51 protein-coding genes, 1 tRNA gene and 1 pseudogene are annotated in these 57,671 nt (G+C 63.6%); 34 read left to right on the top strand and 19 right to left on the bottom strand.

All coding sequences use genetic code 11. The features are described 5' to 3' along the window. Positions 1 to 366: 366 nt before the first annotated feature. Positions 367 to 1,410 (bottom strand): TRM11 family SAM-dependent methyltransferase, encoded by a 1,044-nt coding sequence (locus ON27_RS24540; RefSeq protein WP_051046965.1) that lies wholly within the window; start codon positions 1,408 to 1,410, stop codon positions 367 to 369. A 30-nt stretch (positions 1,411 to 1,440) separates the two neighbouring features. Further along, positions 1,441 to 2,511 (bottom strand): glycosyltransferase family 4 protein, encoded by a 1,071-nt coding sequence (locus ON27_RS41520; RefSeq protein WP_083887787.1) that lies wholly within the window; start codon positions 2,509 to 2,511, stop codon positions 1,441 to 1,443. Between ON27_RS41520 and ON27_RS41515 the strand changes: the two genes are divergently transcribed. The 10 genes from ON27_RS41515 to ON27_RS24500 all read left to right on the top strand — a co-directional run bounded on the left by ON27_RS41515 (position 2,502) and on the right by ON27_RS24500 (position 12,461). After that, a complete protein-coding gene (locus ON27_RS41515; protein ID WP_083887795.1) occupies positions 2,502 to 3,581 on the top strand; it encodes a glycosyltransferase family 2 protein in 1,080 nt (359 codons plus the stop codon). The genes ON27_RS41520 and ON27_RS41515 overlap by 10 nt on opposite strands. An 88-nt stretch (positions 3,582 to 3,669) precedes the next feature. After that, positions 3,670 to 4,587 carry an aldo/keto reductase gene (locus ON27_RS40055; protein WP_157227314.1) on the top strand — a complete coding sequence of 306 codons (918 nt, stop codon included), beginning with the start codon at positions 3,670 to 3,672 and terminating at the stop codon, positions 4,585 to 4,587. Between the two features lie 44 nt (positions 4,588 to 4,631). Beyond that, a complete protein-coding gene (locus ON27_RS24530) occupies positions 4,632 to 5,342 on the top strand; it encodes a class I SAM-dependent methyltransferase (RefSeq protein ID WP_083887786.1) in 711 nt (236 codons plus the stop codon). Next, a complete protein-coding gene (locus ON27_RS41510) occupies positions 5,339 to 6,535 on the top strand; it encodes a glycosyltransferase (protein ID WP_281032780.1) in 1,197 nt (398 codons plus the stop codon). The genes ON27_RS24530 and ON27_RS41510 overlap by 4 nt, the downstream gene beginning before the upstream one ends. Further along, positions 6,522 to 7,742, top strand: a complete 1,221-nt coding sequence (locus ON27_RS24520; RefSeq protein ID WP_043732493.1) for a DegT/DnrJ/EryC1/StrS family aminotransferase — start codon at positions 6,522 to 6,524, stop codon at positions 7,740 to 7,742. Before ON27_RS41510 ends, ON27_RS24520 begins: the two co-directional genes overlap by 14 nt. Before the next feature lie 5 nt (positions 7,743 to 7,747). Continuing rightward, positions 7,748 to 8,908, top strand: coding sequence for a glycosyltransferase family 4 protein (locus ON27_RS24515; RefSeq protein WP_169334530.1), 1,161 nt, complete (start codon positions 7,748 to 7,750; stop codon positions 8,906 to 8,908). Positions 8,909 to 8,935: 27 nt separating this feature from the next. Beyond that, on the top strand, positions 8,936 to 9,871 hold the full coding sequence (locus ON27_RS24510; RefSeq protein WP_043732490.1) for a hypothetical protein: 936 nt from the start codon (positions 8,936 to 8,938) through the stop codon (positions 9,869 to 9,871). A 33-nt stretch (positions 9,872 to 9,904) separates the two neighbouring features. Then, positions 9,905 to 10,966 carry a GNAT family N-acetyltransferase gene (locus ON27_RS24505; protein WP_083887783.1) on the top strand — a complete coding sequence of 354 codons (1,062 nt, stop codon included), beginning with the start codon at positions 9,905 to 9,907 and terminating at the stop codon, positions 10,964 to 10,966. Beyond that, positions 10,963 to 11,715, top strand: coding sequence for a PIG-L deacetylase family protein (locus ON27_RS41505; protein WP_083887782.1), 753 nt, complete (start codon positions 10,963 to 10,965; stop codon positions 11,713 to 11,715). Before ON27_RS24505 ends, ON27_RS41505 begins: the two co-directional genes overlap by 4 nt. Then, complete coding sequence (locus tag ON27_RS24500; protein ID WP_043732486.1) at positions 11,712 to 12,461, top strand: haloacid dehalogenase-like hydrolase; 750 nt, start codon at positions 11,712 to 11,714, stop codon at positions 12,459 to 12,461. The genes ON27_RS41505 and ON27_RS24500 overlap by 4 nt, the downstream gene beginning before the upstream one ends. A 60-nt stretch (positions 12,462 to 12,521) precedes the next feature. Here the strand turns inward: ON27_RS24500 and trpS are convergent, their stop codons facing one another. The 7 genes from trpS to ON27_RS24480 all read right to left on the bottom strand — a co-directional run bounded on the left by trpS (position 12,522) and on the right by ON27_RS24480 (position 20,580). Beyond that, positions 12,522 to 13,583 (bottom strand): tryptophan--tRNA ligase, encoded by a 1,062-nt coding sequence (gene trpS, locus ON27_RS41500; protein WP_083887781.1) that lies wholly within the window; start codon positions 13,581 to 13,583, stop codon positions 12,522 to 12,524. 123 nt (positions 13,584 to 13,706) lie between these two features. Further along, positions 13,707 to 15,077 carry a radical SAM family heme chaperone HemW gene (hemW, locus tag ON27_RS24495; RefSeq protein WP_157227313.1) on the bottom strand — a complete coding sequence of 457 codons (1,371 nt, stop codon included), beginning with the start codon at positions 15,075 to 15,077 and terminating at the stop codon, positions 13,707 to 13,709. Positions 15,078 to 15,126: 49 nt separating this feature from the next. After that, complete coding sequence (locus ON27_RS43105; RefSeq protein WP_157227312.1) at positions 15,127 to 16,365, bottom strand: FAD-dependent oxidoreductase; 1,239 nt, start codon at positions 16,363 to 16,365, stop codon at positions 15,127 to 15,129. Positions 16,366 to 16,372: 7 nt separating this feature from the next. Beyond that, positions 16,373 to 17,224, bottom strand: coding sequence for an ABC transporter ATP-binding protein (locus tag ON27_RS41495; RefSeq protein ID WP_083887780.1), 852 nt, complete (start codon positions 17,222 to 17,224; stop codon positions 16,373 to 16,375). After that, the gene (locus ON27_RS24485; RefSeq protein ID WP_051046961.1) at positions 17,217 to 18,164 is read right to left on the bottom strand and encodes an ABC transporter permease; all 948 of its coding nucleotides are present in this window, start codon (positions 18,162 to 18,164) and stop codon (positions 17,217 to 17,219) included. The genes ON27_RS41495 and ON27_RS24485 overlap by 8 nt, the downstream gene beginning before the upstream one ends. Before the next feature lie 39 nt (positions 18,165 to 18,203). After that, entirely contained in the window at positions 18,204 to 19,070 is an 867-nt protein-coding gene (locus ON27_RS41490; RefSeq protein WP_218003034.1) for an ABC transporter substrate-binding protein, read from the bottom strand. 367 nt (positions 19,071 to 19,437) lie between these two features. Continuing rightward, complete coding sequence (locus ON27_RS24480) at positions 19,438 to 20,580, bottom strand: hypothetical protein (RefSeq protein WP_043732478.1); 1,143 nt, start codon at positions 20,578 to 20,580, stop codon at positions 19,438 to 19,440. A 166-nt stretch (positions 20,581 to 20,746) separates the two neighbouring features. Between ON27_RS24480 and ON27_RS24475 the strand changes: the two genes are divergently transcribed. Then, positions 20,747 to 23,950 (top strand): NACHT domain-containing protein, encoded by a 3,204-nt coding sequence (locus ON27_RS24475; protein WP_043732475.1) that lies wholly within the window; start codon positions 20,747 to 20,749, stop codon positions 23,948 to 23,950. A gap of 15 nt (positions 23,951 to 23,965) precedes the next feature. Here ON27_RS24475 and ON27_RS24470 read toward each other — a convergent pair whose 3' ends face one another. Continuing rightward, positions 23,966 to 24,466, bottom strand: coding sequence for a hypothetical protein (locus ON27_RS24470; protein WP_043732473.1), 501 nt, complete (start codon positions 24,464 to 24,466; stop codon positions 23,966 to 23,968). Positions 24,467 to 24,623: 157 nt separating this feature from the next. Here ON27_RS24470 and ON27_RS40050 point away from each other — a divergent pair, with 157 nt between their 5' ends. Further along, positions 24,624 to 25,424, top strand: coding sequence for a helix-turn-helix domain-containing protein (locus tag ON27_RS40050; protein WP_051046960.1), 801 nt, complete (start codon positions 24,624 to 24,626; stop codon positions 25,422 to 25,424). 129 nt (positions 25,425 to 25,553) lie between these two features. Continuing rightward, complete coding sequence (locus tag ON27_RS24460; RefSeq protein ID WP_043732471.1) at positions 25,554 to 25,736, top strand: hypothetical protein; 183 nt, start codon at positions 25,554 to 25,556, stop codon at positions 25,734 to 25,736. Positions 25,737 to 25,819: 83 nt separating this feature from the next. Here the strand turns inward: ON27_RS24460 and ON27_RS24455 are convergent, their stop codons facing one another. Continuing rightward, positions 25,820 to 26,719 (bottom strand): hypothetical protein, encoded by a 900-nt coding sequence (locus tag ON27_RS24455; protein WP_043732468.1) that lies wholly within the window; start codon positions 26,717 to 26,719, stop codon positions 25,820 to 25,822. Positions 26,720 to 27,005: 286 nt separating this feature from the next. On the opposite strand from ON27_RS24455, the gene ON27_RS24450 reads away from it, so the two are divergent. The 14 genes and pseudogenes from ON27_RS24450 to ON27_RS45895 form a co-directional block, all read left to right on the top strand. Next, entirely contained in the window at positions 27,006 to 28,247 is a 1,242-nt protein-coding gene (locus ON27_RS24450) for an OmpA family protein (protein WP_157227309.1), read from the top strand. A gap of 61 nt (positions 28,248 to 28,308) precedes the next feature. Beyond that, on the top strand, positions 28,309 to 29,775 hold the full coding sequence (locus ON27_RS24445; protein ID WP_157227308.1) for a hypothetical protein: 1,467 nt from the start codon (positions 28,309 to 28,311) through the stop codon (positions 29,773 to 29,775). Continuing rightward, positions 29,772 to 30,026 (top strand): hypothetical protein, encoded by a 255-nt coding sequence (locus ON27_RS24440; RefSeq protein ID WP_157227307.1) that lies wholly within the window; start codon positions 29,772 to 29,774, stop codon positions 30,024 to 30,026. Before ON27_RS24445 ends, ON27_RS24440 begins: the two co-directional genes overlap by 4 nt. Positions 30,027 to 30,073: 47 nt before the next feature. Continuing rightward, on the top strand, positions 30,074 to 30,229 hold the full coding sequence (locus tag ON27_RS24435) for a hypothetical protein (protein ID WP_245560087.1): 156 nt from the start codon (positions 30,074 to 30,076) through the stop codon (positions 30,227 to 30,229). 416 nt (positions 30,230 to 30,645) lie between these two features. After that, positions 30,646 to 32,832, top strand: coding sequence for a type IV secretory system conjugative DNA transfer family protein (locus tag ON27_RS24425; RefSeq protein WP_043732453.1), 2,187 nt, complete (start codon positions 30,646 to 30,648; stop codon positions 32,830 to 32,832). Beyond that, positions 32,829 to 33,842 (top strand): replication-relaxation family protein, encoded by a 1,014-nt coding sequence (locus ON27_RS24420; RefSeq protein ID WP_051046958.1) that lies wholly within the window; start codon positions 32,829 to 32,831, stop codon positions 33,840 to 33,842. The genes ON27_RS24425 and ON27_RS24420 overlap by 4 nt, the downstream gene beginning before the upstream one ends. Further along, positions 33,839 to 34,471 (top strand): MT-A70 family methyltransferase, encoded by a 633-nt coding sequence (locus ON27_RS24415; RefSeq protein ID WP_083887777.1) that lies wholly within the window; start codon positions 33,839 to 33,841, stop codon positions 34,469 to 34,471. The genes ON27_RS24420 and ON27_RS24415 overlap by 4 nt, the downstream gene beginning before the upstream one ends. Beyond that, on the top strand, positions 34,468 to 35,091 hold the full coding sequence (locus ON27_RS24410) for an MT-A70 family methyltransferase (RefSeq protein WP_043732450.1): 624 nt from the start codon (positions 34,468 to 34,470) through the stop codon (positions 35,089 to 35,091). Before ON27_RS24415 ends, ON27_RS24410 begins: the two co-directional genes overlap by 4 nt. A gap of 81 nt (positions 35,092 to 35,172) precedes the next feature. Next, positions 35,173 to 35,577, top strand: coding sequence for a hypothetical protein (locus ON27_RS24405; protein ID WP_051046957.1), 405 nt, complete (start codon positions 35,173 to 35,175; stop codon positions 35,575 to 35,577). A gap of 111 nt (positions 35,578 to 35,688) precedes the next feature. Next, positions 35,689 to 36,369 carry an antirestriction protein ArdA gene (locus ON27_RS24400; protein WP_157227306.1) on the top strand — a complete coding sequence of 227 codons (681 nt, stop codon included), beginning with the start codon at positions 35,689 to 35,691 and terminating at the stop codon, positions 36,367 to 36,369. 133 nt (positions 36,370 to 36,502) lie between these two features. Beyond that, complete coding sequence (locus tag ON27_RS24395; protein WP_051046956.1) at positions 36,503 to 36,913, top strand: helix-turn-helix domain-containing protein; 411 nt, start codon at positions 36,503 to 36,505, stop codon at positions 36,911 to 36,913. A 115-nt stretch (positions 36,914 to 37,028) separates the two neighbouring features. Further along, on the top strand, positions 37,029 to 37,766 hold the full coding sequence (locus ON27_RS41485) for an ImmA/IrrE family metallo-endopeptidase (RefSeq protein WP_157227305.1): 738 nt from the start codon (positions 37,029 to 37,031) through the stop codon (positions 37,764 to 37,766). Beyond that, complete coding sequence (locus tag ON27_RS24385; RefSeq protein WP_157227304.1) at positions 37,763 to 38,248, top strand: recombinase family protein; 486 nt, start codon at positions 37,763 to 37,765, stop codon at positions 38,246 to 38,248. The genes ON27_RS41485 and ON27_RS24385 overlap by 4 nt, the downstream gene beginning before the upstream one ends. Before the next feature lie 41 nt (positions 38,249 to 38,289). Beyond that, a pseudogene (locus ON27_RS45895) lies at positions 38,290 to 39,369 on the top strand (recombinase family protein); the annotation flags it as partial. 15 nt (positions 39,370 to 39,384) lie between these two features. Here ON27_RS45895 and ON27_RS43090 read toward each other — a convergent pair. The 5 genes from ON27_RS43090 to ON27_RS24355 all read right to left on the bottom strand — a co-directional run bounded on the left by ON27_RS43090 (position 39,385) and on the right by ON27_RS24355 (position 43,753). Beyond that, the gene (locus ON27_RS43090; protein ID WP_063711370.1) at positions 39,385 to 39,951 is read right to left on the bottom strand and encodes a hypothetical protein; all 567 of its coding nucleotides are present in this window, start codon (positions 39,949 to 39,951) and stop codon (positions 39,385 to 39,387) included. An 88-nt stretch (positions 39,952 to 40,039) separates the two neighbouring features. Then, positions 40,040 to 40,115 (bottom strand) — tRNA-Arg (locus ON27_RS24370). 94 nt (positions 40,116 to 40,209) lie between these two features. Further along, the gene (locus ON27_RS24365; protein ID WP_043732432.1) at positions 40,210 to 40,989 is read right to left on the bottom strand and encodes a hypothetical protein; all 780 of its coding nucleotides are present in this window, start codon (positions 40,987 to 40,989) and stop codon (positions 40,210 to 40,212) included. Positions 40,990 to 41,056: 67 nt separating this feature from the next. Then, positions 41,057 to 42,529, bottom strand: coding sequence for a flavin-containing monooxygenase (locus ON27_RS24360; RefSeq protein ID WP_043732430.1), 1,473 nt, complete (start codon positions 42,527 to 42,529; stop codon positions 41,057 to 41,059). 81 nt (positions 42,530 to 42,610) lie between these two features. Next, the gene (locus ON27_RS24355; protein ID WP_043732428.1) at positions 42,611 to 43,753 is read right to left on the bottom strand and encodes an acyl-CoA dehydrogenase family protein; all 1,143 of its coding nucleotides are present in this window, start codon (positions 43,751 to 43,753) and stop codon (positions 42,611 to 42,613) included. Between the two features lie 269 nt (positions 43,754 to 44,022). Here ON27_RS24355 and ON27_RS24350 point away from each other — a divergent pair, with 269 nt between their 5' ends. The 4 genes from ON27_RS24350 to ON27_RS24330 all read left to right on the top strand — a co-directional run bounded on the left by ON27_RS24350 (position 44,023) and on the right by ON27_RS24330 (position 48,617). Beyond that, positions 44,023 to 44,472, top strand: coding sequence for a DoxX family protein (locus tag ON27_RS24350; RefSeq protein ID WP_043732426.1), 450 nt, complete (start codon positions 44,023 to 44,025; stop codon positions 44,470 to 44,472). 552 nt (positions 44,473 to 45,024) lie between these two features. After that, entirely contained in the window at positions 45,025 to 45,420 is a 396-nt protein-coding gene (locus tag ON27_RS24340; RefSeq protein WP_043732421.1) for an ArsR/SmtB family transcription factor, read from the top strand. Beyond that, positions 45,417 to 46,436: a cation diffusion facilitator family transporter gene (locus ON27_RS24335; RefSeq protein WP_043732419.1), complete on the top strand. Its 1,020-nt coding sequence runs from the start codon at positions 45,417 to 45,419 to the stop codon at positions 46,434 to 46,436. Before ON27_RS24340 ends, ON27_RS24335 begins: the two co-directional genes overlap by 4 nt. A gap of 543 nt (positions 46,437 to 46,979) precedes the next feature. Further along, the gene (locus tag ON27_RS24330; RefSeq protein WP_043732578.1) at positions 46,980 to 48,617 is read left to right on the top strand and encodes a long-chain fatty acid--CoA ligase; all 1,638 of its coding nucleotides are present in this window, start codon (positions 46,980 to 46,982) and stop codon (positions 48,615 to 48,617) included. 15 nt (positions 48,618 to 48,632) lie between these two features. Here ON27_RS24330 and ON27_RS24325 read toward each other — a convergent pair whose 3' ends face one another. The 3 genes from ON27_RS24325 to ON27_RS24315 all read right to left on the bottom strand — a co-directional run bounded on the left by ON27_RS24325 (position 48,633) and on the right by ON27_RS24315 (position 50,826). Further along, positions 48,633 to 49,181: an HD domain-containing protein gene (locus tag ON27_RS24325; protein WP_043732418.1), complete on the bottom strand. Its 549-nt coding sequence runs from the start codon at positions 49,179 to 49,181 to the stop codon at positions 48,633 to 48,635. Positions 49,182 to 49,308: 127 nt separating this feature from the next. After that, positions 49,309 to 49,701: an SCO5389 family protein gene (locus tag ON27_RS24320; protein WP_043732414.1), complete on the bottom strand. Its 393-nt coding sequence runs from the start codon at positions 49,699 to 49,701 to the stop codon at positions 49,309 to 49,311. 60 nt (positions 49,702 to 49,761) lie between these two features. After that, positions 49,762 to 50,826, bottom strand: coding sequence for a nitronate monooxygenase (locus tag ON27_RS24315; RefSeq protein ID WP_174377878.1), 1,065 nt, complete (start codon positions 50,824 to 50,826; stop codon positions 49,762 to 49,764). 182 nt (positions 50,827 to 51,008) lie between these two features. Here ON27_RS24315 and ON27_RS44155 point away from each other — a divergent pair, with 182 nt between their 5' ends. From ON27_RS44155 to ON27_RS24300, 3 genes are all read left to right on the top strand, one after another. Further along, positions 51,009 to 51,884 (top strand): M23 family metallopeptidase, encoded by an 876-nt coding sequence (locus ON27_RS44155; RefSeq protein WP_043732411.1) that lies wholly within the window; start codon positions 51,009 to 51,011, stop codon positions 51,882 to 51,884. A 143-nt stretch (positions 51,885 to 52,027) separates the two neighbouring features. Continuing rightward, the gene (locus ON27_RS24305) at positions 52,028 to 53,011 is read left to right on the top strand and encodes a helix-turn-helix domain-containing protein (protein ID WP_043732408.1); all 984 of its coding nucleotides are present in this window, start codon (positions 52,028 to 52,030) and stop codon (positions 53,009 to 53,011) included. Positions 53,012 to 53,316: 305 nt separating this feature from the next. Continuing rightward, on the top strand, positions 53,317 to 57,671 hold a 4,355-nt coding region (locus ON27_RS24300), incomplete at its 3' end, for a non-ribosomal peptide synthetase (protein ID WP_043732404.1).

Genomic DNA, 57,671 nt, shown 5'->3' with positions numbered 1-57,671 from the left:
TCCTTGTCGCCATCCCCTGGGCGGGATCGGTCATCTTTACCGGGGCGTTGTGCTTACGGCTCGGCCACTGGTGGAAGACGACCGAGCTGCAAGGACGGCACGCGGTGGGGAATGTGGCGAGGCAGGATGCGGGAGTGGTTACGGACGAAGTGCCGGACGACACAGCTGCGGGGATCGGCTCATCGCCGGTCCGGTCGCGGTGGTGGAGCGAGGAGGATGATACGGAGGAGTTGCCGAGGATCACAGATTATGGCGAGAAATGATAGTCAAAGCCAAGAATTTCCTCGCACCGACTCAAATGTAGAGTTAATCAAATTTACCACGCCGACGTGACGAAATTCGAGCATGTTCCCCCATCCAGGTCACTTACCTGGCCAAGCCGCTATCCGATGTGCTGTCAATCGAAGCCCGGCCGCCCGCCAACACGCTCGCCGGGTGTCCGTTCACGAGAATCTGGTGTATCGCCGAAGTCTCGAGACCATACTTGTGAAAAGCGGTCTGCAAGATTCCTTCTTGGCGACGATTGATAAGCACGACGAATCGACCGGATGGCTTAAGTACGCGATCCAGCGAACGAGCGACATTCACTGCAAATTCATCGTATGAGGCATCCAATTCCTCATACTCACCCCACGGCGGATCCGTTACGACCACATCAACTGACTTGTCGGCGATGGACGGCAGGTCAAGAGCATCTTCCGACATGAACTGCACCCGCTTCGTCCGGGCCAGTTCTGGTTGAAAATCTCGTTTGAAAATTCTGTAGTCGATGTCCGAATAGATGATGCGCCGAGCGGGATACTTCAAGCGGGCGAGGACAAGCGAGCCGCGACCAGCGAAAGGATCCAGGAAGACATCCTCATGCTTCGGCGGGACTGCGCGGACGAGCATCTCGGCGAGCTCGGCATTTAGAGCGCCTTTCGGCGTCGGTGCGCCCTTCTTCTTGGGCAGCTTCAAGCCGAACAGGAAAGTTCCCAGCTCCCGCCGGCCGATAATCCAGTACTCGACGCCCGACCCACGTGCTTCCACCCGCCCGTTCGTCCGGGCGGCAATTGCGTTTTCGAGTCGAGACTTGCCATCACGCGGCAAGCCAACCAGTTCCCCGTCAACTGTTGCCATGATTCGGAACGGGCGTTTCTTCGGTGCGAGGCGTATAAACTCAGGGCGCTTCAATTGCGATGTCAACGCCTGGATTGCGCCAGGAAGTCCAGCTCCGCGCTTCGTCTCGCCGAGGACGAGGAAGGCGTTCTTGAGATACGAGATACCCGCTACGTCTTCAGCTCTGGCGCCGGAATCGAGCATAGCGGAGCTATCGTCCTGAAAGACGACTTTCACGCGCTTCAGATCTTGCCGCAGTGAACTCATAATAAGCTCGCCGAGGCCAGCATTGAACTGGACGTAATACCGCATTGTTAAATTTTAGCACATAACGGTCAATCCCTACGCATCTGGGGTGTCTGCGCTGGTGCTACAGAAAAGTTTCTCCCATCGCATCGCTATGGTTCGAGCGTCGAGTTCCTGCGCGAGCCGTTGTGCACGTATTCCCATTGCGCTTCGCAGAGGACTATCGGTCAGTAACTTCACTGTCTGATCGACAAATTGATCCTTCGTTTTTTGTTCGTCGATACATCCTTTGATCAGAAACCCTGTATCACCATCACCTACTCGTTCGGCTAGAGCGTGGGAATCGCTAGTGACGGTGGGAGTCCCTGCAGCGGCAGCTTCTGCAACCGAAAGGCAGAACATCTCCTCGTCACGGCAAGGATAGACCAACAGCGCGCTCTGTGCTTGCATCTGGCGCAGCTGATCGCGATCCAGCACGCCGAGTAACTGCACCCCGTCGGTTTGGCGGGCAATGTCGAAGATGGGCTGGCTGAGCGCTGCGGATTCCGATTTTGTAAATCCCCATAACTCGAAGCCGCTTGTAACGCAGAGCTTGGCCGATGGAACCGCCGCTCGAACGCGAGGCCAGATTTCGAGTAGCACATCCAGTCCTCGCTCGGCAATGCTGGCGTAGAGGCACGTTGGCGCACGGGGAGCAGTGTCAGCCGCCGGATAAAGCCATGTTTCAACCGGATGCGGAATATGAGTAGGTACGGACTGGAGGCCGCCTCGTTTTGCTACTGTCGCCATAGCGCGGCTGGCGACGACGACGGATCCTTCCTGGAAACATGGCCGTCTCTCGAAAGACACAGCATCTTCCGGTCGGTTATCCAGCATCCAGAACAGTTCGCGCCCGGCGGGTGCATCGGATACCGACTCCTCATAACGGACCGCAACGCGAAGATCAGGCCAAGGGGCTGCTGGCAGTTCGTGGAGCGGACGCCAGGCGACCCCGTCGTACCTGCCAGGGCGGTAGCAGCAGTTGTAGACCGTCACGTCATGGCCACGGGCGGCCAATGCGCGGGTGAGGATGACAAGGACAGCTTCCGACCCACCGAGTCCAGGGCTGTCGTAGTCCGGAGGATAGAACGCAAATCGCTTGGCGTAGACGAACTGCCATGACGCCATGGCGGGCCTCCAAGTGGTGTCCTCTCATTCGGCGTCGGCACGCCGACTGCGCCCGTAGGATGCTACCTGTGAGGCTCGGTCGGTACTCGGTCGTTATTCCGACCGCAGGGGGCCGGCCGTCTCTCCGTCACTGCATCAACGCCGTACTGGCCCAGAGTCAACCAGCCGATGAGGTGATCGTTGTAGCGGCAGAACCCGCCGGGCGCCCGGACTGGCTGCCCGGTTCGGTGCGGTTCGTGACAGCATCCGCCTCGACTTCTGGACAACGTAATCTAGGGATCCGCCTGTCGACGGCAGAGTTCGTACTCCTTGTCGATGATGACAACATCCTGGGCGACACATTTGCTGAGCAAATCCTCGCCACTTGGAACGCAGCTGGCCGCGGCGTCGCAGCCGTGGCGGGCGTCGTTGTCAACGATCCCAGGCTGTCGTTCCGTCAGAACCTGCTCTACTTCGTATTTGGTCTGGGGTACAACGCATTTAACGGTCGGGCTTCGTCACTTCGGTGGTCCGGTCATGTCAGGTCTGTCTACTCACCAAGGACACGCATGCCCGCGCAATTTGTCCATTGCTGCTGCACGCTGTACCGGCGGGACTTGCTGTGTTGGGAACCATTCGATGAGACATTCACCGGGTATGTCATTGGCGAAGATCTCGATCTGGCAGCACGCTTGGGTAGCCATGGCGTACTGCTCCATGCGCCCAGCGCAGTCTCGTGGGCCTGGCGTTGCCCTTCAACGTGTCCGAACGATCCCGAGACTGTCGGGCGCCTGCACGGTGAGGTACTGGCCAACTTTCGTTGGCGACACCGAGGACCCGGCCTGGTCGGCACCACTTGCTGGATGATTGCCAACGTCGGCCAAGCTGGCATTCTGGGCAGCCGTGCCCTCAGGACCGGAAGCTGGCTTCAGCTCTATGGGTTCTTGTCCGGTCTTGGTCTGACGCATCGGCGCATCCTGACAGGCGAATGCCGACGGTGGCAGCCGACGTCGCGCGGCTACAGCGTTGCTGTCCCCGTCACCGGAGCTGAACCTCAAAACCACTCGGCACAGCCGTCGGTTTTCGGCTAACCTTCGTCGAAGGCCACGCTGATGCGTCCAACTGATCGTCGATCATGGATCGGGTTGTAGCTCAGCATGTTTCGAGGGGGTGCTGTCGATGACGACCGTCAGATCATCCCGCGAATCCGCCGTTCGCCAGGCCCTGGCGGCTGATGGCGTCGGCCGGATAGTGCTCGGTGGCCGGTTCGGCGAGCAGCCCCGTGCGATGACGTATCGGCTACTGGATCGCTTCTACGAGGCTGGCGGGCGGCTGATCGAGACCGCTCACTCGTACGCGGATGGCGCGGCAGAGTCCGAAATTGGTGTCTGGCTGGCAGACGCGTCAGACGACGCCATTTGCATCACCAAGGTAGGGCACCCGCCGGCGGGATCGTCGGCTGTGGACGTGGCAGCCATCAGCGATGAGATTGAGCGCTCAGCCGAGCGGCTCCAACGCGACGCCTTAGACCTCGTAATGCTGCATCGCGATGATGCTCGATACACAGTTACCCAGCTGTTGGAGCCCTTGCTGCGTGCTAAAGAGGCCGGAAGCATCGTTGCGATTGGTGTTGCGAACTGGACAGCCCCGCGCCTGCGCGAAGCGATTACGGTGGCGCGTGAGGCGGGCGGATTGGCCGCAGCAAGCGCACAGCTGTCGTATGCGATCCCACAATTTCCCCTCTGGCCCGGCACGGTTCACGCGGACTCCGAACTGATCGCCGTCCACAGCGAGTATCGCTTGCCGTTGCTGGCCTGGTCCGCCAATGCTCGCGGCTTCTTCGCTGGACGGCTCAGTTCGGACGCGACCACCGATCCCGACGCGCGTAAGAGCTTCCATACCCGCGAGAACCTGGATCGGCTTGGGCGCTGTGAAGCCGTGGCGGAATCCATCGGATCCACTCCAACCGCAGTCGCACTGGCATGGACGCTGCAACAGTACGAGTTCGCCCGACCAATAGTCGGTCCCGCCGAGGAAGCGGAGCTCGATGATGCACTCGCCGCAGCACGTATCTACAGGGAGCTGCCGAGTCTGTAGGTGCGCGATCGCAAATCGATGATCTACCTGGTGAGAGGAATTCAATGCAGTCACCGACAGATGCGACCGCCCCTATTCGCTACCCAGATCCATTGCCTGCCAACGTTGACCGGGTGCTTGCGCGGATCGGGCCAGACGATCGGGTGCTGGATGTCGGCGGCTGGTGGAAGCCCTTCAATCGTGCCGACGTAGTAGTCGACCTATTACCCTACGAGTCGCGTGGCGGCGGCGGTTCGATCGGCCCCAGTCCGGAGCGGTTTTCAGAGGCAACCTGGACTCAAGCGGACATCTGCGACGGCCTTCCGTTTCCCGACCAGTCCTTCGACTTCGCATACTGCGGTCAGACCCTCGAGGATATCCGCGATCCTATTGCTGCATGCAGGGAACTGAGTCGGGTCGCGAAGGCTGGTTATATCGAGGTGCCGTCGCTGTGGGTTGAATGTTGCTATGACGTTGACGCGCTGCCCAATTCGGATCAGTACCCCGGATATGAGAAGCACCGCTGGATGATTTACGCAGAGGATGGCGAGCTGCTATTTATCCCGAAGCTGTCATGGATGTCTCTGTACGAGTTCGTTCCTCGTGCCATATTCGACGAGCACCGGGCGGATCAAGCCCTGTGGACCACACCGTGGCATTGGGAGGGGACGATCCGAGCGAGGGAGTGGTCGTTCGTCGGCCAGGAGGAGCTTGTGCCGTTCCTCCAGCGCTACTTCGCGAACTTCGACTACAGAACCGGCAGGTCCCGCCCATGATCCCTGCGGCGGCTTCGTCAATCCCAGAAGTCAGCGCCGGTCCGACTCGCGTTCTCTGTCTGACACACCACCTGCCGTGGCCGCCTCTAAGTGGCGGCACTCTGCGCGAGTACCAACTACTCACCAAGTTGGCGCAGCACTTCACGATCGACCTGCTGGCTATCGGCCGAACGGGCAGTTTAGCCCTTGAAAAAAATCCGCTTGGGCTCGCCTCGGTCGAGTTCCTCCCGGACGAGGCGGCCAGGACGACAAGACGGCAGCGCCACTCAGCGAAAGCGCGGCAGCGGATTCAGGAGCTGGCAGCCCTCGGCCAAATAGATGCCATACATGTTGAAGGCGGCTACCTGTTTCACCTTGTACCCGCCGAACTTCACGGCCGAACGTGCCTTGTTGAACACAATATCGAATCCGACGTCTTGGGACAGTTCGCTCAGATCACCGGAGATGTGCGGCTACTGAAGGCAAGTCGGCGAGTCAGCGAGCTTGAGAAGCGCGCCTGGCGGGCCGCTGGCGCGGTTATTACCGTGACACCTGAAGACCGTGACCGAGTTGCAGTCCGTTCCGGTCGGAAGGACATTCACCTGGTCCCGAACGGCTGCGACCACATCGCAATCGGTTCACACATCAACCAGCGTCCAGACCGGCCACCGACGGCGCTGTTACTGGCAAATTTTGCGTATGGGCCGAACCGCGACGCCCTGGACTGGCTGCTTGACGAGGTTTGGCCTCTGGTTGCCACGCAACTCCCGACCGCCCGACTCCTGCTAGCGGGCAGCGGGTTGTCGGAGGCACAGCATATCCGTGCCGCCGCGATACCCGGTGTCGTCGTACGGGGGATGGTGGACGACGTCGGGCCGGTACTGGACGAAGCGGACGTGTTGCTATCCCCGCTGCGCGCTGGCGGCGGGATCAAAGTGAAGGTCGTTGAGGCACTCCGCCGTGGCTGTCCCGTCGTGACGACACCGATTGGAGCACAAGGTATCCACGGTGCCGCCCGCCGCGCCTTGTGCATAGAAGACCAGGCCGCCGGACTGGCAAGGAGAGCGATTCAGCTGCTGAGCAACCATCACGTTCGGGAACGCGTCCGAGGCCGCACGCTGAGTGCGGGGTTGCTCCTCCCCACCTGGCAGCAGGCCGCAAGCACGATGACCAACGTCTGGACGGAGGTGGCTGCTCGTCATGCCCGAGCATGAGTTTGTCGTCCCCTATCTCCCGGTCGGCACAACCTATGGGCCAGAGGAGCTGGCCGTCCTAACCGAGTGTGTGACATCCGGCGAAAGCTTGTCCTGCGGCAAGCAGCGGGCGGCTTTCGAGCAAGAATTTGCCGCCTACCTGGGCGTCAAGCACGCCATCAGCCTCGCAAATTGCACCGTGGCCCTGGAGCTTGCGACCTACTTATGCGATCTGAAGGCGGGCGACGAAGTCATCGCGACGGCGCAGTCCTACCAAGCGACAGTGACGCCGCTCCTTATGAGTCCGGCCACGGTGAGGTTCTGCGACATCGACCCGGTCACGCTCAACATCGCCCCAGCCGCGATCGAGAAGCTTCTGACCAAGCGAACGAAGGCGATCTACCTGGTTCACTATGGCGGCACCATGGCGGACATGCGTGCGATACGGGAATTGGCGCGGGACCGGGGCATCGTCATCGTGGAGGACTCCGCTCATGCCATCGGTGCCGAGCGTGACGGCATCAGGCCCGGCACCGGCGGCAGCCTTGGCTGCTTCAGCTTCCAGTCATACAAGAACATCTCGACCCTTGGCGAAGGTGGAATGATCACCACCGATGATGACCAGTGGGCCGAGCGGCTCCGGCGCCTTCGGTCGATCGAGCCCGATGCCACTTACGCTCCCAGATCAACAGATCACCTTGGGCCCTATCAGGCGCCGGCCGATGGCGTCTTCCGGCACGAGAAGGAAGCCTTCGTCGCCGATTGCGTCGACATCCGCCATCCTGGCACAAACTCGACCCTGGCTGAGCCTGCCGCGGCTGTTGGTCGGGTGCAGCTGCGTCGCCTCGGAGAACTAGTCGCCGCAAGGAAGCACGTGGCCGATACGCTCGACGCAGCGCTCGCTGACCTGCCCGGTGTGCGCGTCCAGCGGTTGCCGGACAACACCATCTCCGCGCGCCACCTCTACACGTTCTTCGTGAACGATGAGGCACGAGTAGCGCAGCCGGAGCTGCTCGGGCTGTTGCTGCGCCACGGTATCGAGGTTCAGCAACGGTACTTTCCGCTGCACCTGTTGAGCGAGTGGCGGTATCGCGGCGGCGAACTTGGCCAGTGCCCAGTCACCGAAGAGACGTGGTTCCACCGAATGGTCAACTTGCCGATCTATCCCCAAATGACACAGCATCAGCTTGACTACATGGTCAAGGTGCTGCGAGACCTGCTGGGGTGATGACAGTGGGCACCGGCGAACCGCTCAATAGCCTGCATGTCATAGTGCCCGAACCCCCGGGATCGGTCGGAGGCGCCGATATGCACGTGCGGGATCTTGCTGCTGCCCAGCAACGGCGCGGCCACACGAAGCCAATCGTGTTCGAGACATTGTCACCACCGTTCGCCGCTCGGGTCCGCGCCGCCGGAGTGGAATGCGTCTCGGTGGCTGGCCAAGGCAAGCGGGCTTTGCTTGGTGGGCTGCGCCAGGTCATTGTTGATCGACGCATCGACATTGTCCACGCGCACGGCTATGACGCCACCTGGTGGACAGTCGCCGCACTGGCGTCGATTCGTCGGCGGCCTCCCCTCGTTGTGACCTGCCATGGGTGGATCGAGACAACTACCAAGCTGCGACTCATGAGCGCCGCCGATCGGGCCGCAAACCGATTGGCAGCCGGGGTTATCGTCGTCAGCGAGGAGCTGATCCCGGCTGCGCTCGAATTTGCCTCGCGCGCAAGAACATTCGCGATGATTCCGAACGGCGTGCCGATCCTGCCCTTGCAGGACGGCACCGGCATGCGCGAACGGCTCGGCATACCGGCTGCGGTGCCGCTGGTCGGCGCAATGGGGCGGCTGTCGACCGAGAAGCGCCACGACCGATTCCTTGATGCCTGTGCACTGATCGCCCGCCAACGCCCGGACGTGCAGTTCGTCCTGGCGGGCGGCGGCCCCTTGCGGGAACCCCTTCAGCGGCAGGCTACCGCGCTCGGGCTATCCGACCAGCTGCATATGGTCGGCGTCGTCGAACAGCCGGAAACGCTACTACGCGCCTGCGACGTGGTAGTTCAGCCATCCGACGTTGAGACCACGAGCCGCGTGGTGCTCGAAGCAATGGCGCAAGCCCGGCCGGTCGTGGCGACCAGGGTCGGCGGCATGGATCTGCTCATCCGGCATAACGAGACTGGGGTGTTGGTGCCGGCGGGAGCACCCGATCCGATCGCCGCGGAAGTACTTCAGCTCCTCGACAATCCTGATCGTGGGCGTGCAATCGGCAAGTTGGCCCGCGAGACCGTGATCGACCAATTCGATGCGGACCACATGGCGGCTGCAGTTGATGACGTATACAGCGCAGTGGTCGGTCGCGGATCGGTGAGGCATCAGACCTGGGTGCGGAAAAGCAAGTAGTAAGCGAACTGCAACGGAGGTGCGGGTATGGAACTGTTCACCATCCTCGATCGGATCATGGCCGAGGAGAAGCCAGTCGGCGGCGACGTAGTACAGGAGGCGATCGACCGGCAGTGGATTCGCTCCTTCGCTCCGGGCCAGTATGTGTACGGCCCAGAGTGGGCCAGCCTGATCCGCTTCTTCCAGCGATCATTGTTGGAACGAGCTGCGCGGCTGGGCTTCGAGGAGTGGTTGTTCCCGCGGCTGATTCCGAAGAAGGCCGTCGACAACTTCCAGCTCACGCAGTTCGCACCGGAGCTTCTCGTTACCGTGGAGGATGGGCAGGAAATTCTGGATCCCGTGCAGTGCCTGCCGCTGTACCACTTGCTGTCTGGCACCCGAGTTGATCCGTCCCTCCTGCCGCTGAAGATCACCGAAACGATGGGCGGTTGGACCTGGCGCAATGAAGAGCTGGAAAAGCTCGACGGGCCAATCCGGTCGCGCGAGTTCCTGCGCGTCGAACACGTGTGGATGGCACCGCTGGACCAAGCCTTCAAATTCCGGCGCGAAGTTCTCGACTCGGTGGTGGCATTTCTGCGCGAGCTCGGCCTGTCGGTCCAGCTCGTCGCTGGCGAAGGCTGCATGGACATCCCCGTCGTTCGTGACGCGCTGGAACAAGCGACCTCCATCGACGAAGTGCCGGTCATCGACATCGAAATCCCGCTGCGCACGCCAGTGCGGGAGGACGGCCAATCGCCGGACGTTCCCCATCCGGGCGACTTTGAGGAGATCTCGGGCTGTACCGTTGAAGGCTTTCACCACCTAGAAGGGTTCGCCATCAGCAGCGACGTTCCGGACCTGGCAAGCGGCTGCTGCGGCGTGGGCCTGAACCGATTGGCAGTCGGCTTCCTCTACCAACATGGCTTCGACAGGACGAAGTGGCCTATCGAGACGACTGCGTCCACCGGTTTTTCGCGCGTGTAGCAATGAGGATGAACTGATGCGTGGAAGCTCGCCATGCTGACGATCGCACGAACTCCTGTGGCACTGCGAGCCCTGGCGGAGGAGTGGAGCGACCTGCACGCCGCATGTCGGAGCCAGAACCCGTTTAACCACCCGGCATGGTGCCTTAGCTGGGCGCACGCGTTCGATCACGATGAGCTTCGGATCGTGGTCGAACGCGACCCAAGCGGCTGTCTGATCGGTGTCCTACCGCTGATGGCCCGCGCGGCGGCTGGGAGGGTGTGGGCAACGCTCGGCATGCCGTTGGTCGACTTCGGTGCGCCGCTGGTGGACAGCTCCACGAATGTCGTACCCACTCTTTTAGATTGGCTCGCGGAGTATTCGGCGGAGTGGGACGAAGTCGAGCTCATCGGACTCCCTCTCGACCTCGCTAGCGGTCTTGTCGATGTCGCAGCGCAGCGTCGGCTTTGTGCACAGATCACGGCGACCGAAGTATGCCCGAGGATCGATATATCGTCGATCGAAGATTGGCGGAAGGCGCTTCCACCCAAGCGGTTACGACGGCTGCAAGGCAACCTGGATCGTCTCGAGATGCGGCACGGCGCCGAATGCCGCGAGGTGTGTGCGTCGGCGGATATCACTGCTGCCATACGCCGCTTCGAAAGCCTTCGGTTGCAGAGCTGGTGGCAGCGGAGTGGGTTCAAGACATTGCCACCGGCGGCGCGAGGCAACCAGCATTGCCAGTTGCTCGGTACCTTCGCCACTGCCCTAGCGCCCACCACATTTGTATCCGTCGTGGAAATGGTCTCAGGCGACCGCCTGCTCTCCTCTTCGGTGCTGTTCTGGTCTAACGACACCGTTTTGGTAGCGCTTAAGGCAACGGACACCCGACTCGGCACCTCTGTCAGTCCGGGCCTGGGCCTGGATATGTTCGTCATCGAACTCGCCGCGTCTCGCGGTGTCTCCTCCGTGGGGTACGGCCGCGGTGATGAGGACTACAAGTTCACGTTGGGTGCTGTCGCAGAAACGACCGCCGACGTGAGCTTCGCCCATCCCGATCGCCCTCTGCGCTTGCTAAACCGGCTCGCCCGACAGATTGGCCGGTCGCTGTCGTGACTACGCTTGTCCTCTCGCCACATCTTGACGACGCTGTCCTCTGCGCTGGCGGTCTGATTGCTCGATCCTGCCAAGCAGGTACGTCGCCGGTCGTCACTGTGACGATTTTCGCCGGAGCCCCGTTAGGGCCGCTGAGTCCGCAAGCCACGGAATTCCATCAGGATTGTGGCCTGGGCGATGACGCTGTCGAGCGCCGCCGGCATGAAGACGCCCGGGCTATGTCGGTACTCGGGGCTATGCCAGTGTGGCTCGACATACCGGACGCTATCTACCGGCTGAACGGCGCCGCTCACCGCTATCCAACCCGCGACGCGCTATTCGGAGCACCTCGCGGTGAAGGTTTCGTAGTCGACCGGGCCGTCGGCATGATCCTCGAAGCTGTACCGGACGTAGAGAGCATTGTCCTGCCGCTCGCGGTCGGCGGGCACGTCGACCACCGGTTGGCACGTCTGATCGGCGAAGCAATAGTCGATGAGCTTCAACCCACGTCCACACTGTGGTACGAGGAATCGCTCTATGAGAGCCAGCAAGGCGCCCGGGCATGGCGAGATGTTGGGACCAGCGGATTGTCCGTCAGAGAAGTCACGCTCCCGGATGATCTATGGGCACTGAAGCGAACCGCCGTCGCGTCCTACTCATCTCAACTCAAGATGCTCGGGTTCGCGGTCGATGAAGATAATATATCAATGGCCTTGCGCGCCGAGCGTATATGGGAGGCAATGAAATTGCGGACAGAACCAAGCCGATGAGCGCCGCATTGCCGCCTACTGAGACGTCTCCCCGAGTGCTTGTCCTGTGGGATATTGACCACACCCTGATCGAGTCCCGGGGCTTCGGTCGTACGATCTATCGCCGCGCATTCAGAGCAGCCACTGGAAACGAACTTGAGAACTATTCAATTATCGCGGGACGAACTGAATTCGCGATATCCGCGGAAATGCTGCGAATCAACGGGATTGAGCCGCACGGCGAAGCGATCAGGGGGCTCGTAGCCGCGCTCGAGCGAGAGTTTGAGTTGGCGAAGGCCGAGTTCGCGACCCTTGGACGAGCGCTGCCCGGGGCAGAGGCGACACTGCGACTGTTGGCGGCCGACCCACGCATCCACCAAAGCGTACTGACCGGAAACGTTCGCAGCCTCGCGAGAATTAAACTTGAGGCGTTCCGCCTGGATCGCCATCTCGACCTTGACGTGGGTGCATACGGCGATGATCACGAGAATAGGGCAAATCTGGTTTCCGTCGCCCTACGTCGCGCGAGGGCATCCGGTGTTTCATTCGAACCAGGCGATACTGTCCTGATTGGCGATACCCCTCACGACGTCAAAGCAGCGACGGAGTCCGGCGCGATGGCAATTGGGGTGGCGACGGGCGCGAGCACACTCGATGAACTCCGCGCTGCCGGAGCAGATATTGTTATCCCTGACCTGTCGGATAGTCAGCAAGTCAAGAATCTGATCTTCAGCCTACTACCGGGACCAACAGCAATGATGAACTAGTGGCCGCCGCTCCACCTACCGACCTCGGTCCGGGAACAAGTTGAACCCTGATATTGCTGGTTAGTAGTACCGCATCCCCATCAGATCTTGCACACGAGACAAGGTCGCTGCCGCTATCTCGCGAGCCTTTTCGTTACCATTCCGGAGTGCCTTGCGCACTGCTTCGGGATCTTTTTCGAGTTCACGTCGTCGAGCGCGGATAGGTGCAAAGTACTCATTGACGCTCTCCGTGGCAACACGCTTCAATTCGCCAGCGCCCTTGCTGCCGATCTCGCGTGCTATGTCGTCGGGAGTGCGATCTTGGCACAGTCCAGCCAATGTCAGCAGATTTGCAACTGCTGGCCGCGTCGAGGGATCATAGGTTATCTCCCGCTCGGCGTCTGTCACAGTCTTGCGAATCAGCGCCGATGTCTCGTCAGGTGACGAGGAAATGCAGATCGCGTTATTCAGGCTCTTGCTCATCTTCCGCCCGTCCGTGCCCAGCAATCCGGGACTCTTACTCAAAAGAGCCTCGGGCATTGGAAAATAAGGGTCGCCCGGCGAATACCGCTCATTGAACCGCCGTGCAACCGTACGGGCGACTTCCAAATGTGGCAGCTGATCCTTGCCGACAGGGACAAGATTGGCATGCATGAAAAGAATGTCTGCGGCTTGATGGACGGGGTAAGTAAACATCATCCCGCTCACTGCAGGCCGATTGCTCAGTCGAATCTCGTCCTTAACTGTCGGGTTTCGTTCCAGTTCACCGACCGTGACTAAGCTCAGAAAAGGAAGCACGAGCTGATTGAGCTCAGGGATAGCGCTATGCGTGAAGATGCTCGAGACATTCGGATCAACACCTGCTGCCAGGTAATCCAGCACGATCTCAGGGACGTTTCGCGAGACGTCATTGCTCACATCTCGATCGGTAATAACCTGATAATCAGCGATCAGCACGAAGAGTGCGACGCCGAGATCCTGTAGGCGGACCCTATTTTGAAGAGTGCCGAAGTAGTGCCCAATGTGGAGCTTGCCCGTCGGCCTATCACCTGTCAGCACTCGAAAACGACCGGGAAATTCCAATACTTCCTGTTCAATCGCTGCGCTACGCTTGAGCGCTGTCTGATACGAGTCAGCTGACATCGACGGGCATCTCCTTCTGTTGTTGACATGTATTTATATATTAACAGAATTCTTTAATGTCGCAATGGAAATACGGACTATGTGTGGAGCGGGCCCCTGGGCCGAATCTTCACTACTAGCAAATCAGGCTGTTTCGGCATCGCTTGCCTTGACACGCGAGATCTTACTATAGTGATCCTTTCCAGTCTCACCAATACTCGGAGTGTCCGAGTAGCCCACCACATGGCCCGCCGAATCCTCAAAATAAGATCGCACATTGTTAGCCCAAGTCAGCCCTACATCCGTGTACCGAACGACGGATCCTTCGACGGTGATATACCCGCTTTCAATCAGGTCGTCGATGCGTCGCCCAAACACGTTCCTCCAGCCTTCCTGGAATCTTTCGTCGAAAGTGCAGAGGTCAAGGTCGAGCAACCTCAGTCCCATCACCATGAATCGACGCCTCAGATCGTCGCGCGTGCAGTAGCGCTGCGCATCGAGCGGCAGCGTTCCTTGCCCGGCCAGACTCACATACTTTGCAACATTCTTCACGTTGCGATAGGTGTACCCCGCGACAAATCCATGCGCTCCAGCGCCGAACGCTAGTACGTGACCGCACCGCGCGTTCAGATCAATATAGCGACACGCTTTACCTGGGTGAGCCCAGTCCCGAACAGTATATCGGCCTATGCCGAATGGAGTACTTGCAACCTGCGTTTCAGTCCATTCGAATAGAGAAATTTCGCGCTTCTCCTCGGGAGGCAGATACTTTTCCCTCTTAACGAAGTCGGTATAGAAGATCGTATTTTCGAGAAGCACGAGCGGATAGATTGTCAAGTGAGTAGCGGGCGTTGAAAGAGCTGTGGACAGATCGTCCGCCCATATACTGTCAGATTGGTTAGGGAGATTGAAGATAAGGTCCAGATTGAAGTTTCCGAACGAGGATGCGATCTGTTCTATGTAGGCCAGCAACTCGTCCTTCCCTTCTCGCATATGCAAGTGCTCAGTACGTATCTTCCGGTCGAACGTCTGGATGCCTGCACTAACCCGCTCGACTCCGTGCTGACGAAGTGCATCGACTCGATCCGGTGTGAAGTTCATCGGGGTACCTTCGCACGTAATTTCGCAATCTTCCGACAACGGAAGCTCCGCATGAAGGGTAGCCAGAATGAGCGCAAGCTGTTCGGCATTCAGGCTGTTGGGTGTCCCGCCGCCGAGGTAAACCGCCTTGATGTCCAAAGAAGTCGTCCAAGCGGTGCGGGCATACTGCCGGATCTCGTTTACGAGGGCGTGCACGTAGGCGTCCTTGACTTCTTCACCGCTCACAAACTTGTTGAACCCGCAGAAGGAGCAAATTTGATCGCAGAACGGGATGTGGACGTAGACCGTGGACTGAGGGGCTACTGCACTTGTCGAGAGGACCTTCGTGCAGCGTGTCGAGTCAACAGGCCCATCCGGCATTGGGTATGTACTTGAGCCAATCGGCTCGCGGTGCTTGAAAGTTACCTTAGCCACAAGGACTCCTAAGGATAGGGGATACGAATCGTCTGTGCGTACTGTCAAACTATTTTGATGCCAAATCGTCCCCCGTGGTTGATACGGCGGCTTGCGCGCTGGTAAGCGCGCCCTCTATCCAGCCGGGAGTTTTGGAGAAGGTGTCGGAACTTAGGACTATGTTCTCCGCGACAAACGTGCAAACGTCGAGGTCTATGGGCGCCCCTTGCTGAAGGTAGGATACTCCGGCAGGCCAATACTGGAAGACGGTCTCCCGCGGTTCTCTAAGTCCCCGAAGTCGATACCCGACAGCCTCTTCGATCCCGTTGAATACGGTCTCTAGAAATATCGACTCGCCACGTCCACGAAGCGTGTTCCAATAGTCGCTGTTCTGGCTATCGCAGTAGAAGAACACCGTCCGCCTCCTAGCGTCAAAATAGATCTTCTGCAGTTGATTGTTGGCTATGACGCAAGCGTCGTCCAAGGAGCGGTCATTCCACCAACATGTGTCATAAATGAAGAATCCTTTGAACAGTGGGACATTGACGACGTAACCGAGCCAGTCGAACGCGTCAGGGTGTAGCGGAAGGTGAATCGGCAGCATGTCGGCGGGCGGCATTGCCAAAACGAGACGATCCGCTGCCGCGTGACGCCGACTCCCGCGATGAGTAAGGAGCTCAAGTTCGAGGTGTCCTCTACCGGCGAACACTGCAACGAGTTTGGCGGGTTCGAGAATTGTCACCCCTGCACCTATCAGGTATCGGCGTACCTCAGACGTGAGCTGTTCGAAACCTGATGTCGCTCGGCGCCAATCATGTTGGAAGGAGTGTGCTCGAAACACCTCTGGATGAGTGTCGACAATCTCTATTCCGGCTGCCGCCGGCAACCGGTGATCGCGAAGCGCCTCGTAGCCGGTGAGCGAACAAAATCTGTCGGCATCTCCCATTCCCAAACATTGAACCAAACCAGAGTAAAAACTATTATCCAGTTTCATCTCCGAGAAATCCAGGTCCGCGAACTTATGTAGATCGTCGAATCCCGCCCGGTGTTGAACCGCATAGCGGTATGGTGACGTGTGAATGTTGAAGCGCTCGATTAGCGCGTGCAATGCAGGATGCAAATACGGGTTGAATCGCCCAGCACCTAGCTCACAGACTATTCCATTCGGGTCCGTGTACGTGTGTATGCGGTTACCTGTGGGCGTGGAGTCAACTATCACTAGATTGGACCCGCTGACTATTCCGGAGTCCAACATCCCAAGAGCGACTGCAAGGCCGCCGATACCTCCGCCTGCAATTACAACCGACATCGTATGTTCACCGGGTCCGCATCGGTGTGTTGCGCTGCTCTGCTGGGGTAGGCTCCCGTGAATCTTCTTGAGAAGACTGTCGCTGAGAGGCGGTCTCGGTAGCGCTGAGTGTCTCAATATTCTGAGAGAGCGCTTCGGCGGAGATCGAAGCCTTTTGATCAGAGGTGTAGTCACCGAGAATTCGTCCGTCAGCAAGTATGAGCATTCTGTCGCCAATCTCTAACGCATGCTTCATATTGTGTGTCACCATGAGCGTTGAACATTCGAGCCGACTGGCGATTGCTTGGGTGAGGTCGAGGACACGGCTCTGCGTCCTTGGGTCAAGGGCCGCAACATGCTCGTCCAAGAGAAGTACCGTGGGCTGGGATAGTGTCGCCATCACCATCGTGAGGCTTTGTCGTTGGCCGGCCGAAAGGAGCCCCGCACGGTCTGCAAGACGGTTCTCCAGCCCGAGACCCAATGTAGACAGTGCCTCACGCATTGTTGCGCGCCTTGCGGACGTTACTGCTCGCCGGAGACCGCGGTGTCCTCCTCGACGGATTGCAAGCGCCATGTTCTCTTCGATGCTGAGTTCCGAGATGGTCCCGTTCTCTGGGTTGTCGAAAACATGTGCCACCATTCCAGCCCGCCGATAATCTGGTTGACTGGTTACGTCAGTGCCGTGAATCTTGACGGTCCCGGTTGCTGGTTGCACCGACCCCGCAATTACTTTCACAAGCGAACTCTTGCCCGCCCCGTTCGAACCTACGACGGTGACGAACTGGTTTTCAGGAATAGTAAGTGTGACATCGCTAAGGGCGGTCGACTGGTTGGCCTCGCCGAGATTGTGAACCACTGAGATTTCATCAAGCTCAAGCATTACTGTGTTCCTTGTCCGGCAAGCGACGCAGATTGGCCCGGGATCGGCGATAACTCCGTATCGAATGCTGTTTCAATAGAGCGCCGGCCGCGGCGCGTGTGCTGAAGACGGCGATCAAGGTCAGTGCTGTAACAGCCTTCAAATCGGACGCGCGGAGTCCCATGGCTAGTGCTGAGCTGATAATCAACCGGTAGATGATCGTGCCGATTAGCACCGCGAGAATGGCGCGCAGGACGCTCGGCCCGGGTCGTCGGATGATAACTTCGCCCAAAAGGATCGCGCCAATGCCTGCGAGTAACGTCCCATTTCCCATATTAATATCGGCGAACCCTTGGCTCTGGACCACAACAGAGCCGCTGAGGCCGACCAGAACGTTTGCGATGACCAATGAGAGAACCGTAGCGAGCGTCTGGTTGACACCATAGCTCCGTGCCATCAGGGGATTGGTCCCAGAGCTTCTCAGCGCAAGGCCGAGGTCGGTTTTGAGAAAGACTGCTAGAACCGCAAGGACAGTAACCGTGGCTGGCGCCAAGAGGGCAATGGTGAGCAGGTCCGACGCCCGCGGTGCTGTCGCTTGGGTATAGGTAAAAATAGTGTTTGAACCGGCGAGGGATACCGTTGGGCTACCAAGGATGCGCAGGTTGAGAGTGTAAAAGCCGATCGACACCGTGAGTCCAGCGAGGATAATTGGTATCTGAAGAGTGACGTGCAGCGCGGCTGTCAAAGCGCCCATCAGTCCTGCCACCGCTGCAGCGATGAGCATTGCGAGGGGGACTGGCATGCCGCCCGCGATGAGAACCGCGGTTGTAGCGCCGCCTAGTGTGAAGCTCGCTTCGACGGTCAGGTCGAAGTCTCTTCGCATCACAAATACCAGGTATATCCCCATCGACGATAGGATCAGCGGCAGCCCTGTTACGACCGCATCGATTATTATCTGCACTGTGTTCTGATCCTTGCGGAGATTCCGATGACCACTAGATCACCTGGTTGCGGCTTGAATAATTTCGGGCGGGACCGTGAGGCCGAGAACCTTCATGGTCTCTGCGTTTATTCCCCAAACGACATTCGGCGGCCTTCCGAAAGGTATAGATGCCGGATTCGCCCCTCTGCAGACCAGGCCCGCGTTTCGGCCAGCTAGTTTGCCCACATCGTAGTGTTTCGGCCCGACGGTGGCGAATACACCCGGCGTCGAGATGTCCCCGCCGTCGAGATAGAGGGGGATCTTGGACTGCATGGCGGTTGAAGCAATAGACGTGACACCGGCGAGTGTATTCGCGTCATTTCCGATGATCAACGCATCTACCTTGCCGACCAAGGATCGAGCGGCTATCCCTATATCGCCCGTACCAGTGGCGGGACGTTGAATGAACGCAATGTTGTTGACATTGGCTGCAGACTCGAACTCCCGCACCCACTTCACCGCATTGGGTTGGGAGGGATCGAATATCGTACCTATCGTTTTGGGCCTCGGTGCGACCTTGAGTATCTCGTCTAGTTGCACACCGGGTCCGACGTAGTCGGTACTGCCGGTAATATTTCTACCCGGCGCGTCTAGCGTGGTTGCAATTTTGGCGGCTACGGGGTCGGCCATTCCAATTGTTATGATGGGACGCCGCTTCTCAAGATGACCGAGTGCAATGGTGGCGGATGTGCCTACGACAAAGAATATATCCGCATCACTAGTGCTGAGAGACTTGGCGATACTTTCAACGTTCCCCGCATCGCCCTGGGCGCTTACGGTGCGGAAACTTACCCGGTCTGGGTCGAGCCCGGCTGTTTCGAACAGACCGGCTTTGGTTCCGTCTACCGCCTCGGTGATTACCTTCGCGTCTGCAATCTGAAACACCGCGATGTTCCTGCATGGATTTGCAGAAGCGGCGCCTGATGATTGCGGCTCCATGTTTTCCGCTCTGGTGCAGGCGGTAGCCCCAGAAAGTACTGCTAACGCGATAAATATTAAAGGCGATCGGAACCTTTGCCGCACAGCGTCCTCCTTACACGAATGGACTAGTTGTACGTCGGGCAGAGGTTGTCCGCTGTCGTCGGCGGTCTATGGGCACCGGCGACGGTCAACGCACGCCGGTGCTACTCACTGTCGATAGCTTGCGGGGGCATGTCCGTGCGTGTCGCCCGCGTCAGACTCCCTGGCCGTCAGTTGGGTCTCTGCAGCGGCCAGGGTAAACAGGCGGGTCCATTCTTGCGGTTTGACTGATCTATGCTTCACAGCAGTTCATATGTGTCCACATTTGATTGCGGAGTTCGTCCGTTCGATGAATAAGGTCGACGTACCATCTGCTGGTCTGTGCGCCCGTAATCCAACTTGGTCCTGCCGCGGACGCGTGTAAGAGCAGCGTTCTGGCATGCTGGCAAATCCCAACGACAGTTATGCTGCGGATCCCCTCTCGTAATTGTGGGTCTGCGGGTTGGATGTCAACAAGGCTCAGGCGTGCCCCGCTCAGATTGCTTGCATCGTGTCGCTGCCGTGTCAGAAGAGGTTTGCCATTCAGTCCGTAGCTTGACGGACTGAGATGGCTGCCTTGGACCGCGCCCTCTACGGCGACGATAGCCTGATGGTGTAGGAATGTCTGTCCAGGATCGGTGGGCAGGCCGTCGCGGATTGCATTGCCGTCGCTGCCATGCTCAACATCAAGATGAAGGGCATACCCCTTCTTGCTGCGCGGATGCGGATCGGCCGGTGATTCCGCGTAAAACGCGTAGTGTCCGAAAAACCTCGTCTGTGGGTATGCCGCTGCCAGCATCTCCTGGATGCTGCCCTTCAGCCCGGTGTCGACGACGTGGATCTCGGACCCTTCCGCCCCGATGTCAATCCCTTGGTCGATGAAGTATGCGGTGAGCCTTCGCCAGGCCCCGCGCGGATCACTCTCGGCCGCAGCGCGTTTGCGGAATTCTCTGATGCCCGCGAACGACTTGCCCTCGTACTCCTCAAGTTCCCGCAGTGCGGCGTTCACCAAGGACCTCGACAGGTACATTGTCGTGCAGTGGGCGGCGTAGAACTTCGGCAGCAGGATGCTGAGGGCGTAGCCGAACACGAAGCCGTCTCTGCCGAGGAAGACGATCTTTGCCCGCGGGTTCCTGGCCACGGCGTTGAGCAATGCGGGTGCCATGTCGATGACGAGCTTGACGACGAACGGCGCCAGGTAGGTCTTGGCCCACTGGTACGAGTCGAGGAGTGCCTGGGCCTTTTCTGGCGTGTCGATGCGGAACGACGCCGCGAATATGTCGAAGGTCAGGCGGTCGAGATCGAACTGGGTGTGGTCGATGCCCCCAGCGGCGACGTGTGTCGCATACGGCCACAGCTTGATTCGGCCCACTGCCGTCTGGCTGGCGCTGTGCATGATGCTCCTTCCGATTTGGATGGAGCGATGTCACAGCGTGTTCCGTGCTGTTCCGCCTGGCCAGAACGGGTTTCTGCTCGGCCATCGTCGTTCGTCCGCGGCATTGACGGCGGTTGTGCCACCATGGCCGCGGCATCTTCTACAGGGCAGAATCGAGGCGACATCGGTGGGGTCGGCAGACGATGAGTTGGAGCAGGCCGAAGCGCACTACGATCGGCGCTTCCGCGAGCTGAAAAATGCAACCTTCAACGCCTACGAGCAACTGTTGGAGCACTACACGTCCGGGGAAATCGCCAACCACACGGGCCTGGGCAGCTCGACGATCCGCAAGGTCGGCTCGGACGGCGACAAGTCAGCCTGGAAGGCTCCAACCTTCAACACATGCCGGAAGATTGATGACCTCGGTATGAATCCTCCGATCGGTGCTGGTGAAACCGCATTGAGGGTCGATTTCGGACTCACGGGCTACCGGCAACTCCTGATGGACGCGGCGGCGAGGCTTAAAGAGGCAAAAAAGGCGCAGAAGCTCGAGCGGCGCGAGTCGATGTTGGTCGAGGGGGATCGGGGCCTGTATGAAGCCCCTCTTCCGCGCTACCTGTCGGAGCTCCAGGGTGCGCTGTCCGTCACGGCGAGATGGCTACCGTTTGTAGATATTTCGAACGGCTTCGAACTGCGCTCGGTCTCTATCAACAAGAGGCCACCAACCGAACACGACGCGTTCGCCGCCTACGACGATGCTTCGCCTGACTTGGCAGGGGACGTTGGGTGGCGGCAGGCGATCACCGAAGTGCCGGTCGCGATCGTGTTGGCGGACGCAGGCTTCGGCAAGACTTGGTTGTTAAGACACCATGCGCTGACACTCTGTCACGGCGCCAATGAGGCATTCGAGCGAGGTGATGAACCAAAAGACATCGTCATCCCGATCGTGGTGCACGCCGCTGATCTTGCACGACAGTGGCGGATCGCCGTGGGTGGCGAGCAAGCGGTCATTGCGGCAGCGAGCGCTGGGCTTACATCAGCAGGTGTAACCGTCTCACCGGCTATGCGTCAACTCCTGCTCGGTCGCTTCGAGCAGGCCGAACCTCTCCACATATTGGTCGACGCCTACGACGAGATATTCGACGATGGGCAGCGTGCCGCCTTCGGACAAGCGCTGCGGTGGCTGCACGGCAAGACCGCTAGCCACGTTCGCCTGCTCGTCACGTCACGGCGGGCGGGCTACGAAGATCCGTTCGACCCCCGTACGAATCACCCGACACCGCAGTACATGACGCTGGGTCTACTCGACGAGCCACAGGTTCGGCACCTGTGGTCGTCGTGGTTTGATGCACGCGGAGAGGAGGTTCCGACGAAACGGCTGGAGCCCGCGATTGCGCCGGAATCACCACTGCGACGGTTTGTCCAGGTCCCGCTCATCGCCGCATTTTGTGCCTGGGTGGCCGAGACCGACACCGTCGCTCCGACTCGGGCCGGGTTGTACGGCCAAGTGGTTGACCGATTCCTTCAGCTAGCGTGGAAGGCCGATTCACCGCACCTGGAGGGCAGCCACCGACAAGATCGGGCCCGCCGCAATGCACATCTGGCTAGCCTTGCTGATCTCGCTTGGGAAATGGCCAACAGCAGCGACAACTGGCACGACGCTGTTGAGGTTGCAGATTGCGACAGGGTTCTCGCTGGATCCGGACCGGTACCGCAACAGGGTCGCAGCTACAGCTGGGAGCCAATCCGTCAGCTCGGCATTCTCACCCAGCCGGGTGCATTCAACGGTGACGCCCTCGGCGACGCACCGGTCATGTGGATACACAGGAGCGTCGCCGAGTACTTGGCGGCAACCAGACTCACCACGCTGTCGACCGACGCCGTCGACTCTGTGCTGCGTGACCGGAGCTGGTTCCATCCGGCATGGGCTAACGTTCTGGACTTCGCCATCGGTCTGGAAGTGACAACCGGGAGCCAGGGCGCTGTCAGCACTGTGCTGCGCCGCCACGCTCTCAGCGACGACGATGGGCTTGGTTGGTTCGCCACTGTGTATGCAGCTGCAGCCGGAGGGCTTCCACCAGACCCAGATGCTCGGAATGCGGTGATCCGCCGGATCTGGCGACTTCACGAGGTGGGCATCATTTCCGCCCCCCACCTCGGGCGTGTGCTGGCGCTGGTTCCTGAGGCGAATCCGAAAGAGATCGTCGATCTGCTTCTCCAGCGTATCGAAGAGGTCGGACCCAGCCACGGCGCGTGGACTGCGATCGCCTGGAGTGGCGAACCCGGCCGGTCGAAACTCACAGAGCTAATCCAGAACTCCCCTACTGCGGCAGGTGCCGCTGCCGCGCTGTTCACGGTCGATCCGTCGGGCGCCGTCGAAGCGATGCGTCGGCGAGTTGTCGCTGAGCTGCCGCTTCATGCAGAAGACGCACCCGTCATGAGTGAACTCGACAATGAGTCGGTCGATCTCCTCGCACAACGATACCGTGCTGCTCCGGACTCCCATCAGCTGTGCGAGGCCCTGGCATGGACCAGGAGCCCCACCGCGAGACAGGTATTCGGCAAACTGCTCGGCGACGATGACCCCCGTATCAGACGAACGGCAGCGCACGGTGTCGGCGTGTGGTATCGCAACGATCTCGACCGCGAAGGCTTCGGCACACTGCTTCGGCTTTTGCGGGACGATCCGGATCTGGGTATGAAACGCCAGATTATGGCGTTGCTAGAGGTTATCGCGGCAACCGTGCCGTGGATTGAGTCAGCTTTGCAACGGGCAGTGGCCGCAAGACAAAGAGAACGCCCAGAACCGACAGATGACCTTGAATGGCTGGCGGCCAATTTGAACCCAGCGAGCCCTATGCTCGCCAAAGCACTGGCTGCGGTGCGCGATGATCCTCAACTGTTCAAACAACCGGTAATTGATGCCCTGGGCGCGCTGACCCAACTGGCGCTCAGGGGGCGTCTCGATGCTCGATACATTGGAGACTGTCTGATCATAGGTGGCCCCCAGCTCATATCATTCGCCGCGAACCTCATACAAACTGACCAGCTCGACGCAGATGGGGTCGGAAGCCTAGCGCTCGGTTTATGCTATGCAGCAGAAGGTGATCCTGCTGTATATTCCGCTATAGTCGCTGCTGCAAAGGCGCATCGGCACCCACTACTTGAAGTAGCATTGCAGTTTCATAAGTCTGCGACTGATGTCCGACTCGGGGCGCTCGTAGGAGCGCTAAACGCTCTCAGCGAACCAAATGCGCCCGTAGTGCACACGTGGACGACAGCAATCCGCGCCTTGTTGCTGGCCTTGCCATATGATCGCCGGATAGCCTGGAAGCCCTTCTGTAGTGAGGCAACGGCACGTCTACTCAGTCGAGCAACTGCGGGCGGGTGATGAGATAGATCATCACTACGGACGAATTTTCTTAGGAATTAGATCGAAACTATCGATAAAACTCATCACGACAGGAAATGCTTCTCGCGCACTTATAGCAGTTCCTTCTCGCTCAATGATATCGCCCTTGAAGGTGTCCCATGCCTGCTGCTGGACGTATTGATCACTGTCGCCGGCCAGCCGGGTGAGTAACCGGAGTCCGCCTTCCTGGTCTACTGCCAGCATTTGGCCGACGTACGACACAATGAACCGCCTGTCTCTGACGTATCCACTCTCTGTCAGCCGGGCGTATACTTTGGCGGATAATTCCGTATCCGCCTGTGGCAGCGACTCCACCTCATCGTGTAACCGATTGAACTCAATGAATACACCCCGCTGCTCACTCGTCATGCTATCAAGATGGCGGGGCAGGCCGTCTGCCGCATCAATTAGCGACTGGGCGCGGTCCACAAATTCCGAAGCTTGCGCTTCGAGTTCCTGCTGCGACCTTTCTGCGTGTGGCGATAAATACTCCATTCCTTTGCAATTGAACCACAATTCAATGATTTATGCAATATTCCCATAGTTATCTGCGCATCAGGTAGGTATACTGCCGCTCCAGCAGTCCGTGAGTAGTTCTTTGCTGGGCTAGAATTCGACGGACCATATCGCCGTGCCCCCGGAGGACCGTGCTATGCCGCGCCCGGAGCGCCCCCTTGACCCTTCAGCAGGTCCTGTTCAGGCGTTCGCAGCCGACCTGCGGCGGCTGCGTGAACAAGCTGGCAGTCCCAAGTATCTGCAGATGGCACGCATGACCGGTCGTTCCCGGACTGCGCTCTCGGAGGCGGCCGGCGGCGACCACCTGCCGACCTGGGAGACGACCGAGGCGTTCGTCAAAGCCTGCGGTGGAGACGTCGGCACATGGCGCATCAAATGGGAAAGGGTGCAGGACGAGATAACTGGTTCCCTAGGGCTGCTCGCGGTAGCGCGACCGGATAACCAGCAGCCTGAGCGCCCAGACGGACCGCAGGACCGGCAATCATCGGCCGGTGCCGACGTGCTGATGCGCATGTGGCAGGAGCAGCGCACGCAGGGCCGACAGTCCGAGAATCATCGCGCCATCATGACCTTGATCGTGGTGATCAGCGCGGTGGGCGGATTAAGTTACATTGCAGTCCAAAGGGATACCCGTATCGTCAGCGCATGTGTCGCCCTCGGCGTCTGCTTGCTTGGACTCTTCGGTGCTCTGATCTCGGCCAAGTACTTCGAGCGGTTCAAGATGCACATGGATGCTGCGCAGCTGCTTCGGCGCCGTCTCAATGACCTCTACCCTGAGCTGTACCTCGAAGACGATTGGGCGGCTAACCGGCGCCAGCACGAGAGCAACTACAAGGTGCTGGCCCGCATTCGGCTGGAGCACCTGTGGGTCGCCGCGCACCTCGGGATCGCCACGCTGGGCGCTGTAGTGGCCGCCGTCGAGATTTTCTCGCGGTAGCTGGGCTCTGGTGACCGCTGCGCCGGGCCAAGCCCAGGCTCCCTTCAACCAATAAACCTGTTCTGGCCAGGAAGAACACCGCGGAACAGGCGATGTCATCGCTCCATCCAAATTGGAAGGAGCAAAGCGGTGAAGGACCATAACCGCCAGCTGGCCGACGAAGCGCTCGACCATGTCATCGTCGCCTGCACTGAAATTCTGGAGAAGGTCGAACAGCGGCAAGCTGTTGCTCCAGATGGATCGGATCGCGCGAAGCGTCTGGTCGTCTACGTGGAGCGCGCCGTGATGAATTGGCTGGCCGAGGCCGTGTAAGCCACCTGCCTACCGGTGTACGACGCCAAGAGCGCCGGGCCCACCCCCGGCGCTCTTGGCCTGAGCGGACGTACGATCCTTCGTCAAACAGTCAGGGCAAGTGCCTGCCGGACCAGTTGAACTGCTGCCTGCAACGCCAAGCTGTGGACTTCGTGATTGAGCATGGCATACGCACGGGCATCTGCTGGCTTGTCACCGAGCATGACGGCGTCGGTTTCGGCGCGATGAGCAAACCAATACTGCCTGGCCGTTCCCCCGGTGAAGGCCAGTGGGACAACCGGGATCCCATGCATATCAGCCAGTTCCGCCTCTTCCGCTGTTCCTCTGGCGCCACCGAACAGGATGGCTAAACGCGAGATACGCAGCATCTCCCGCCGCTTCTCCATGGCATTGATGCCGAAGTACGTCAGGGTGCCGATCGGGCGGTCGGCCTGAGTGGGCTTATCGGCGTTGGCTTGGGCAAACAGCATGACACGTGTGGGCGCGTAGATGCCCCTGGCTGCCAATGCATCCGCCATCGCGTAGGCGATCCTACGGCCGGGCAGTGCAGAACCGGACACGATCGTGACCGGCAGCTCCGCGAGTGCGACACCGAGTTCGGCGGCATCACGGTCCCAGATCGGGTCGGTGTAGTTGCCTCCGATGAAGATCCGCTGGGTCGCGGGCTGCGTACGAAATGCCTCGGCAAGCTCGGCTGCAAGGTCGCCAATCACCCGTGCTCGCCGTGTCTTGAACTGCTCGTCGGTGAACCCAAGGTCGTGCTCACGAACGAAGGCGCGGCGCTGTTCGACGGTTTTGTCTTGGAACTCGGGTGTCGCGGCCAACACCGTCTCAGCGATGCGCCGGTCCACCGGATCGGCAATTGCGGTGATGAGCGAGCGCAACACAGTGACGACCCTGCGCGCGAGTTGCTCGCGGTACCGCGGGTCGGAAAGCCGAGTGTCATCGCCAAGCTGGCGCAGCACCACGTCAACGCTCAGCATCCGGCCTTCCGATAGACGTCGCCCTCGTCGGCCGTACTGCTCCAGTGCTTTGTGGAGTTGAGAGCGAGGATAGCTGCGGGTCATGACGCCATCATGTTCCCGCCTGGAGAAGTGCGCCATGAGTGCGGCAGCTACCCACCAACTTTCCCACCAACTTCAGCGCCACCTTGCACGCCTGCTTTCTGACCTGCGGATTTCTAACGTTTCTTCCGGGGCTACAACGTCATCTACCAGTGACGTAGACCGCTCGCATCCCATCAGCACATCCCGGAAGGCGGAATGCCGCATGTCCCATCACACCTATTTGAAGTCTTCACCGGACGCTGCTGTTTGCCAGCTTGTTTCGCGTCCGACTGCCTATTCGTTAGCGATACACGCGGTTCTTTCGCTGCTGGCGCTGTTCGCAAGCTTGTCCGCGTTCCTCAGCATGATCGGCTGCACTGCGTCGCCTGCGGACGCGCAGCCCTCTACGATCACCATCGCCGCCACCGCCACCAGCGCCGAACCCCGTGCAGCCCTGCCGGATTCGCTTGGCACCGAGCTGACCGACATGGCCAAGCGCTCCAAGCGCACCGGCGACGCCACCGTGCACATCATGTCCTCGGCCACGGGCGACATCACCATGAAGGACCTGACACCGCTCCGGCCGAACGGCCAGGTGCAGCACGCCACGGCCGATGCCGATCGCCAGATCACCGCCTCGCTGCGCAAACTGGACGACTCGGTGGCGAACGCACAGGCCGATCAGCCCGGCCTCAATCTCCTCGCTCTCCTTGATCGCGCCAGTCAGCTGCCCGGCGATCTCCACATCGTGTCCTCGGGGATCAGCACGGTTGCGCCGATCGACCTGCGCGTCACCGGCTGGAACGCCAAGCCGGACAGCGTCATCGACAGCATCGCGCAACAGGGACGGCTGCCCACCCTCAAGGGCCGTCACGTGACATTCCATGGCCTAGGCATCGCCGGTGGATCGCAGCCAGGATTGCCACCCTTCGCTCGCACCCTGGTCGAGCAGCTGTGGACCGGGATCTGCCAGCGTGCCGGGGCAGCCACTTGTATCGTCGCGCACGACACCCCGTCCGCGGCGGCGCCGGTAGCCACCATGCCCGTGCCGGTCGTGCCGGTGCCGGACGCCATCACCGAGGGTGGCTGCCCGGTGTGGGCGAGCTTGAACGATCAGACGCTCCACTTCGTGCCGGACAGTCCCGTCCTGCCAGCGAACGCCGACGATCAGCTACGGCCGATCGTGGACGCTGTATCCCGCTGCAACTTCCGGTCCATCGACGTCACCGGGCACATCGCGGACACCGGCACCGGGGACACCCGGAACAACCTGTCCGAGCGGCGGGCACATGCCATGGCCGATCGCCTCGTGGCACTGGGGCTGCCGTCCGCACTGCTGGGCACCGTCTCCGGCCACGACGCCCGCGAGCCGGTGATCCCGAACTTCACCGATGGCCGCTTCGACGAAGCCAAGGCGCAGCAGAACCGCCGCGTCGAGCTGACCTTCCACCACGGCAGCCGGTGATGTCCCGCCGTCGTGTAGCTCCCCGGAATCCGTATCCCCTCACCAGATTGGAGCCAGCATCATGACCATCCAGCCCACCACGCCCACGAACGGAAATAGCGGGCACGTCGATCACGGCCAGGCGTTGCCCTCGGTGATCCCGGCGCCGCCGGCGACCGGCGCCGGTACCACATCGCCGCCATCCATACCCAAGCGCGACATCGCCATGTCGCTGGCCACCGGCAAGCCGATACCCCGCAACTGGCTGGCCCAGGTGCTGGCGCTGCATAGCGAGCAGGGTCGCATCGGTGAGAAGCGCGAGCCGGACACGTTCAGCCAGATGGAAGCCCTCGTGATGAGCAAGGGCATGCTTGCCGCCGAGGAAGCCCGCGAGCAGGGTGCGGAGCAGCTCGCACGGCTGCTGGACCATGCCGCGAGCGTCAAGGGCAAAATGGTCATGACGCGCGCCGAACTCGACCGGCTGGACGAGCAGTCGGTGACTGGTATGAACGGCGACGTCATCACGGCCCGCGACGCCCGCGACCGAATGGTGGCAGTCAGCACCAAGGTGACCGACGAGCGCGATGCGGGCAGCCTGAAGCACCGGCGGGTGCCGGTGTGGTTGCATCGGTTCGCGACCTGGGCGGCGCTGCTGGACTTCCCGGTGCTGCTGTACTTCCTGGCGCAGGTGTTCAACGTCGACCTGACCGGCATCGCGAGCGGTGAGGGCGCGGCCTGGGGTGGCAGCGTGGTGCCGCTCATCACGGCCGTCGTCTTCGCGTTGCTCGGCACCGCAGCCGTAGCCGTGGGTCTGAAGTTCTTCGGCCGGGATCTCAAGGGCTACAAGGACACTGGCGGAGGCATCACGCTACCCGCGGGCCCGGCGCGTTTCTTGCCGCTGGTGTTCGTCATCCTGGCGACGACGCTTGCTGTCGGGGCCGGGATCGTCATGGCCTACCGAATCATCTCCGACAGCGTGGCGGCGGGTGGCGGCATCACCGGCGCGGCCATCCTGGGCGTGTTCTTCGCGCTCATCGTGATCGTGGTCAACGTCGTAGTGTTCGCGGCGCGCTTCCGCGACGGCTCGCTCCAGACCGACGAGGTCGGCTACCTGGCCGCGCAGCTGGAGCCGATCGAGCAGCAGCGGGTGGCGCTGGGTCGCCAACTCGACGGGCTGGCTGCGCAATTGCCGCCGCTCAAGTTGAACGCCGAGCGGATCGTCGCCGCCACCCTCGCCAAGATGGGCGCGCCGATCAAGGGGGCGGATCAGGTGCGGCTGCTGGCCCGGTCGTATCACCAGGGATGCGGGCCGGAGGCGATGTTCGCGAACCAGGACGGCAGCCCACACGGCAATCTGCTCCGGCCGTTCGTCGGCGTCGACCGCTCGGTGCTCGTGGAGCTGATGGAGCGGCTGGACGAACTGGTGGCCGAGGACAGCACGGCCACCAAGGGCACGACGTCCACGGCCGCGTCCAGAAGCATGGCCTTGGTGCCGATCGCGTCCACCGAGGGCGACGACGAGGCCGACGATCTCGGTGGGGAGTGGTGAGCATGAACACGCGAAACCACCGAGTGGTCCTGAACGAGCTTCGGCCCAAGGTGCCGCAGGGCGACGATCTCGAAACGGTCAGCGACATCGTGAATTTCGTGCTCCGGCGGTCCCTGCGGCTGAGCCGAGACATCCAGCGCTACGCCGGCAAGCGGGAGGATCAGGCACCGACGAGTAGCCGCTTGGCGCTCGCGTTTGCCTGGCTGGTGGCCAACGAGGCGATCGACTGGATGAGGAGGTGGCCGCGGTGAGTGGAGATTCTCCGTCCGGCCTGGCCGAGTCGTTCAAACGAGCCTGTGTGGCCATCCTGCTCGGCGTGATCGCGATCTACCTCGCGGTCAACCTGATTCAGTCGATGTGGCCGACGCTGGTGGTGATCCTGGGGGTGGTCGGCCTGATCGCGCTCGTCATCGGCGGGATCGTGATTTACCGGAAAATGCGTGCTGGGTGGTGAACGAAATTATCCAAACAAGTCAGATTTTCTACCCCTGTTATTGCTAGCCGTTTCGGTGTTGTAGTTTGCTCAAACTCTATTGCCTGGTGAATTAATTCACCGCATAGTAGAGACAGGATCTGGTGAAAATATTCACCGGCTAGCCCGGCGATCATCTTCGCTGGTGGCGACCGATATCAAACGTAATTCGAACAGGAGGATAGCTATGTCTAAAACAGGACGATCAAATTACCGTCGACGTGACCGAGAGCAGCGTCACCAGGCGAAACTCGAACGACGGATCTATGTGCGAGCAGTGCGGCGTGAGCAGCCGGACATTCGGCTGCTCGGAAAGGCGTTTCTCGCGCTGGCTCTGGCCGATGCTGCCCGTGCTGCTGAGGCGGAGAAATCCCGCACCGATCAGAAGGAGGCCGACCATGACAGTAAGTAATGCCGATACCGACCTCACCGCCGACTCCCTCGTCTGGCAGCTCCTGTTCTGGCCCAGCCCGTTTCGTGAAGGAGCGGCGACCTCGCTGCTTCGCCACTGGGCGGCCCAGAAGCACGCGCCCCAGCTCATCCTCGAAGCCCGCTCTGCCAGTGAGGGCGTGGAATATCTTGTCGGCAGCCAACTTCGGCACGCCCAAGGTGTTCGTCGCTCGGTCGAGCAGCTGGTTTCCGGTGCGGTGGTGACGCCGTTCGACACCGAGGAGCGCGGCGAGATCGTCACGGCCCGGCGGCTGAAGCTGACCGCGACAGATTGGCCGCTGGAGCCCGTCGATCGGATTGCGTCGAGCCGTTCCATCCTCTCGGCGCTGACGGCGGTGAAAGGCACTGAGCGCCTGGTGATCCAAGTCGTCCTCGGGCCACGCCGTCAACCGATGCTGCCGCCGGTCACCGGAGCGGACGGCGGGCATCAGTCGATGGCGTCGAAAGTCTGGAACGGCTTGCTGCCCGACCGGCGCCCGAACGCCAAGCAGGCCATTGCCCGCAAGCTCGGCCAGCACGGCTTCAGCGCGGTCATCCGGATCGGCGTCGAGGCCAGCACCGCGGAGCGACGCAAATCCTTGCTGCTCGGGTTGGCGGCAGCGATCGGGACGGTCGAGACCGCCGGGGTGCATTTCAAGCTGGCGAACGAGAAGGCCGGGAATGTCAACGAGCCGAAAGCGACGTGGTCGATCCTGACCCCGGCGCAGCCGCTGAGCGTGCCGGAACTGAGTCACCTGCTGGCTTGGCCGGTGAGCGATCACGACGAGCGTTTCCCCGGCCAACCGCCGCTGCACCCGAAACCGGTCCGACCAACCCCGGCACTGCTGTCCGGCGAGCGGGTGATCGCCAAGGCCAACGCGCCGGGCGTGTCCGGCACGGTCGGTTACGACGTGCTCGACAGCATGCGACACACCTGGGTCATCGGACCCAACGGCACCGGCAAGTCGACGTTGCTACTCAACCTGATCGTCCAGGACCTCGAAGCCGGGCGCCCGGTGGTGGTGATCGAGCCCAAAGACCTCGTGTCCGACATCCTGGCTCGCATCCCTGCACGCCGGGCCGGCGACATCGTGCTGCTCGATCCGCTCGATGAGGCCCCGGTCGGGATCAATCCGCTGGCGCACAGTGAGGGCCGCACGCCGGAGGTGATCGCGGATTCGTTGTTCGGCACCATCCACGCTATCCACGGCGACCTTGGGCCGCGGTCGGCAGACATCCTCCGCAACTCCCTGGAGGTGCTGGCCAAGCGCGACGATGCCTCACTCACCATGCTGCCGCTGTTGCTCACCAACCCCGGTTTCCGCCGCTCCTTGACGCAGCGGGTGATTCGCGATGATCCGTTCGCGGCCGGACCATTCTGGGCGTGGTTCGACTCGTTGTCGCCGGAAGCGGTGGACACGAAGATCGCGCCCCTATCGAACAAACTCCGTCCACTGCTCACCAAGCAGCTCAGGGCGGTTCTGGCGCAGCGCAATCCGAAGTTCAATATCCGGCAGGTGCTGCGGGGGAACAAGGTTCTGTTGGTGCCGTTACAGAAAGGTGTCATCGGGCCGGAGGCGGCGCAGCTACTGGGGGCGATCATCCTCGCCGAACTGTGGCAAGCCATTCGGGAACGGGCGGGCACCCCAGAGGACACCCGCACGCCGGTCATGGTCTACATCGACGAGGTGCAGGACTACCTGCGGCTTCCAACGGACCTCGGCGACGCTCTGGCCACCGCCCGCAGCTTGCGCGCCGGGTTCCATTTGGCGCATCAGTACCAGAAGCAGTTGCCGCCCGCGATGCTCGACGCCTTCAGAAACAACGCCCGCAGCCGCATCACCTTTCAGCTGCAGGCAGGCGACGCCAAAGATATGGCCACCGGACAATCTGTGCTCAGCCCGGAAGACTTCGGTGCCCTGCCCGCCCACCACGTCTACGTGAACCTTATGCGGGATAACACCGTCCAGCCCTGGGCGTCGGGCATCACCTTGCCGCCGCCCCCGGAAACCAGCGATCCGAACGAAATCCGGCGCCTGAGCCGCGAACGCTACGGCCAGCCGCTGGACGAGATCGAAGCGGGATTCAACGAGCTGCTCGACCAGGTGAACGGCGACGCGGACGGTGCGCCCCGGCGCCGAAGGAGGCAGGTATGACGACGGAAAAATCGCGGCGGAGCGAAGCGACGGGGATGGAAAACACTGGCCATCTCGATGGCCGTCTCGCCCCGACTCAGAAATCTGCATCCTCGCCGGTCAGCTCCAAATTTCACGTCCTGCTGGACGCGAATGATGGTGCCCATTCGGGCACCACACACCAGCAACCGACCCCTCGCCTGACTCGCCAGCCGATCCGTGACCTGTCGGCCATCGCCAAACAGATGAGTGAGCGCGACTGGGCCATCTTGCGCTCGGTGGCCGAGCATCGGTTCCTGACCGTGCGCCATATCCAGACGCTGCATTTCGGCGATCTGACGCCCGGTTCTGGCAGGCGTAAGGCACAGCGGGCGCTGGCCAAACTCCGGCGGTTGCGGGTGCTCGACAGCCTGACTCAGCGCGTCGGCGGCCTGGCTGCAGGCAGCGACGGCCTGGTGCACTTCGTCGATGACGTCGGCCAGCGGCTCCTGCGACGGGAGTCCGGGACGGTGGCCCGGCGACGCTTCCATGCGCCGACCGAACGGTTCCTTGACCATCAGCTTGGTATTGCCGATGCCCATGTGGCGCTTGTGGAGGCCGATCGGCAGGGTCAGCTGGAGCTGCTGAAATGTGAGATCGAACCGGCCGCGTGGCGCGACTACGTCGGCATGGGTGGAACGCGGCTGACCCTGAAGCCGGACCTCTACGCCGAAACAGCGTGTCCGCCCGGCAGCGAGTACGTCGACGCCGCCTTCATCGAGATCGACAAGGGCACCGAGAGCATCCCCACCCTGATCCGCAAATGCCACGAGTACGAGGCGTACTGGCGTCTAGGCATCGAGCAAGAACGAAATGGCGGATTCCCCCTCGTGGTGTGGAGCATCACCGCCGAAACCCCCTCCAAGGCAGACAAACGACGCGACGCCCTGCGCCGGGCCATCGACAAAAACCGCAAGCTGCGACCGGAGCTGTTCCGGATCATCGCGCCCATCCAGCTGATCGCTACGTTGCAGGAAGGAGCCGAAGTATGACCATTACCAACATAATTCGCCGCTACCGGACCATCCTGGCCGACCCGCCGTGGGACATCCAGCAGAAGACGACGCTTGGTGCCAACCGCCACTACGGCCTGATGTGCCTGGACCGAATCGCAGCAATGCCGATCGTTGATCTTGTCGAAGACAATGCCCACCTGTGGCTGTGGGCCACGAACGCCACGCTGCGAACCGCGTATGACGTCGTAGACGCCTGGGGATTCGTGCCGCGGTCGCCGCTCACATGGATCAAGCCCCGCTTTCACCTGGGCAATTATCTCCGGAATGCCACCGAACACCTGATCTTCGGCACCCGCGGCCGAGCCCCAGTCCACTACCGTTCTCAGCCGACGTGGATGTTTGCGCCGATCCAGGACCACAGCCACAAGCCCGAAGAGCAATACGCGATCATCGAGCGGGTCAGCCGCGGCCCGTACCTCGAACTGTTCGCTCGCAGGCGGCAGCCGGGGTGGCACGTGTGGGGAAACGAAATTGACGCCGATGTCGTGATTCCGGGCTATCCGGTGCCATCCGACCGAGCCAAGACATCCAACATTTGCGAAGGGTCGCCGCTACGGCATGTACGCCGGATGCCCGTCGACCAACAGGAAGGAGGTGAAATATGACAAGTAGCAACCACATTCGACCAACACAACCCGCCAAGCGCTACCGCACGATCATGGCCGACCCACCATGGAACATCGACCAGGCAGGCGGGCGCGGAGCGATCCAGCACTACCCGCTGATGACCGTCGAGCAGATCAAGAACATGCCGGTGGGCGATCTCGCCGAGGACGACGCGCACCTGTGGCTCTGGGTGACCAACGGATCGTGGCGGGCAGGGTACGACGTCATGACCGCCTGGGGCTTCACCTACCGCTCGCCGCTGACGTGGGTGAAGCCGCGATTGCAGCTCGGCCAATATCTCCGCAACATGACCGAGCACGTCCTCTTCGGTACCCGTGGGCGTGCTCCCGTGAACTTCCGTGCCCAGCCGACGTGGTTCATCGCCCCCGTCCAAGAGCACAGCCACAAGCCCGAAGAGCAATACGCGATCATCGAGCGGGTCAGTCCCGGACCGTATCTGGAGCTGTTCGCCCGGCGGCGGCAACCCGGCTGGGACGTTTGGGGCAACGAAATCGATTCCGACATCGTGCTGCCCGGCTATCCGGTGCCGTCCGACCGCAAGCGCTCTCGCCTGGGACCGGACGACTCACGCACCGCACCACCGGGTGTCACCGGATAGCGGGATGCCCTCGTCGGTGCCATGCGGCCGTACTCGTAAGCGCATTCAGCGTTTACCGGCCGCTCGCACCGAGGAGGAGCGATGTCCGAACCGTCGAACAAGGAAGTCACCCTGGCTATCCGAATCGACACCGCTCGGCATACCCAGCTGACCTGGATTGCCGACCTGCGGAAGCGCAGCCTCAAGGCTGAGTGCTTCGCCGCCGTGGACGCCTGGATCACAGCCGCCAAGAACGATCCAGACCTGATGGCCAGGGCCAACGCCGCCCGCGCCGCCATCGAAGACGAGGCACGCACCCGGCAGGCAGCCATCGACAACCTGTTCACCGCAACCGCCACGCCTCCACCCGCACAGGAGGAGGAATCGGGAACCGACGTCTCTGCCAACGCGGCGGAAGCATCGGAAGGCGAGCCGCCGCAGGGTGGTCGCCGCACCCGTGGCCGACGAGGTGGGCAGCAGGCCGAAAGCGAGCAGGCGGATAGCTGAGCCAAGCTCAGCGCCCGGTGTAAGAGGCCGGCGGACGGCGGATCGAGGGAATGCACACCCTCTCCACCGTCCGACCGGCCAACATCCAAACATAACCCGAAGGAGGTGAGCATGAATGAGCGATTTCCAAATACCGACGCACACAATACAAACCGCAGCGAGCAAGGACAGGCACCGTCCGATGACGACCTGCGGCGCGATGAGGCCGAAACAAGCCACGAGCGGGAAGCCCTGCGCTATCCCCGGATCTATGTGACCGCTGGCCTCCCGCTGCGGGCCGAACTCACGAGAGGCACCTGGCTGGAGATGGCACGAGACCCCGACTACATCTACACCGAGCTGTATGCCGTTCTCGGCGAACCCTACGAGCACGACGCTGATCGGTTCTACATCTGGGACCACCAGGGGTTCGGAGCCTTCCACGTGAGCACCGGTGCCATCGGCTTGGACGACGTCCACAGCATCGAACTGCTGTCGACGGTGGCAAACGGCATCGTGGACCACGGTCCCGCGTTCGCTGCCTGGGCCAGCGCCCACGAAGACGACCCGGCCCAGTTCGACCGGTTCACCGCCGCCTACAAGGGCCACTACGAAGACCTGGCCGCCTACACGCGGCACGTGATGGCACCGCTCAATCTGGAAGACAGGCTCGTCGGAGCACTGCCGTCCGGGCTGGAAGTTTTCGCGTCCATCGACTACGACGCCATGGGCCAGCAGTTGGTGCGCGACACCGATCTCGTCGTGTTCCCGGCCACCGGCGGTGGCGTGTGGATATTCGACGAACGAGCATAGATGCCGATATATGGAGCGCATTCTCTGTGAATAATTCGGTTAGCCGTTGTTGTAATATTGTGAAAATTGCCCGAAAGCGTTGAATATTTTCACCACCCGGAGGTATTATTCAAGTACGAATGGGGGCAATAATATGAACAAAGAGGCGCACATTAACGACACCAACGACATCGCCAGATTGGGCAAGTTTCTGAAGTCCAGGCGTGAAGCGCTGGGATTGTCTGCCAGGGTGGTTGCCCAGCAGGCCGACATCGACAAAGCTACTGTCACGCGCCTGGAGTTGGGGCAGATCACGCACCCTCGCAGCGAAAACATCAAGGCCATCGCGCAGGTGCTGCGCGTGCCGGTCAGTGACTTATTCGCTGTCGCGGGGTGGATGCCCAAAGAGGAACTTCCTTCGCTACGGCCGTATCTGCGCACGAAGTACAACCTCACCGCTGAAGAAGCGAAGGAGATCGAAAAAGACTTCGCGCGCATCGCCAGAGAAAAAGGCATCAGTTTCACTGGACAGGACGGGCCGCTCGATGGCGAAGATGAAGGATAGGTGCTACGTCCGAGTGCTTGAATTCAGCGTACAATAATTCTTTAACGCCATAATAATTCGAAAGAAAGGAGCCGATCAAACATCAACTACTAACTCGTGAAGGGAGGTGACATCGATGCGCGACGCACGACAATTTTCAAACAATCCAGGAATATTGCAGGATCGGCCAGAGGAACGCACGTTCCGGCAACCGAGAATTCTGTGGGAGTTGCGGGCGCTCGTGCCTCGCCGCCCGAGTGTCACCTACAGCGAAGCGCTCATGGTCGCCGAGCTACAAGCCGCCAAGCTCCTAGAGCTTTGTGAGATCGACAACGGTCCGATCCCGAGCGAGATCGTCACCGGACTGCCGAAGCTGCGGGTCGAGAGGGCGCTTCGAAGCACCTCCGGCGCGAGCCTGTGGGACCGCGGGCGCGGCGAGTGGGCGATCTACCTTAACCGGTTCGAATCGTGGAGACGACAGCGATTCACGCTGTTTCACGAGTTCAAGCACATTATCGACCACGGGCGCAGACACGTTCTGTACGCCGGACCCGGCCACCCCGACCCCGACACCGAGGCCGAACGCGCCGCTGACTACTTCGCTGGTTGCGTACTCGTGCCCAAGAAATTCCTGAAACGTGCCTGGGGTCAAGGCATTCAAAAAGTCGCTGATCTCGCCCGGTTGTTCAGCGTCAGCGAAGTCGCGATCGAGGTACGGCTCCGGCAAACCGGGCTCCTCGACTGCGCCCACCGTGAAGAAACCGGTGTCGTGCGCCACGCGATCGGATGGCTAGCGCCATGCCGAGGCCGCCGCACCAGTGGCTCATGGTTCCCCGACCCATTACCTTTAGATTTTGTAAGGAGTCTGCAATGAAAACGTCTGACAACGCAAAAGAAACCAAACAGAGTCAAGCGCTCGCTGTGCTCTTCCTCTCCATCGCATCCTCGTATGGAGCAACGGATGGCCTGCACATGATTGCCACACAGCGCGAAGGAGGCACTCGGAAGGCGGCGAACTTGAACGCCCGTGTCGTGCACGAGTTTGTCGAGATCGGCGTCGCCGCAGCTAATTACCATAAGCGGCCTGCGATTGCCGAGTTGCTCGCTTACCTGGACCGGCATCCAGACGTCCGCTACGTCATATTCCCGAAGATAGGCCGGGTCTCGCGCATGCTTGAGGACTTCCATGGGTTGATGAGCCAATTCGACAACCGTGGGGTGGTTGTCATGTTCCCCTACGGAAATCCTGAGACGACGCCTGCGGCTCGCGAAGCACTCTGGCACACAACGGAATGGACAAGAGAGCGAAGCCTGGCCGCGCGGGCGCACCGCCGCAGAAAAGCATCCACCACCTAGCAGGGCCACAAAGAGCAAGGTAACGAGATCGGAGGACAAGTATGACAGGAAAGACGTTCGACCCAGTCGATCCAGACCAACCGCTCAAAACGGCGGTGTCCTATCCACGCGTATCCACCAAGGAACAAGCCGAGAAAGATGGCGAACCCGACGGGTATTCCTTACCCGCGCAACGCGATGCGAACCGCAGGAAGGCTGCGTCGCTCGGCGCCATCATTGTGAAGGAGTTCGTCGAACGTGGCGAGAGCGCCAAGACGTCCGACCGACCCAAGTTGCAAGAGATGCTGGCCTACATCAAGGAACGCCGCGTCGACTACGTCATCGTCCACAAGGTCGATCGCCTGGCCCGTAACCGCGTTGACGACGTCCAGATCCATATGGCGATCAGGGCAGCCGGAGCTGAATTGGTATCTGCCACCGAGAACATCGACGAGTCGCCGAGCGGTATGCTCCTGCACGGCATCATGTCCTCGATCGCAGAGTTCTATTCCCGCAACCTCGCCACCGAAGTGCTCAAGGGCATGACCGAAAAGGCCAAGGGCGGTGGAACGCCAGGCAAGGCTCGGCTCGGCTACATGAACATCCGCGTGGTCAATAGTGAGGGAGCCGAGGTTCGCACGGTTGCCGTCGACCCCGAACGCGGACACTTCATCACTTGGGCGTTCCAGCACTTCGCTACAGGCGACTGGACCCTCAGAACAATGACCGACGAGCTTGAGGTTCGTGGCCTCACCACTCGACCATCACCCAAACATCCAGCCCGGCCCATCAAGTACAACACGCTGCACCAGATCCTGACGTCGCCGTACTACAAAGGCGAGGTTACTTACCGGGGCGTCCGCTATCCCGGACGACACGAGCCCCTGATCGACCCAGTGACCTGGCAAACGGTCCAATCCGTGTTGGCCTCGCACGCCGTGGGGGAGAAGCAGCGCGAACATCCGCACTACCTCAAGTCCACCGTCTTCTGCGGCGGCTGCGGATTCCGGCAGATCGTCACCCATGCGAAGAACCGCTATGGCCAGGTCTACCCCTACTTCGTCTGCCTGGGGCGACACCAGAAGCACACTGACTGCCAACGCCAAGCCGTACTGATTTCCCGCGTCGAAGACTTGATCGAGGATGAGTATCGCGCCCTACAACTCAGCCCCGAACTCCGCGAACGCGTGGAGGCCAGCCTCCGTGACGATCTCGCCGAGAACCGAGCCGCTGCGGAGCGAGCCACACGCGAACTCACCACACGGCAAAAACGCCTGCTGGACGAGCGTGCCAAGTTGCTCCAAGCCCACTACGCCGGAGCCGTGCCGCTCGACCTGATGAAGGCCGAACAAGACCGCATCGCCGCACAACTTGCCGAGATTGACAGCCGACTCGAAGCAAGCCGGGCCGACCTGGAAGTAGTCGAGAAGAATCTCCGAACCGCACTCAGCTACGCCAGCAACTGCTACGCGGCCTACCTCGCCGCCAACCCCCAAACCCGGCGACTGTTCAACCAAGCCTTCTTCGAGAAGGTCTACATCGAACAGGACTACGTCCGTGCTGACCTGGCCGAACCGTTCAAGACGCTGCTCGGTGGCGGGTTGGTAACTGCTGCGACGGGCACCGAAGGTGAGGCAACGACCCCGGAGGTCACCACATATGTCGAGGAGGGCGACCAGCGACCAGCCGCAGACGCCGTAGAGCTGATGGATCTCATCCGACACGCGCCTGCTGGCGATGCATTCGCGCAGCTCAGCGACGTAGAAAACGAAAAACCTACGCCTTACGGCGTAGGTTTGAAAGCCACTATTTTGGTGCCCTCGGCAGGATTCGAACCTGCGACACCCGCTTTAGGAGAGCGGTGCTCTATCCCCTGAGCTACGAAGGCTGGCTGGGTGGGCTCGCGGCCCGCCCGGGACGATCGCAGTCTACCGGGTGACGGGCTCGGAGGCCGCATCGCTGTCCCAGGGCGTTGCCGAGGATCAGAAACCGCCGTCGAAGCCTCCGCCGTCGAAACCACCTCCGCCGTCGTAACCACCTCCGCCGTCGAATCCGTCGGAGTAGTCGCCACCCTGGTCGTAGCCGCCGTCGTCGGCGGCCAGGCCGTCCTGGTAGCCCTCGCCGTAACCGCTCTCGAAGCCGTGCGCGTCGTAGCCCACCCCGGACATCCCGGAGAACAGGGACGTGAACAGCAGGGCTGAGCCGACGCCCCAGGCGCCTGCGATCAGGGCGGGTCTCCACCAGGGCTCGGAGTACCAACCCGCGGGTACCGGACGTCCGGCTACGCGGCCGCCGGGGTAGTAGTTCGGGGTCGATGACGAGGGTTCGGGTGCGGCCGCGATCTGCCTGCCCTCGTAGGCGACGACGCGCTTCTCGGTGACCTGCCCCGCGGTGTCCTGGCCGTCGAGGGCCGCGATCGCGGGACCGGGGTCCATGTTCATCGCGGTCCGCGCGGCCCTGATGTAGTAGAGCCCTTCCAGCGCCGTCTGTTTCGCCAGCCGTGCCTGGGCGGGCGTGCGCGCCTGATCGAGTTGCGAACCGGCCGCGAGATGCCGTTCGGAGGCGTCGGCGAGCGCTTGGACGGCGGCGTCGTTGCTGCCGGAGAGGCTGTAGACCTGGCCGCCCAGCCGTTCGTTCACCTGCCGGGCGTCGGCGAGAGCATCGGCCAATTCGGTGGCCGCGCGCTGTTTGCTCCGTCGTGCCTGCCATGCCAGTAGGACGACGAGCGCAACCAGCACCAGTCCGATCCACAGCCACCACATGGGGCACCTCTTCCGCTCGACCTCGGGCCCCAGTTTACTGGCGGCTAGCTGAGGTCCGGCTGAGCGTTCAGTGCGCGGCGGCGGGCGCTTGCGCCTCGTCGTAGTCGGCGGGGTCGAAGGTCCTCGTCTTCCACCGGTAGAGCACGGTGGCGCCGGGCCAGTTGTTGGTGATCCGGCCGGAGGCGTTGCGGTACCAGCTGGAGCAGAAGTTCCAGGGCGTGTCCTTCAACCGGTTCTGCAGCCAGTCGTCCCAGCGCTGCTCGGTGGCGGCGCGCGCGGCGAGGTAGCGACCGGGCCGGTCGGTCAGGTACCGCACGACCTGGCGGATGTAGCGGGCCTGGGACTCCAGCATGTAGATGATCGAGCCGGAACCGACGTTGGTGTTGGGGCCGTACATCATGAACAGGTTCGGGAACTGGGGCACGGAGAGGCCGAGGTAGGCGCGGGCGCCCTCGTCGGCCCACACGTCGGCCAGTTTGCGCCCGCCGAGGCCGTAGATGTTCATCGGCGCGAGGAACTCGGTGCCCTTGAAGCCGGTGCCGTAGATGATGACGTCCACCTCGTGCTCGACGCCGTCCGCGGTACGGATACCGGTTGGCGTGATCGCCTCGATGGCGGTGGTCTCCACGGTGACGTTCGGCTGTGCCAGCGCCGGGAAGTATTCGTTGGAGAACAATCCGCGCTTGCATCCCGCCGCGTAGTCGGGCGTCAGTTTCACGCGCAACTCGGCGTCGGGGACCTGCTTGGCCCGATGCCGGTCGGCCAGTGCGATCACCGGAGTCTTGATCCCCGGGATGTCCGTCAGCGCCAGGGCGAGCACCTCGAAGAACGACCAGATGGCGAAGCGCTCGGCGAGGCGGCTGGGCGGGAAGTACTTGAACAGCGCGTGGTGCACGGAGCTGTACTGGACGTCCGCCTTCGGTAGCACCCAGGCCGCCGAGCGCTGGAACAGCGTGAGATGCGCGGCGGCGGGCTGGATGCGCGGAATGTACTGGATCGCGCTGGCTCCGGTGCCGATGCAGGCGATGCGCTTGCCGGTCAGGTCGACGTCGTGGTTCCACTCGGCGGAGTGGAACGCGGGACCGGTGAAGCTGTCGATGCCGGGAATGTTGGGCAACGCGGGGCGGGAGAGCTGGCCGACCGCCGGGACGAGGATGTCGGCGGTCAGTTGCGCGCCGTCGGCGGTGCGCACGAGCCACTGGCCGGCGCGCTCGTCGAACTCGGCGTCGAGCACCTCGGTGCCGAAGCGGATGAAGCGCCGCAGGCCGTGCTTGTCGGCGACAGTCTGCATATAGCGGTGGATGTCGCGCTGCTCGGAGAAACGCCGGGGCCAATCGGATTTCGGCTCGTAGGACCAGGAGTACAGCGGGGAGGGCACGTCGCAGGCCGCGCCGGGATAGGTGTTCTCCCGCCAGACGCCGCCGAGGTCCGTGGCGCGCTCCAGGATGGTGAAATTGTCCAACCCGGCCCGCCGCAGCTCCAGCGCCATGCCGAGCCCGCCGAATCCGGCTCCGATGATGATGATGGACGGCGTTGTCATGCTTCGAGGGTACGGGAGAGTATCCGCAGGTCCGAAGACATACGCGGTCATTCAATCGGCATTTCCGGCCACTCGGCGGGGTCAGCCGCCCGCGAGCTGACGCGCGATGACCAAGCGCTGGATCTGGTTGGTGCCCTCGAAGATCTGCATCACCTTGGCCTCGCGCATGTAGCGCTCGACCGGGAAGTCCTGGGTGTAGCCGTAGCCGCCGAAGACCTGGACCGCGTCGGTGGTGACCTTCATGGCGGCGTCGGTGGCGACGAGTTTGGCGACGCTGGCCTGACGCGAGTACGGGAGCCCGGCGTCGCGCCTGCGGGCGGCGTCGAGGTAGGTGGCGCGCGCGGAGTCGACGGCGGCGGCCATGTCGGCCAGGACGAAGCCGAGCCCCTGGTGGTCGATGATGTGGCGGCCGAACGCCTCGCGCTCCTTGGCGTAGGCGACCGCCTCGTCGAGCGCGCGCTGCGCCAGGCCGGTGGCGACCGCGGCGATGCCGAGCCGGCCGGAGTCCAGAGCGCTGAAGGCGATCGCGAGTCCCTGGCCTTCGGCGCCGACGCGGCGTTCGGCGGGCAGGAAGGCGTCGTCGTAGGTGGCGGTGGTGGTGGGCACGGCGCGCAGGCCCATCTTCTCCTCGGGTTTGCCGAAGTCGAGGCCTTCGGTGTCGCGGGGGACCAGGAAGCAGGAGATGCCGCGGGAGCCTTCGCCGGTGCGGGCGAACAGGGTGTAGAAGTCGGCGCGGCCACCGTTGGTGATCCAGGCTTTGGCGCCGGTGACGCGGTAGCCGCCCGCCACCGGCGTGGCGCGGCAGCGCAGTGCGGCCGCGTCGGAACCGGCGTGCGGCTCGGACAGGCTGTAGGCGCCGATGGCGTCGCCGGAGAGCATGTCGGACAGCCAGCGCTGCTTCTGCTCCTCGGTGCCGAAGGTGAACAGCGGATGGCAGGACAGGCTGTGCACGCTGACGGCGACGGCGACGGCGGCCCAGCGGGCGGCGAGTTCCTCGAGCACCTGCAGGTACACCTCGTAAGGCTGCGCGCCGCCGCCGTACTCCTCCGGATACGGCAGGCTGAGCAGTCCGGCGGCGCCCAGCGCGGGGAAGACTCCGTCGGGGAAGATTCCGGTCTTCTCGCACTCGGCCACGCGCGGTTCGAGCAGCTTGTCGGCGATGTCGCGGGTCAGCTCCAGCAGATCCCTGGCCTCGGGGGTGGGCAGCATTCGGTCCACTGGCATGTCGTCTACTCCGCGGGTCGATCGTTGGTTCTCGTGATTCACAGTATCGGGAGGTCGGTGCCGGCTGGTCGATGCCGGTGGGCGGTCCGGCGAACCCGGGACGGCCGCGGGATGCCCAACCGGTGGGCGTCCGCCGAAGGTCGCGGCCCGGACGGGAGATTCAGCGGTTCGGAAAAATTTTCGTGGACAGCGATGAGTCCTCGGACGGTGCTCCGTCCTATCTGGTGAACGCGCTACCAACCCGGCGCGACCGACCAGAAGGACCAGAGATGACCACCGCCAACCCCACCGCCAACCCCACCGCCGACTTCTCCGCCGACGTCACCGCCCGTCCGGGCAAGGTCCGCAACCGTGTCCTGTGGACCCTGCAGATCCTGTTGGGCCTGTTCTTCATCATCGCCTCCGGCGGGCCGAAGCTCGTCATCCCGAACGTTCTGGCGGACAACGCCCCCGAGAATCTGACCATCCCCCTCGGGCTGCTCATCTTCATCGGAGTCGTAGAGGTCGCGGGCGGTATCGGTCTGATGGTGCCACGAGTCAGTGCCCTGGCTGCGGTGGGTCTGTCCGTTCTCACCGTGCTCGCCGCCGGGACGCAGGCTTTCATCGCCGACAAGCCCATGATGGGAATCTTCCCGCTGGTGCTCGCCGCGATCTTCGCCTGGATCGCCTACGAGCGCCGCGCCACCATCACCGATCTGCGCAACACGTTGTCGCGATGACGAATTCATGAGCACGACTGGCGATCGGTGGGCCCACCCACCGATCGCCAGTCGTGCGTTCTCGGATCGATCGCCCGTCGGGTTGGCGGCGATCGGTTCAGCGGCCATCTGGTCCGCGGCGGCCCGGGCTCGGGCGCTGCCCCAGATGGCCGTCGCGTCCGGGCATCGGAGCGTCGTTGAAGACGACCGGTAGAGCTGCGTGGTGATCCGGTACCGCTGTCGTGGCGGGGACACTGAGATCTCGTGTGCTGCACGTGCAGCTGTGTGCGCAGGTGCGCGTGAACATCGCTGCGGGGCCGCGTCATTCGGGCTGGTCACGGAGGTGTGCCGGGGCGTTGAGGCGAAATGGCCCCGCAGCGCGCGGTCTTGGTTTGTCTCATTCGGGTGATATCGCTCCGATGGTCTGGCGCAGTGGCGCCACCCTCGGCTAAGACAAAGACTGTTCGAATTCGGGGTCGACCGGTGTGTCGGCGGCAACGCAGGGGGTGCCGCCGGCACGCCGGCCCGGAGCGACGCCTGGCATCCGGGCAACGCCTGTTCTATTATCTGCTTATGAATGCAGATAGCCAGGAACCGCGACCGCCGCTCGCGGAGGACCAGGTCGGCCTGGTTGTCGAGGCGTTCCGCATGCTCGCCGACCCGACCCGTGTGCACCTGCTCTGGGCGCTGGTCGACCGCGAACTGTCGGTGAGCGACTTGGCCGCGCAAGTCGGCAAGCCGGCGCCTTCGGTGTCGCAGCATCTGGCCAAACTGCGCATGGCGCGATTGGTGAACACCCGCCGATCGGGGACGACGATCTTCTACCGCTTGGAGAACGAGCACGTGCGGCAGTTGGTAGTGGACGCGGTGTACAACGCCGAGCACGCGGGGCCGGGTGTCCCGGCGCATCACCGAGGCGTGGGCGTGGTGCGGGAACTACCAGGCAGCGACGGGGCGAGTGCGTCATGACCCATAGCCATCACCACCACGCCGGGCATCATCATCACCGGCATCGGCCGGGGCTGGGCGGGGTCCTGCGGGAGATCTTCGTCCCGCACAGCCATGACGCCGCCGACAGCATCGACGACGCGCTGGAGACCGGCGCGGTCGGCATCCGCGCGGTCAAGATCAGTCTGGTGGTGCTCGGGTGCACCGCGGCGCTGCAACTGGTGATCGTCGCCGCGTCGGGGTCGGTCGCCCTCGCCGCGGACACTGTGCACAACTTCTCCGACGCGCTGACCGCCGTGCCGCTGTGGATCGCGTTCGCACTGGGCCGTAAGGCCGCGACTCGGCGCTACACCTACGGATACGGCCGGGCGGAGGACCTGGCCGGCCTCTTCGTCGTCGCGATGATCGCCTTGTCGGCGCTGATCGCCGGCTACGAGGCGGTGCGCAGGCTGCTCGACCCGGTGCCGCTGGAGCATCTCGGCTGGGTCGCCGCGGCCGGCTTGATCGGATTCCTGGGCAACGAGACGGTCGCGTTGTACCGGATCCGGGTGGGACGGCGGATCGGCTCGGCGGCGCTGGTCGCCGACGGTCTGCACGCGCGCACCGACGGGTTCACCTCGCTGGCTGTCCTGTTCGGCGCGGGTGGGGTGGCGCTCGGGTTCCCGCTCGCGGATCCGATCGTCGGCCTGCTGATCACCGTCGCCATCCTGGCGGTGCTGCGGACCGCGGCGCGCGACGTGCTGCGCCGGTTGATGGACGCCGTCGAGCCGGGGCTGGTCACCGCGGCGGAGCGGGCGCTGGCCGCCGAGCCGGGGGTGCAGGGCGTGCGCAGCCTGCGGATGCGGTGGATCGGCCATCGTCTGCACGCCGACGTGGAACTGGATGTCTCTCCGGCGATCACGCTCGCGGACGCGCATCGGGTCGCGCACGAGGCCCAGCACGCGCTCACCCACGTGATGCCCAAGCTGGACACGGCCGTGGTACACGCCTATCCGGCGCATACCGAGGTCGCGGCACCGGGGACGGTCGGCGCCTGAGGCTTCGGTCACCGGCCGCGGACCGGAACGCGCGGTGCGGGCCCGGCGTCGACTTGACCAGCGGGCACTGAGGGCGCCCGCCATCGGATGGGTGCTCCTGGATTCCCCGATCGGCGTTGCCCCGAGCGGCCTACCGTTGGGTAGCATCGCCGATGTGATGTGGCTCATGGTCGGTGCGTGCTGAACCATGCCGGCGCGTGTACCGACCTTTCCGAAGCAGCCCCACCTGGTCCGACGTAGTCACATCACGGAAAATCTCGACGCCGTCGCGTCGATCGGGGCGGAGGCGGATCCCGCCGAAGCCGGTCTCGCTCCCGACTACGCCGAGCGCGTGCGACTGCTGTATCGCAGCGGCGCGTGTCCTGCCATCCGGGTATGCGCGCAGGCCCGGCCGAGTCGTCGCGTCCGAAGGCGTCACGGCATTCGTCTCGCACCTGCTCATCGAGCGCGGACCGCACGCGCCGATCAGCCGCTACATCCCCCGAGGTGGCCGAAACCGACTCGGCTTTCCGACGGGAAGTCACCGAAGAAGAAGGAGTTCCGATGTTGAGCACCATGCAGGACGAGCCGTTGTCGCTGGCGACGTTGCTGCGCTACGCATCGACGTTCGCCGGCGATTCGACCGTGTCCACCTGGACCGGGACCGGCGTGCGCACCATGACCTACCGCGAGGTCGGCGCCGAGTCGGCGCGGTTGGCGAACGCGCTGCGCGCGTTGGGCATCGGGGCAGGCGACCGGGTCGGCACGTTCATGTGGAACAACAACGAGCACCTGGTCGCCTACATCGCGGTGCCCGCGATGGGCGCGGTGCTGCACGCGCTGAACATCCGGCTGTTCCCCGAGCAGGTCGTCTACGTGGCCAACCACGCCGAGGACCAGGTGGTGCTGGTGGACGGCACGCTGGTGCCGCTGTTCGGGCAGATCCTGCCGCACCTGAAGACCGTCCGGCACGTCGTCGTGGTCAACGGCGACGCCGCGACGCTCACCGCGCCCGAGGGCGTCCAGGTGCACGCCTACACCGAGTTGCTCGGCGGGCAGCCGGACACCTACGACTTCCCGGTGATCGACGAGCGCTCCGCCGCCGCGATGTGCTACACCTCCGGCACCACCGGCGATCCGAAAGGCGTGGTGTACTCGCATCGCTCCAACTGGTTGCACGCCATGCAGGTCGGTGCGAACAACGGAATGGGACTGCTGGGCACCGACACCATCCTGGCCATCGTGCCGCTGTTCCACGCGAACGCCTGGGGCCTGCCGTACGCGGCGCTGATGTCCGGGTCGAATCTGCTGATGCCGGACCGGTTCCTGCAGCCGGGCCCGCTGCTCGAGATGATGGCCGCGCAGAAGCCGTCCTTCGCCGCGGCGGTGCCCACGATCTGGGGTGGGGTACTGGCGGCGCTGGCGGCGAATCCGCAGGACATCACGCATCTGCGCGCGGTGGTGGTGGGTGGTTCGGCCGTGCCGCCGTCGATGATGCGCACCTTCGAGGACGAGCACGGCGTGCGGGTGCTGCACGCGTGGGGCATGACCGAGACCTCGCCGCTGGGCAGCGTCGCGCATCCGCCCGCCACCGCGGTCACCGACGAGGACAAGTGGGCCTACCGGGTGACCCAGGGCCGTTTCCCCGCCGGTGTGCAGGCGCGTCTGGTGGGCGACGACGGCGTGGTACCCAACGACGGTGTGTCGCTGGGCGAGCTGGAAGTGCGCGGTCCGTGGATCACCAGCTCCTACTACTCGCCGGACGGCTCGCCGGTCGATCCGGAGAAGTTCGACGACGGCTGGCTGCGCACCGGCGACGTGGGCAAGATCAGCCCCGACGGCTATCTCACCCTGGTGGACCGTTCGAAGGACGTGATCAAGTCCGGCGGCGAGTGGATCTCGTCGGTGGATCTGGAGAACGCCGTGATCGGGCACCCCGCGGTCGCCGAGGCCGCCGTGATCGGCGTGCCGGACGAGAAGTGGGACGAGCGCCCGCTGGTGGCGATCGTGCTCGCCGAGGGCGCCGAGGCCGAACCGGCGCAGCTGCGCGATTTCCTGGCCGACAAGTTCGCGAAATGGCAGTTGCCGGAACGCTGGACGTTCATCGCCGAGGTGCCCAAGACCAGCGTGGGCAAGTTCGACAAGAAGCGGCTGCGCAGCCAGTACGCCGACGGCGACCTGGACGTCATCACGCTCGGCTGAACCCGGCGCCCCGCGTCACCACTTCAGCATCGGCAGTGGTGACGTGGGGTGGGTCCGCAGCCGCCGTGCGGCCAGCCGCGCCAGCCTGCGGTGGAAGCCGTGGTTCGGATAGCGTTTCGCCAGCTCACGATAGGTTCGGCGGGAGATGCCGAACCGGCCGAGCAGGCCGAGTTCGACGTCGATCGCGTCGGCGCGCCGGAAGATCTCGACCGGGTCGTGCGGCGGTCCCGCGGGCCGGACCCTGTGGTGCTCGTCGATCATCGACACCACCAGCCCGGTCAGTTCGGCGCGGTCGATGCTCGACAGCCAGGCGCGCGCGAGATCGCAGGAGGGGCCGAGGTAGTCGAAGCTGCCCGCCGACCAGATGCCGATGTCGTGCAGGGTGGCCGCGGTCAGGAACTCCTCGCGTGCGCTCGGCCGGGGTTGCTGATCGGCGGCCAGCAGGTCGCACAGCGCCAGGACGCGCAGGACGTGATTGGTGTAGGCGGCGCGGTCGGGCCCGAGCTGCTGCTGCCACGGCGCGAGCCGGACTTCGACCTCACCGCGAAGATCGTTGCTGCTCATGGCGGTTCACCCTACGCCAGCAGCGGCGCCGGGCACGGTGGCGACGCGCGGCCGCGCGGGTCGCGGATACGAAAACACCCGGCGCGGACCGAAACGGTTGCCGCGCCGGGTGTTCAGCTCGCGCCGCTCAGCAGTTGCGCAGTTCCGGGCTCTGGTTGAGCAGCTGGGCCCGGGTGCCGATGAAGGTGGTGTAGGTCTCGCCGCCGACCGCGGAGATCGGGAACGCGGCGACCCGGTGGCAGTTCTGGAAGGCGAGTTTCACGCCGAAGTGCCGCTCCAGTCCACCGCGGATGGCGTCGGAGGCCATGGCGCGCAGCAGTTGTCCGCGGGCCGTCTCGTCCGGCGGCGCGATCGTGTTGTCGGCGTATTCCTCGTCACCGGAACGCAGTTCACCGGCGACCCGGCTCACGACCTCCCAGGCGTAGGGCAGCGAGGTGCGGACGACCTCGACGAAGTCGGCGTCGTCGACCTCGCCACGCTCGGCGCGTTCGAGTAGTGCGGTGGGGACATCAAGGGACATGGCGCTCTCCTCCAGTGCTGGACGCGTGCGATGCCAGTCGAGTCTAAACGAAACTCGTTGTCAACAATGCTGGATTCGGCGCGAAAGAGCGGCCTCCAGAGCGGTTTTCGTGGCGGCGGCCAGTGTCGCGACCAGTTCGCCCGCGGGTAGCTCCGGTGCGAGCGCATGCGTCTGGCCCGCCCAGAGATTGACCTCTTCGGGGTTGCTCGCCGCGCGTGCGGCGGCCCGCAGCGGGGCGGTGGCGTAGTGGATCTCCGGGTATCCCGTCGGCGCGGTCGCGGTGTGCTCGACCAGGAATCGGTTACGCAGCCCGCGCGCCCTGCGTCCGGTGAAAGCGCGTGTGAGCATCGTCGGAGTGTCCACGGCCACGGCGGCGCGGTGCACCTGGTGGGTGCCCGCCTCGGGGCAGCGCAGGAAGACGGTGCCCAGCTGCGCCGCCGTCGCGCCCGCCGCGAGCGCCGCGGCGATGCCCGCGCCCGTCGCCAGGCCGCCGGTGGCCACCAGCGGCAGGTCGGTGGCGGCGGTGAGCAGTTGCAGCAGCGCCAGCAGGCCGAGCGGGTCGGTCGCGTCGTCCTCCGGCCGGTCGGTGAACGTCGCGCGGTGCCCGCCCGCCTCGGCGCCCTGGGCGATGAGGACGTCGGCGCCCGCGTCGGCCGCGACGCGCGCCTCGGCCACCGACGTGACCGTCACCCAGACTTCCGAGCCCGCGGCGCGCAGCCGCGCGACGTCCGTGGCGCTCGGGCAGCCGAAGGTGAACGAGACGGCCGCGACCGGGTCGGCGACGAGCAGATCGAGCTTGGCCGCCCAGTCGTCGGTGTCGAAGCGCGGGTCGCCGAGTTCGTGGTCGGCGCCGAGTTCGGCGAGGTAGTCCGCCAGGTCGGCGGGGGGAGTCGCGGGGCCCGGCACGAAGAGATTCACCCCGAACGGTTTGCCGGTGGCCGCCCGGGTCGCTGTGATGCGCGCGGCGGTGTCGGCGGCGCTCAGGTAGCCGGCGGCCAACTGCCCGAAGCCGCCCGCCTCGGCGACCGCGGCGGTCAGCTCGGGGGTGGATGGGCCGCCCGCCATCGGGGCCAGCACGATCGGAACGTCCACATGGTCGAGGATCACGGATTGATTCTCGCTCATCTGGACATGTGACCCGAGCCTCACCAGCGTTTTTCCGCTGGAAGGTTGCGGAATGGTCACGACGAGGTAGAGTTCCCGTCACGACGGATGCCAAACCGTTATCGCCCGGCGAAATCGGATCGTTATGAACCGGTGGGCCGGGCAGGCATCCCGGACCCTGTTCTACGACCGAGGACAAAGCTTTGTCGCAGCACCGTGTAGGCCCCAGTTCCATTACCGTCCAGAGCCTCCTCGGCGAGGGCGGCGAAACGGGCCGTCCGAAGCGGCACCGCGCCGAGCCGTCCGCCACCGAGCGGGTGAAAGCCGCCGCGACCGCCGCCGTCGCCGCCGGCGCCCTCATCGGTGCCGCCAGCCAGGCCGCTCCGGCGCTCGCCTACGCCGCGCCGCTGCTGCCCGGGTCGCACGACAGCGATGACGAGCAGCAGGCCGCCTCCACGGTAAAGGGCTCGAGCATCCTGCCGGTCGCCGAGGCCAAGGCCGCCGCCGAGCCGGTCGCCGAGGTCGCGCCGGAGCCGGCTCCGGTCGCGAGCCAGGTCGCGGCCCCGGTCGCGGCCCCGTTCGGAATCCCCAATCTTCCTCCGGAGATCGCCGCGCCCTTGGCCCATGCCGAAGAGGTCCTCAAGGGCGTGCAGCAGCAGGTCGCTCCGGCCCCGCCCGCGGTGCGCCCGGTGGCCGGCGCGATCAGCTCCGGCTACGGCAGCCGCTGGGGCGCGATGCACTACGGCGTCGACTTCGCCGACGCGCTCGGTGCGCCGATCCACTCGGTCAGCAACGGCACGGTGATCGAGGCGGGGCCCGCCTCCGGTTTCGGCCTGTGGGTGCGCGTGCTGCAGGACGACGGCACCACCGCGGTCTACGGCCACGTGAACGAGATGTTCGTGCACGCGGGCCAGCGGGTGAACGCGGGCGACGTGATCGCCACCGTCGGCAACCGGGGCCAGTCCACCGGTCCGCACCTGCACCTGGAGATCTGGGACCAGGCCGGCGCCAAGATCGACCCACTGCCGTATCTGGCCGCCAAAGGCGTGCCCATGGAGTGGGGCCCGTCCATCCACTGACTTCTTCTGTCCGGCTTGATATTCCGACAAGCGCGTGGTTGCGCGCAGTGGAGCTGCCCGTGTCGCGATCGCGCGGGAAGCCGATCGCGTGCGCGTCTCGTGGAGCGGCCCCACGGACACCGGTCGGTCGCTAGGCTCGGGCCGTGATCGAGCTGGGCGACATCTTCGAGCCTGGGTCACCGCACGGCCGTGTCTATGCCGTGCTGGTGCACCATCCGCGATCGAGTCTCGCCGAAATCGCGCAGTACCTGGGCGTTTCGGAAGACCTCGCGGCGGACTCGTTGGATGTCCTGTGTGAATTGCGTGCCGCGGTCCGTATCGAGTCGCCCGACGGCGAACCACGATGGGACGCGCACGCGCCGGAATCGTTGTCCGAAGCCGAGGCGCGGCGCAGACAGCAGGAGATCAATCAGATGCACGCTGCCGCGGCGCGGCTGAGCGAGACGTTCCGCTCGGTGCGTCGCTCGCCACGCGGCAACGGCGCGGTGGTGCCGGTGTACGAGCGACTCGAGATGCTCGCGGACTTCGAGGAAATGCAGAACGCCGCGCGCAGCTGCGTCAAGCTGGTCGAGCGCGGCCCGTATCTCAGCGATCCGGAACGCGAGCGCCAGTTGTTCGAACTCAAACGGGCCAGGCTCGGTGAGGGCATCCGCTATCAGACCCTGTACCAGGACACCGTCTACCAGGACCCGGAGCGCCTGCGCCACGCGCTGTCCACCAACGCCAGCGGTGCGCAGGCCAGAACGCTGCCGGAGCCGCCGTTCAAATTGATCATCAGCGACGACGAGCGGGCCAGCCTGGTGCTGCACGCCGACGAACGCAGGCCCGACCCGATGGGTCTGCGCATCACCGGGTCGCCCACGCTCGAGCTGCTGATCAAGACCTTCGACGTCCTGTGGGCGATGGCCGCGCCCATCTCGGTGAATCCGGCCGCGGAGGCGCTGGACGAACGCGACCGCGCGATCCTGACCCTGATGGGGCTCGGCGCGACCGACGACACCATCGCGCGCCGGCTGGGGATGTCCCGGCGCACCGTGGTCCGCCGGACCGCCCGGCTGCTCGAGCGTCTCGGCGCGAGCACGCGATTCCAGGCGGGGGTGCAAGCCACTCGGCGCGGATGGTTGTGAACATGTTCACCGATCCGGGTGCTTTTGCAACATGACGGGCCGCGCGCCGATATAACGGCAGGCGATCAGGCAAGACACCGATTCCAGGGGGAGGGGGCGGTGCCCGACGAGAGGACAGCACGGAAGGCAGGGGGCGCGGAGTGCGGTGGCGGCAGCCGCGGCAATCCCATAGCAATCCAATACAGCGCGCGGGTTCAGCGGTCAGTCCCTTATATGATTGCCCGGTCCGCGCTGGCCCCGGATAACAAGCCCCGAGCAGGCTACGCCCCGGGTCCTGGCTCGATGCGAGAGGTGAATGCACTCGAATGGAAACCGCCCGTCGTTCCGCTCGCGGTAGCCGTCGCCGCAGGTCGGGCAGTCCGCTCTTCGCGCAGCTGCTCACCGCCGCCGTCGAGTCCGCCGCCACCGAGGTCGCGATCCGGTTCAATCCGACCGGAGACCCGGCCGACGATCGGGAACTCACCTACGCCGAGCTGGACGCCGCGTCCTCGCGACTGGCCAGGGAACTGATCGAACGCCGCGTCGGTCCCGGCGACGTGGTCGCCATCGGAATCTCGCGCAGTGTGGAGTCGGTGCTGGCGGTCTGGGCCATCGCCAAGACGGGCGCGGCCTACGTGCCGGTCGACCCGACGTATCCGCCCGACCGCATCAACCACATCGTCGCCGACTCCGGCGCCACGGTCGGCCTGACCACCTCGGCGCACCGAGCGGCGCTCGGCACCGGCGTCTATTGGATCGAGCTGGACGACCCGGTGCAGTCCGCGCGCATCGCCGCGCGTCCGGCGCATCCCATTTCCTACACCGACCGGGTACGCCCGTTGGACGAGCGGCATCCGGCCTACGTCATCTACACCTCCGGCTCGACCGGCAAACCCAAGGGCGTCGTCGTCACGCACAGCGGCCTGGCCGGGCTGGTGGCCGCGGAGCGCGAGCACTACGGGGTGACCGAGGAGTCGCGCGTGCTGCACGTCTGCTCGCCGAACTTCGACGTCTCGGTGCTCGAACTGCTGCTGGCCTTCTCCTCGGGAGCGACGCTGGTGATCGCGCCGCCCACCGTCTTCGGCGGTTTCGAGCTGGCGGAGCTGCTGCGGCGCGAACGCGTTACGCACATGCTTATCACGCCGGGCGCCCTGGAATCGGTGGATCCGGCGGGGTTGGAGGACCTGCAGGCCGTGGTGGTGGCCGGGGACAAGTTCGGCCCGGAACTGGTCGGCCGCTGGGCAGGCGAGCACGAGTTCTACAACGGCTACGGCCCCACCGAGGCGACGATCCTCGCCACCAGCACCCCACCGATGACGCCGGACGAGCCCGTCACCATCGGCACGGCCATCCCGGGCGTCGGCGCGTTCGTGCTGGACTCACGGCTGCGTCCGGTGCCGGCCGGGGTGGTCGGCGAACTCTATCTGTCCGGTGCCGCGCTGGCGCAGGGCTATCTCAACCGGCCGGGCCTGACCGCCGAGCGGTTCGTCGCCAGCCCGTTCGGCGCCGACACCGGCAACCCGGGCGCGCGGCTCTACCGCACCGGGGACCTGGTGCGCCGCACCGAGGCCGCGGGCCAGGACGGCGGCGTCATCGAATACCTGGGGCGCTCGGACTTCCAGGTGAAGGTCCGCGGTTTCCGCATCGAACTGGGCGAGATCGACAACGCCCTCACCGGCCACCCGGACATCGATTTCGCGGCCACCCTCGGCAAGACCCTGCCGTCGGGTGCGACCGCGCTGGTGGCCTACGTGCTGCCGCGCCCGGGAGCCGACGTGGACACCGGCGCGCTCGCCGAGTACCTCGGGGAGTCGTTGCCCGCGTACATGATTCCGGCGTCGATCATGACGTTGGACAAGATCCCGCTGACGCCGGTGGGCAAGCTCGACCGTGCCGCGTTGCCCGAGCCGACGTTCGCCGCTCGCGCGTTCCGTGCGCCGTCGACCCCGGTGGAGGAGATCGTCGCGGAAGTCTTCGCGGCGTTGCTGGTGCCCGAGGAGGACGGGCGCGTCGGTGCGGACGACGATTTCTTCGAGCTCGGCGGTAATTCGCTGTTGGCCGCGCAGGCGGCGGCTCGGGTCGGTGCGGCGCTGGGTGCGCGGGTGCCGGTGCAGTTGCTGTTCGAGGCGTCGTCCGTGGCTGGGCTGGCTGCTCGGGTGGAGGCGCACGCGGGGTCGGCGGCGGGGCAGGCGTTGCGTGCGCTTCCGCGGCCGGAGCGGGTGCCGCTGTCGTACGCGCAGCAGCGGATGTGGTTCTTGAACCGGTTCGATCCGGGCAGCGCGGTGAACAATATTCCGGTCGCCGTGCGGTTGTCGGGACGTCTGGACGTGGCGGCGCTGCGCGCGGCGGTGAGGGATCTGGCCGAGCGGCACGAAGTGCTGCGCACGGTGTATCCGGACGTGGATGGTGTGGGTTATCAGGTGGTGTTGCCGGTGGGCGATGCGCGGGCGGTGCCGGATGTGATGGTGCGCCGCGCGGGTGAGCCGGAGGTGCCCGCCTTGGTAGCCGCCGCTGTGGGTGAGGGTTTCGACGTGACGGCGGCGCCGCCGGTGCGGGTGCGGTTGATCGAGTTGAGCGATACCGAGCACGTTCTCGTGTGCGTGGTGCATCACATCGCGGGTGACGGGTTCTCGATGGGTCCGTTGACGCGGGATCTGATGAGCGCGTATGTGGAGCGCACGCGCGGCGGTGCGCCGGGGTGGGCGCCGTTGGAGGTGCAGTACGCCGATTTCGCGTTGTGGCAGCGGGAGATCCTCGGTGCCGAGGACGATCCGGAGTCGTTGCTGGCCCGGCAGATCGCCTTCTGGCGGGCGGGGTTGGCGGGATTGCCCGAGCAGCTGGAGCTGCCCGCGGATCGAGCGCGCCCGGCGATGGCGTCGCATCGGGGCGCGACGCTGGCGTTCGAGGTGGACGCGGAGGTGCACGCGGGGTTGGTGCGGGTAGCGCACGAGCACAACGCGACGTTGTTCATGGTGGTGCACGCGGCGTTGGCGGTGTTGCTGGCGCGGTTGTCCGGGAGCCGGGATATCGCCGTGGGAACGCCGGTGGCCGGGCGTGGCGAGGCGGAACTCGACGATCTGGTCGGCATGTTCGTCAACACGTTGGTGCTGCGGACCGAGATCGATCCCGGGGTGGGGTTCGACCGATTGCTGCGGCAGGTGCGTTCGGTGGACGTGGAGGCGTTCGGGCACGCCGACGTGCCGTTCGAGCGGCTGGTCGAGCTGCTGGACCCGGTGCGGTCGCCGGCGCGGCACCCCTTGTTCCAGGTGATGCTGACCTTCCAGAACTTGGCGCGCACCGAACTGGAGTTGCCGGGACTGTCGGTGTCGGCGGTGGACCTGGCGGTGCCGCTGGCGAAGTTCGATCTGCAGCTGGCGCTGTCGGAGGACATCGATCGGCACGGGCAGCCGCGGGGTTTGTCGGCGGCGTTCACCTATGCCACGGATCTGTTCGATCCGGCGACAGTTCAGGATTTCGCGGATCGGTTCGGGCGGATCCTGGCGGCGGTGGCCGCGGACGCGTCGGCGGTGGTCGGTGATATCGATGTGCTGGCCGCGGGCGAGCGGGAGCTGGTGCTGCACGAGTGGTCCACTCCGGGCGCGGTGGTGCCGGAGGTGACGTTGGTCGAGGTCATCGCCGCCCAAGCCCGTAGCCGTCCGGACGCGATCGCGATCCGGTACGCCGACACCGCGTTGACCTTCGGTGAGCTGCACCGGCGCGCCAACCAGGTCGCGCGCGCGTTGATCGCCCTGGGCGCGGGCCCGGAGTCCGTGGTGGCCGTGGCGGTGCCACGGACCGAAGAACTGCCGGTCGCCCTGTTGGGTGTGTTGACCGCGGGTGCGGCGTATCTGCCGATCGACACCGCTTATCCGGTACAGCGGCTGGAGTTCATGCTCGAAGACGCCGCACCGGTCGCCATCCTGACCACCGCTGCCGAGCGGGAGTCCCTACCGGCGGGCAATGTCCCCGTGCTGTTGCTGGAGGACACCACCGGCTACGACGAGGCACGGGTCCGCAACCGCGAGCGTGTGACGCCGCTGCGTCCGGACCACCTGGCGTATGTCATCTACACCTCCGGTTCCACCGGTGTGCCGAAGGGCGTAGGTGTCGCTCATCGCAACGTGGTCGAGTTGTTCGCCAACACCCAGTTGCTGTTCGAGTTCGACGAAACCGACGTGTGGACGCTGTTCCATTCCTTCGCGTTCGACTTCTCGGTGTGGGAACTGTGGTGCGCGCTGGCCAACGGCGGCACCGTCGTCGTGGTCGACTACCTGACTTCCCGCTCGCCGGAGCAGTTCCGGGAACTGCTGATCCGCGAGCAGGTCACCGTGCTCAACCAGACCCCGTCGGCGTTCTATCAGCTCGCCGAGGCCGACCGCGCGGCACACCACGACGAGGGCAAGTTCGCCCTGCGCTACATCGTGTTCGGTGGTGAGGCGCTGGATCTGCGCCAGTTGCGGCGCTGGTACGAGCGTCACCCGGTGGACGCGCCGTGGCTGGTGAACATGTACGGCATCACCGAGACCACGGTGCACGTGTCGTTCCTGTCGCTGGATGAGCAGATGGCCGACAACCCGGCGAGTGTGATCGGGCGGGCGCTGCCGGGCTTGGACGCGTATGTGCTCGACGACCGGGTGCATCCGGCGCCGGTGGGGGTGGCCGGTGAGATCTATGTCGCGGG

The sequence above is a fragment of the Nocardia asiatica NBRC 100129 genome (assembly GCF_000308415.1).
GTDB lineage: Bacteria > Actinomycetota > Actinomycetes > Mycobacteriales > Mycobacteriaceae > Nocardia > Nocardia asiatica.
Note: the sequence above shows the minus strand (reverse complement) of the source record. Positions and strands in the feature narration are given on the sequence as shown.

Coding starts and splice junctions, on each gene's coding strand:
- ON27_RS24540 (WP_051046965.1), bottom strand. CDS start 1,410: ATGCGGTATTACGTCCAGTTCAATGCTGGCCTCGGCGAGCTTATTATG.
- ON27_RS41515 (WP_083887795.1), top strand. CDS start 2,502: ATGACGCCATGGCGGGCCTCCAAGTGGTGTCCTCTCATTCGGCGTCGG.
- ON27_RS41520 (WP_083887787.1), bottom strand. CDS start 2,511: ATGGCGTCATGGCAGTTCGTCTACGCCAAGCGATTTGCGTTCTATCCT.
- ON27_RS40055 (WP_157227314.1), top strand. CDS start 3,670: ATGACGACCGTCAGATCATCCCGCGAATCCGCCGTTCGCCAGGCCCTG.
- ON27_RS24530 (WP_083887786.1), top strand. CDS start 4,632: ATGCAGTCACCGACAGATGCGACCGCCCCTATTCGCTACCCAGATCCA.
- ON27_RS41510 (WP_281032780.1), top strand. CDS start 5,339: ATGATCCCTGCGGCGGCTTCGTCAATCCCAGAAGTCAGCGCCGGTCCG.
- ON27_RS24520 (WP_043732493.1), top strand. CDS start 6,522: ATGCCCGAGCATGAGTTTGTCGTCCCCTATCTCCCGGTCGGCACAACC.
- ON27_RS24510 (WP_043732490.1), top strand. CDS start 8,936: ATGGAACTGTTCACCATCCTCGATCGGATCATGGCCGAGGAGAAGCCA.
- ON27_RS24505 (WP_083887783.1), top strand. CDS start 9,905: ATGCTGACGATCGCACGAACTCCTGTGGCACTGCGAGCCCTGGCGGAG.
- ON27_RS24500 (WP_043732486.1), top strand. CDS start 11,712: ATGAGCGCCGCATTGCCGCCTACTGAGACGTCTCCCCGAGTGCTTGTC.
- trpS (WP_083887781.1), bottom strand. CDS start 13,583: ATGTCAGCTGACTCGTATCAGACAGCGCTCAAGCGTAGCGCAGCGATT.
- ON27_RS43105 (WP_157227312.1), bottom strand. CDS start 16,365: ATGTCGGTTGTAATTGCAGGCGGAGGTATCGGCGGCCTTGCAGTCGCT.
- ON27_RS41495 (WP_083887780.1), bottom strand. CDS start 17,224: ATGCTTGAGCTTGATGAAATCTCAGTGGTTCACAATCTCGGCGAGGCC.
- ON27_RS24480 (WP_043732478.1), bottom strand. CDS start 20,580: ATGCACAGCGCCAGCCAGACGGCAGTGGGCCGAATCAAGCTGTGGCCG.
- ON27_RS24470 (WP_043732473.1), bottom strand. CDS start 24,466: ATGGAGTATTTATCGCCACACGCAGAAAGGTCGCAGCAGGAACTCGAA.
- ON27_RS40050 (WP_051046960.1), top strand. CDS start 24,624: ATGCCGCGCCCGGAGCGCCCCCTTGACCCTTCAGCAGGTCCTGTTCAG.
- ON27_RS24455 (WP_043732468.1), bottom strand. CDS start 26,719: ATGCTGAGCGTTGACGTGGTGCTGCGCCAGCTTGGCGATGACACTCGG.
- ON27_RS24450 (WP_157227309.1), top strand. CDS start 27,006: ATGTCCCATCACACCTATTTGAAGTCTTCACCGGACGCTGCTGTTTGC.
- ON27_RS24445 (WP_157227308.1), top strand. CDS start 28,309: ATGACCATCCAGCCCACCACGCCCACGAACGGAAATAGCGGGCACGTC.
- ON27_RS24425 (WP_043732453.1), top strand. CDS start 30,646: ATGACAGTAAGTAATGCCGATACCGACCTCACCGCCGACTCCCTCGTC.
- ON27_RS24420 (WP_051046958.1), top strand. CDS start 32,829: ATGACGACGGAAAAATCGCGGCGGAGCGAAGCGACGGGGATGGAAAAC.
- ON27_RS24415 (WP_083887777.1), top strand. CDS start 33,839: ATGACCATTACCAACATAATTCGCCGCTACCGGACCATCCTGGCCGAC.
- ON27_RS24410 (WP_043732450.1), top strand. CDS start 34,468: ATGACAAGTAGCAACCACATTCGACCAACACAACCCGCCAAGCGCTAC.
- ON27_RS24405 (WP_051046957.1), top strand. CDS start 35,173: ATGTCCGAACCGTCGAACAAGGAAGTCACCCTGGCTATCCGAATCGAC.
- ON27_RS24400 (WP_157227306.1), top strand. CDS start 35,689: ATGAATGAGCGATTTCCAAATACCGACGCACACAATACAAACCGCAGC.
- ON27_RS24395 (WP_051046956.1), top strand. CDS start 36,503: ATGAACAAAGAGGCGCACATTAACGACACCAACGACATCGCCAGATTG.
- ON27_RS41485 (WP_157227305.1), top strand. CDS start 37,029: ATGCGCGACGCACGACAATTTTCAAACAATCCAGGAATATTGCAGGAT.
- ON27_RS24385 (WP_157227304.1), top strand. CDS start 37,763: ATGAAAACGTCTGACAACGCAAAAGAAACCAAACAGAGTCAAGCGCTC.
- ON27_RS24365 (WP_043732432.1), bottom strand. CDS start 40,989: ATGTGGTGGCTGTGGATCGGACTGGTGCTGGTTGCGCTCGTCGTCCTA.
- ON27_RS24360 (WP_043732430.1), bottom strand. CDS start 42,529: ATGACAACGCCGTCCATCATCATCATCGGAGCCGGATTCGGCGGGCTC.
- ON27_RS24355 (WP_043732428.1), bottom strand. CDS start 43,753: ATGCCAGTGGACCGAATGCTGCCCACCCCCGAGGCCAGGGATCTGCTG.
- ON27_RS24350 (WP_043732426.1), top strand. CDS start 44,023: ATGACCACCGCCAACCCCACCGCCAACCCCACCGCCGACTTCTCCGCC.
- ON27_RS24340 (WP_043732421.1), top strand. CDS start 45,025: ATGAATGCAGATAGCCAGGAACCGCGACCGCCGCTCGCGGAGGACCAG.
- ON27_RS24335 (WP_043732419.1), top strand. CDS start 45,417: ATGACCCATAGCCATCACCACCACGCCGGGCATCATCATCACCGGCAT.
- ON27_RS24330 (WP_043732578.1), top strand. CDS start 46,980: ATGTTGAGCACCATGCAGGACGAGCCGTTGTCGCTGGCGACGTTGCTG.
- ON27_RS24325 (WP_043732418.1), bottom strand. CDS start 49,181: ATGAGCAGCAACGATCTTCGCGGTGAGGTCGAAGTCCGGCTCGCGCCG.
- ON27_RS24320 (WP_043732414.1), bottom strand. CDS start 49,701: ATGTCCCTTGATGTCCCCACCGCACTACTCGAACGCGCCGAGCGTGGC.
- ON27_RS24315 (WP_174377878.1), bottom strand. CDS start 50,826: ATGAGCGAGAATCAATCCGTGATCCTCGACCATGTGGACGTTCCGATC.